Source organism: Paenibacillus sp. FSL H3-0321 (genome assembly GCF_038002865.1).
Classification (GTDB): Bacteria; Bacillota; Bacilli; order Paenibacillales; family Paenibacillaceae; genus Paenibacillus_AQ.
The window spans coordinates 3113871-3170556 of sequence record NZ_JBBODH010000001.1 but is presented as its reverse complement, the minus strand read 5'-3'; the positions used below and the strand labels follow the sequence as shown (position 1 = coordinate 3170556).

51 protein-coding genes, 16 tRNA genes, 2 rRNA genes and 2 pseudogenes (1 of these 71 running past the window's edge) are annotated in these 56686 nt (G+C 49.8%); 55 read left to right on the top strand and 16 right to left on the bottom strand.

From position 1 onward, the window contains the following. Positions 1–101 precede the first annotated feature (101 nt). Together yyaC and MHI45_RS13935 are read left to right on the top strand one after the other, a co-directional pair. A complete protein-coding gene (yyaC, locus tag MHI45_RS13940; RefSeq protein ID WP_076113336.1) occupies positions 102–626 on the top strand; it encodes a spore protease YyaC in 525 nt (174 codons plus the stop codon). Positions 627–751: 125 nt separating this feature from the next. Further along, positions 752–1537, top strand: a complete 786-nt coding sequence (locus MHI45_RS13935) for an alpha/beta fold hydrolase (RefSeq protein WP_076113337.1) — start codon at positions 752–754, stop codon at positions 1535–1537. Between the two features lie 121 nt (positions 1538–1658). On the opposite strand, the gene MHI45_RS13930 is transcribed toward MHI45_RS13935, so the two are convergent. Continuing rightward, a complete protein-coding gene (locus MHI45_RS13930; RefSeq protein ID WP_076113338.1) occupies positions 1659–2975 on the bottom strand; it encodes an MFS transporter in 1317 nt (438 codons plus the stop codon). Beyond that, entirely contained in the window at positions 2976–3566 is a 591-nt protein-coding gene (locus MHI45_RS13925; protein WP_076113339.1) for a winged helix-turn-helix domain-containing protein, read from the bottom strand. A gap of 277 nt (positions 3567–3843) precedes the next feature. Between MHI45_RS13925 and MHI45_RS13920 the strand changes: the two genes are divergently transcribed. The 4 genes from MHI45_RS13920 to MHI45_RS13905 all read left to right on the top strand — a co-directional run bounded on the left by MHI45_RS13920 (position 3844) and on the right by MHI45_RS13905 (position 10003). Beyond that, positions 3844–4521 (top strand): DUF6483 family protein, encoded by a 678-nt coding sequence (locus MHI45_RS13920; protein ID WP_076113340.1) that lies wholly within the window; start codon positions 3844–3846, stop codon positions 4519–4521. Continuing rightward, on the top strand, positions 4518–5345 hold the full coding sequence (locus tag MHI45_RS13915) for a PhzF family phenazine biosynthesis protein (RefSeq protein WP_076113341.1): 828 nt from the start codon (positions 4518–4520) through the stop codon (positions 5343–5345). The genes MHI45_RS13920 and MHI45_RS13915 overlap by 4 nt, the downstream gene beginning before the upstream one ends. Positions 5346–5420: 75 nt before the next feature. Further along, positions 5421–6614 (top strand): class I SAM-dependent methyltransferase, encoded by a 1194-nt coding sequence (locus MHI45_RS13910; RefSeq protein ID WP_076113342.1) that lies wholly within the window; start codon positions 5421–5423, stop codon positions 6612–6614. 563 nt (positions 6615–7177) lie between these two features. Next, positions 7178–10003, top strand: a complete 2826-nt coding sequence (locus MHI45_RS13905; RefSeq protein ID WP_076113343.1) for an O-antigen ligase family protein — start codon at positions 7178–7180, stop codon at positions 10001–10003. A gap of 85 nt (positions 10004–10088) precedes the next feature. Here the strand turns inward: MHI45_RS13905 and MHI45_RS13900 are convergent, their stop codons facing one another. Together MHI45_RS13900 and MHI45_RS13895 are read right to left on the bottom strand one after the other, a co-directional pair. After that, positions 10089–10742, bottom strand: coding sequence for an SdpI family protein (locus MHI45_RS13900; protein WP_076113344.1), 654 nt, complete (start codon positions 10740–10742; stop codon positions 10089–10091). A 2-nt stretch (positions 10743–10744) separates the two neighbouring features. Then, the gene (locus tag MHI45_RS13895; RefSeq protein WP_076113345.1) at positions 10745–11080 is read right to left on the bottom strand and encodes an autorepressor SdpR family transcription factor; all 336 of its coding nucleotides are present in this window, start codon (positions 11078–11080) and stop codon (positions 10745–10747) included. 231 nt (positions 11081–11311) lie between these two features. Between MHI45_RS13895 and MHI45_RS13890 the strand changes: the two genes are divergently transcribed. From MHI45_RS13890 to MHI45_RS13805, 18 genes are all read left to right on the top strand, one after another. Further along, positions 11312–11926 carry a DedA family protein gene (locus MHI45_RS13890; protein WP_076113346.1) on the top strand — a complete coding sequence of 205 codons (615 nt, stop codon included), beginning with the start codon at positions 11312–11314 and terminating at the stop codon, positions 11924–11926. After that, positions 11923–12489, top strand: a complete 567-nt coding sequence (locus tag MHI45_RS13885; RefSeq protein ID WP_076113347.1) for a thioredoxin family protein — start codon at positions 11923–11925, stop codon at positions 12487–12489. The genes MHI45_RS13890 and MHI45_RS13885 overlap by 4 nt, the downstream gene beginning before the upstream one ends. Further along, the gene (locus MHI45_RS13880; RefSeq protein WP_340899719.1) at positions 12490–13125 is read left to right on the top strand and encodes an MBL fold metallo-hydrolase; all 636 of its coding nucleotides are present in this window, start codon (positions 12490–12492) and stop codon (positions 13123–13125) included. 184 nt (positions 13126–13309) lie between these two features. Beyond that, positions 13310–13531, top strand: coding sequence for a hypothetical protein (locus MHI45_RS13875; RefSeq protein ID WP_076113348.1), 222 nt, complete (start codon positions 13310–13312; stop codon positions 13529–13531). Between the two features lie 57 nt (positions 13532–13588). Continuing rightward, positions 13589–14122, top strand: coding sequence for an RNA polymerase sigma factor SigY (sigY, locus tag MHI45_RS13870; protein WP_076113349.1), 534 nt, complete (start codon positions 13589–13591; stop codon positions 14120–14122). Then, on the top strand, positions 14112–14435 hold the full coding sequence (locus MHI45_RS13865; protein ID WP_076113350.1) for a YxlC family protein: 324 nt from the start codon (positions 14112–14114) through the stop codon (positions 14433–14435). The genes sigY and MHI45_RS13865 overlap by 11 nt, the downstream gene beginning before the upstream one ends. After that, complete coding sequence (locus MHI45_RS13860; RefSeq protein WP_076113351.1) at positions 14432–14650, top strand: hypothetical protein; 219 nt, start codon at positions 14432–14434, stop codon at positions 14648–14650. Before MHI45_RS13865 ends, MHI45_RS13860 begins: the two co-directional genes overlap by 4 nt. Before the next feature lie 61 nt (positions 14651–14711). After that, positions 14712–14903: a PLD nuclease N-terminal domain-containing protein gene (locus MHI45_RS13855; RefSeq protein ID WP_038596544.1), complete on the top strand. Its 192-nt coding sequence runs from the start codon at positions 14712–14714 to the stop codon at positions 14901–14903. After that, positions 14903–15817 carry an ABC transporter ATP-binding protein gene (locus MHI45_RS13850; RefSeq protein WP_076113352.1) on the top strand — a complete coding sequence of 305 codons (915 nt, stop codon included), beginning with the start codon at positions 14903–14905 and terminating at the stop codon, positions 15815–15817. Before MHI45_RS13855 ends, MHI45_RS13850 begins: the two co-directional genes overlap by 1 nt. Then, positions 15814–16584, top strand: a complete 771-nt coding sequence (locus tag MHI45_RS13845; RefSeq protein WP_076113353.1) for an ABC transporter permease subunit — start codon at positions 15814–15816, stop codon at positions 16582–16584. Before MHI45_RS13850 ends, MHI45_RS13845 begins: the two co-directional genes overlap by 4 nt. Positions 16585–16743: 159 nt before the next feature. Then, on the top strand, positions 16744–17127 hold the full coding sequence (locus tag MHI45_RS13840) for a hypothetical protein (protein WP_038596538.1): 384 nt from the start codon (positions 16744–16746) through the stop codon (positions 17125–17127). 377 nt (positions 17128–17504) lie between these two features. Further along, positions 17505–17792, top strand: a complete 288-nt coding sequence (gatC, locus tag MHI45_RS13835; protein WP_038596536.1) for an Asp-tRNA(Asn)/Glu-tRNA(Gln) amidotransferase subunit GatC — start codon at positions 17505–17507, stop codon at positions 17790–17792. A 24-nt stretch (positions 17793–17816) separates the two neighbouring features. Continuing rightward, on the top strand, positions 17817–19274 hold the full coding sequence (gene gatA, locus MHI45_RS13830; RefSeq protein WP_076113354.1) for an Asp-tRNA(Asn)/Glu-tRNA(Gln) amidotransferase subunit GatA: 1458 nt from the start codon (positions 17817–17819) through the stop codon (positions 19272–19274). Between the two features lie 40 nt (positions 19275–19314). Then, the gene (gene gatB / locus MHI45_RS13825) at positions 19315–20760 is read left to right on the top strand and encodes an Asp-tRNA(Asn)/Glu-tRNA(Gln) amidotransferase subunit GatB (protein ID WP_038596532.1); all 1446 of its coding nucleotides are present in this window, start codon (positions 19315–19317) and stop codon (positions 20758–20760) included. Between the two features lie 94 nt (positions 20761–20854). Next, positions 20855–21325 carry a GNAT family N-acetyltransferase gene (locus MHI45_RS13820; protein WP_076113355.1) on the top strand — a complete coding sequence of 157 codons (471 nt, stop codon included), beginning with the start codon at positions 20855–20857 and terminating at the stop codon, positions 21323–21325. 36 nt (positions 21326–21361) lie between these two features. Further along, positions 21362–23284 carry a DUF4097 family beta strand repeat-containing protein gene (locus tag MHI45_RS13815; protein WP_256718225.1) on the top strand — a complete coding sequence of 641 codons (1923 nt, stop codon included), beginning with the start codon at positions 21362–21364 and terminating at the stop codon, positions 23282–23284. Between the two features lie 124 nt (positions 23285–23408). Next, positions 23409–23840, top strand: coding sequence for a Fur family transcriptional regulator (locus tag MHI45_RS13810; protein WP_038596527.1), 432 nt, complete (start codon positions 23409–23411; stop codon positions 23838–23840). 253 nt (positions 23841–24093) lie between these two features. Beyond that, positions 24094–25815: a glycosyl hydrolase family 18 protein gene (locus MHI45_RS13805; RefSeq protein WP_076113356.1), complete on the top strand. Its 1722-nt coding sequence runs from the start codon at positions 24094–24096 to the stop codon at positions 25813–25815. 78 nt (positions 25816–25893) lie between these two features. Here MHI45_RS13805 and MHI45_RS13800 read toward each other — a convergent pair whose 3' ends face one another. Beyond that, a complete protein-coding gene (locus MHI45_RS13800; protein WP_076113357.1) occupies positions 25894–26259 on the bottom strand; it encodes a DUF2614 family zinc ribbon-containing protein in 366 nt (121 codons plus the stop codon). A 129-nt stretch (positions 26260–26388) separates the two neighbouring features. On the opposite strand from MHI45_RS13800, the gene MHI45_RS13795 reads away from it, so the two are divergent. The 19 genes from MHI45_RS13795 to MHI45_RS13705 all read left to right on the top strand — a co-directional run bounded on the left by MHI45_RS13795 (position 26389) and on the right by MHI45_RS13705 (position 34087). After that, positions 26389–27264, top strand: a complete 876-nt coding sequence (locus MHI45_RS13795; RefSeq protein WP_076113358.1) for a nucleotidyltransferase-like protein — start codon at positions 26389–26391, stop codon at positions 27262–27264. 490 nt (positions 27265–27754) lie between these two features. After that, positions 27755–29310: ribosomal RNA gene (locus MHI45_RS13790) — 16S ribosomal RNA — on the top strand. Between the two features lie 246 nt (positions 29311–29556). Next, positions 29557–32483, top strand: a 23S ribosomal RNA gene (locus MHI45_RS13785). Together the 16S and 23S rRNA genes with 16 tRNA genes alongside form the textbook arrangement of a ribosomal RNA operon. 62 nt (positions 32484–32545) lie before the next feature. Further along, positions 32546–32621, top strand: a tRNA-Asn gene (locus tag MHI45_RS13780). Between the two features lie 3 nt (positions 32622–32624). Continuing rightward, positions 32625–32717, top strand: a tRNA-Ser gene (locus tag MHI45_RS13775). A gap of 17 nt (positions 32718–32734) precedes the next feature. Beyond that, a tRNA-Glu gene (locus tag MHI45_RS13770) sits at positions 32735–32809 on the top strand. A 55-nt stretch (positions 32810–32864) separates the two neighbouring features. Further along, positions 32865–32940: transfer RNA gene (locus MHI45_RS13765), tRNA-Val, on the top strand. Between the two features lie 32 nt (positions 32941–32972). Continuing rightward, positions 32973–33049, top strand: a tRNA-Met gene (locus MHI45_RS13760). A 4-nt stretch (positions 33050–33053) separates the two neighbouring features. Further along, a tRNA-Asp gene (locus MHI45_RS13755) sits at positions 33054–33131 on the top strand. A gap of 23 nt (positions 33132–33154) precedes the next feature. Beyond that, positions 33155–33230 (top strand) — tRNA-Phe (locus MHI45_RS13750). A gap of 18 nt (positions 33231–33248) precedes the next feature. Further along, a tRNA-Thr gene (locus MHI45_RS13745) sits at positions 33249–33324 on the top strand. A 5-nt stretch (positions 33325–33329) separates the two neighbouring features. Next, positions 33330–33415, top strand: a tRNA-Tyr gene (locus MHI45_RS13740). Positions 33416–33420: 5 nt separating this feature from the next. Further along, positions 33421–33494, top strand: a tRNA-Trp gene (locus MHI45_RS13735). Positions 33495–33518: 24 nt separating this feature from the next. Next, positions 33519–33594, top strand: a tRNA-His gene (locus MHI45_RS13730). Positions 33595–33640: 46 nt separating this feature from the next. After that, positions 33641–33716: transfer RNA gene (locus MHI45_RS13725), tRNA-His, on the top strand. A 19-nt stretch (positions 33717–33735) separates the two neighbouring features. Further along, a tRNA-Gln gene (locus MHI45_RS13720) sits at positions 33736–33810 on the top strand. Positions 33811–33814: 4 nt separating this feature from the next. Then, positions 33815–33889 (top strand) — tRNA-Gly (locus MHI45_RS13715). Between the two features lie 7 nt (positions 33890–33896). Then, positions 33897–33970: transfer RNA gene (locus tag MHI45_RS13710), tRNA-Cys, on the top strand. 35 nt (positions 33971–34005) lie between these two features. Continuing rightward, positions 34006–34087 (top strand) — tRNA-Leu (locus MHI45_RS13705). 251 nt (positions 34088–34338) lie between these two features. Here MHI45_RS13705 and MHI45_RS35175 read toward each other — a convergent pair. From MHI45_RS35175 to MHI45_RS13680, 6 genes and pseudogenes are all read right to left on the bottom strand, one after another. After that, positions 34339–34518, bottom strand: coding sequence for a helix-turn-helix domain-containing protein (locus tag MHI45_RS35175; RefSeq protein WP_445322169.1), 180 nt, complete (start codon positions 34516–34518; stop codon positions 34339–34341). A gap of 827 nt (positions 34519–35345) precedes the next feature. Next, the gene (locus tag MHI45_RS13700) at positions 35346–36587 is read right to left on the bottom strand and encodes a CynX/NimT family MFS transporter (protein WP_076112540.1); all 1242 of its coding nucleotides are present in this window, start codon (positions 36585–36587) and stop codon (positions 35346–35348) included. Between the two features lie 40 nt (positions 36588–36627). Continuing rightward, positions 36628–37206 (bottom strand): annotated as a pseudogene (locus MHI45_RS13695) (ATP-binding cassette domain-containing protein); the annotation flags it as partial. 60 nt (positions 37207–37266) lie between these two features. Beyond that, positions 37267–37938, bottom strand: a complete 672-nt coding sequence (locus tag MHI45_RS13690; protein WP_340896517.1) for a FadR/GntR family transcriptional regulator — start codon at positions 37936–37938, stop codon at positions 37267–37269. A 53-nt stretch (positions 37939–37991) separates the two neighbouring features. Continuing rightward, positions 37992–38162 carry a helix-turn-helix domain-containing protein gene (locus tag MHI45_RS13685; protein ID WP_340896518.1) on the bottom strand — a complete coding sequence of 57 codons (171 nt, stop codon included), beginning with the start codon at positions 38160–38162 and terminating at the stop codon, positions 37992–37994. A gap of 82 nt (positions 38163–38244) precedes the next feature. After that, positions 38245–38349, bottom strand: a pseudogene (locus MHI45_RS13680) (sigma-70 family RNA polymerase sigma factor); the annotation flags it as partial. A 699-nt stretch (positions 38350–39048) separates the two neighbouring features. Between MHI45_RS13680 and MHI45_RS13675 the strand changes: the two are divergent. From MHI45_RS13675 to MHI45_RS13645, 7 genes are all read left to right on the top strand, one after another. Beyond that, on the top strand, positions 39049–39570 hold the full coding sequence (locus tag MHI45_RS13675) for a MarR family transcriptional regulator (protein WP_076112546.1): 522 nt from the start codon (positions 39049–39051) through the stop codon (positions 39568–39570). Further along, a complete protein-coding gene (gene sufC / locus MHI45_RS13670; protein WP_076112547.1) occupies positions 39551–40330 on the top strand; it encodes a Fe-S cluster assembly ATPase SufC in 780 nt (259 codons plus the stop codon). The genes MHI45_RS13675 and sufC overlap by 20 nt, the downstream gene beginning before the upstream one ends. Before the next feature lie 47 nt (positions 40331–40377). Continuing rightward, positions 40378–41661: a Fe-S cluster assembly protein SufD gene (sufD, locus tag MHI45_RS13665; protein WP_340899721.1), complete on the top strand. Its 1284-nt coding sequence runs from the start codon at positions 40378–40380 to the stop codon at positions 41659–41661. Positions 41662–41714: 53 nt separating this feature from the next. Continuing rightward, positions 41715–43112: a Fe-S cluster assembly protein SufB gene (gene sufB / locus MHI45_RS13660; protein WP_038596505.1), complete on the top strand. Its 1398-nt coding sequence runs from the start codon at positions 41715–41717 to the stop codon at positions 43110–43112. Positions 43113–43432: 320 nt separating this feature from the next. Then, positions 43433–43672: a NifU family protein gene (locus tag MHI45_RS13655; protein WP_038596482.1), complete on the top strand. Its 240-nt coding sequence runs from the start codon at positions 43433–43435 to the stop codon at positions 43670–43672. A gap of 286 nt (positions 43673–43958) precedes the next feature. Continuing rightward, a complete protein-coding gene (locus tag MHI45_RS13650) occupies positions 43959–44498 on the top strand; it encodes an RNA polymerase sigma factor (protein WP_340896521.1) in 540 nt (179 codons plus the stop codon). Further along, on the top strand, positions 44488–45324 hold the full coding sequence (locus tag MHI45_RS13645) for a hypothetical protein (protein WP_340896522.1): 837 nt from the start codon (positions 44488–44490) through the stop codon (positions 45322–45324). The genes MHI45_RS13650 and MHI45_RS13645 overlap by 11 nt, the downstream gene beginning before the upstream one ends. Positions 45325–46196: 872 nt before the next feature. Here the strand turns inward: MHI45_RS13645 and MHI45_RS13640 are convergent. Beyond that, positions 46197–47117, bottom strand: a complete 921-nt coding sequence (locus tag MHI45_RS13640) for an aldo/keto reductase (RefSeq protein ID WP_340896524.1) — start codon at positions 47115–47117, stop codon at positions 46197–46199. Positions 47118–47271: 154 nt separating this feature from the next. Between MHI45_RS13640 and MHI45_RS13635 the strand changes: the two genes are divergently transcribed. Then, entirely contained in the window at positions 47272–47652 is a 381-nt protein-coding gene (locus MHI45_RS13635; protein ID WP_038596472.1) for a MerR family transcriptional regulator, read from the top strand. A 196-nt stretch (positions 47653–47848) separates the two neighbouring features. Here MHI45_RS13635 and MHI45_RS13630 read toward each other — a convergent pair whose 3' ends face one another. Next, a complete protein-coding gene (locus MHI45_RS13630) occupies positions 47849–48730 on the bottom strand; it encodes an AraC family transcriptional regulator (RefSeq protein ID WP_340896525.1) in 882 nt (293 codons plus the stop codon). Positions 48731–48858: 128 nt separating this feature from the next. Here MHI45_RS13630 and MHI45_RS13625 point away from each other — a divergent pair, with 128 nt between their 5' ends. The 4 genes from MHI45_RS13625 to MHI45_RS13610 all read left to right on the top strand — a co-directional run bounded on the left by MHI45_RS13625 (position 48859) and on the right by MHI45_RS13610 (position 54251). After that, entirely contained in the window at positions 48859–50292 is a 1434-nt protein-coding gene (locus MHI45_RS13625; RefSeq protein ID WP_445322209.1) for an MATE family efflux transporter, read from the top strand. A gap of 399 nt (positions 50293–50691) precedes the next feature. Beyond that, positions 50692–51630: an ABC transporter permease gene (locus tag MHI45_RS13620; RefSeq protein ID WP_231578519.1), complete on the top strand. Its 939-nt coding sequence runs from the start codon at positions 50692–50694 to the stop codon at positions 51628–51630. A gap of 24 nt (positions 51631–51654) precedes the next feature. Further along, on the top strand, positions 51655–52548 hold the full coding sequence (locus MHI45_RS13615; protein ID WP_038596468.1) for a carbohydrate ABC transporter permease: 894 nt from the start codon (positions 51655–51657) through the stop codon (positions 52546–52548). Positions 52549–52652: 104 nt separating this feature from the next. Further along, positions 52653–54251 carry an extracellular solute-binding protein gene (locus tag MHI45_RS13610; protein WP_340896528.1) on the top strand — a complete coding sequence of 533 codons (1599 nt, stop codon included), beginning with the start codon at positions 52653–52655 and terminating at the stop codon, positions 54249–54251. 252 nt (positions 54252–54503) lie between these two features. Here MHI45_RS13610 and MHI45_RS13605 read toward each other — a convergent pair whose 3' ends face one another. The 3 genes from MHI45_RS13605 to MHI45_RS13595 form a co-directional block, all read right to left on the bottom strand. Beyond that, positions 54504–55106, bottom strand: coding sequence for a class I SAM-dependent methyltransferase (locus tag MHI45_RS13605; protein WP_076112554.1), 603 nt, complete (start codon positions 55104–55106; stop codon positions 54504–54506). Between the two features lie 63 nt (positions 55107–55169). After that, positions 55170–56285 carry a TolB family protein gene (locus tag MHI45_RS13600; protein ID WP_076112555.1) on the bottom strand — a complete coding sequence of 372 codons (1116 nt, stop codon included), beginning with the start codon at positions 56283–56285 and terminating at the stop codon, positions 55170–55172. A gap of 343 nt (positions 56286–56628) precedes the next feature. Next, a protein-coding gene (locus MHI45_RS13595; protein ID WP_076112556.1) for an AraC family transcriptional regulator crosses the window boundary here: on the bottom strand, positions 56629–56686 show its final stretch. Its footprint extends 2174 nt past the window's final position; the window shows 58 of its 2232 coding nt (coding positions 2175–2232); the start codon falls outside the window, past its right edge; it ends in the stop codon at positions 56629–56631.

Genomic DNA, 56686 nt, shown 5'->3' with positions numbered 1-56686 from the left:
ACAACAGCGGCCGGAAGTCCAAATATTCACCGCAGTTGCGTTCTATGCCGGCTCGGTAAATCTAAAGTTCAATTTATATAGAACAGGAGGGAGTCAGGGAATTGGCGATCAGGGAGCAGGAGAGCAGAAAACGGGTAAAAAAAGACGCGGCCGGGCTGGTTACCTTCTTCCAAAGCATTGCCGAACATCACTCGGCAGAGCAGGTCACATTCTTGTGCATCGGTACCGACCGCTCCACAGGGGATGCCCTTGGACCGCTGACCGGAAGCAGTCTGGTGGAGCATGGCTTCCCGAATGTTGTAGGCACGCTTCCATCGCCTTGCGATGCGGATACTCTCGTCAACCGGATATCGGGGATTCCCGCCGGGCAGATTATTATTGCCATTGATGCTTGTCTTGGACCGCCGGCGGCACTGGGCTGTTATTTTGCAGCCAGTGAGCCGCTGCGGCCAGCGCAGTCGGTCGGTGTGAGTCTGCCGGCAGTCGGGCATTATAGTCTTGCGGCAATTGTCGATATTAACGGGCCCCGCCCTTACCGGACCCTGCAGACGACGCCGCTGCACAGGGTAATGGTTATGGCTGGAGAGATTGCCGCAGCTGCGGCAGAAGGCTTTGGGTTGAAATAGAGGAGACAAGTTTCAAGACGGGCGGTTCTGCTTAAATAATTAAGACAAGCAAATGGCATTCCATTTAATTGCAGACTCATCCGCATACCTTGTATAGCTACTACATAGAAAGAAGGAATCAGCCCATGGAAAATGTTCGATGCGATGGAACCAATATTTGTTACAGTGATCAAGGCGAAGGCGACGTTATTGTACTGCTGCACGGCTTTTGCGGTAGCTCCGGATATTGGGAGCAGGTCATCCCTTATCTTAGCGGAAGCTACCGGGTGATCGCACCGGATTTGCGCGGCCACGGAGTTTCGGATGCTCCACTCGGAGCGTACAGCATCGATCAGATGGCCGATGATGTTCTTTCCCTGCTGAATGCGCTGGAAATCCCTGAATGTTACTTGCTGGGTCATTCGCTTGGCGGCTACATAACGCTGTCCTTCGCCCAGCGGCATGCCTCACGTTTGAAGGGATTCGGACTGATTCACTCCACGGGTTATCCTGACAGTGAAGAAGCCAGGGAGAAACGCCTGAAAAGTGTCAATACGATCCAGAACGATGGAATTACTACGTTTGTGGACGGACTGGTGCCTGGACTCTTCGCTCCTGCTGCAGCACCGCAGCTGTTGCAGCGGGCGAAGGAAATCGGCTATAGAACACCTCCGCAAGGCGCGGCCGGTGCCGCACTGGCCATGCGCGAGCGCCCTGACCGCCGTGATGTCATTTCGGCTACCGCACTGCCGGTGTTGCTCGTTGCCGGCGCGGAAGACGGTCTGATTCCTGCCGGGCGGACCTTCACGTCCGATAAGCCGAATGTAACCAAGGCAACGATTTCCGGAGCAGGCCACATGAGTATGTATGAAGCGCCGGAACGTTTATCAGAAATTATTAAAGACTTCGTGCTTGCGCAAGTTAAGAAATAACCGATACTTGAGATCTCATAAATAACGGGTGAAGAAAACACTTCACTTACATAAAAAGGCAGCATCCGTCTATTGACGCGGTGCTGCCTTTTTATAAAACTCTCTTTCACGCTGGAAATGTTTAATTGAACTTGCGGATTGCAGGAACACATAGAACAAGAGCGATACAGGCCATGCCAAGTCCGGAGAAAATGGCAATCGTAGCTACACCGCCTATAAGATCGGCGAGCCAGCCTACAAGGATGTAGCCGACGGGCAGCAAGGCGAAGGAGCCGAATAGATCAAGACTGGCTACACGTCCGAAGGCTTCTTGCGGAACGAGCTCCTGCAGGCTGATCTCCCAGATGAGGATAAAGACCATGAGGCCGAATCCCTCCAGGGCGAACAAGGCAATAGCTGCCGCAGGGCTAGTAACGAACGGCAGGATAAGCAACGCGAGGCCGCCTAGAAATGCTCCTCCGTAGGCGATGATGCCGCGGTGGTTCCATCTCTGCTTCATGCCGATGATCAGTCCGCCTAGAATGGCTCCGACACCGGAGAATGTACCGGCAAGCCCGTATACATATGGCTCCCAGCCATGATGAACTTTGAAAAGCCATGGCACAAGAATGCTGGTGACGCCGGCGTAACAAATATTGATGAAGCAGAAGGCGAGGATGGTGATCCATAACCAGGGGTTGCTGCGCAATACAGCAATGCCTTCTTTGAAATCCTCTTTCCAGTCGTTATGAGGAGAGGCTGCCGCAGCTGCGGCGGTTTCTAGTGCCTGAGGTGACGAGGCTGCAGACACTGCAGCCTGTGTTCTAGGCATCAGCGCTTTGCGCAAATAGACGAGACAGACCAGGGAGAACAGGTAAGTAAAAGCATCGAGCCCAAAACCAACCCCAGCCGAGAGATAGGTGATAAGCAGCCCTCCGAGTGAAGGGCCGATTAAACGAACCATCTGTATAGTCATTTGCGACAGTGAGTTGGCGGCAACCCGGATTTCCGGAGTGAATACCGAGGCCTGGACTGCAGCGTAGGCGGGACGGAACAGACCGTCAAACAGACCGTAAGCACCTACAAATATACAGAGAAGCGGAACGGTCAATAGACCGGTCAAAGCCAGCAGGGCTGTGATGATCATGACGGCAAAGCGGGCGATATCGGCAATCATCATAATCCTGACCCGGTCGTAGCGGTCTACAATATGCCCGGAAATCGGCAGCATGATCACATTGGGCAGCATATAAATTGCCATTACGAAGCCCATGGTTGTTGTTGATCCAGTCAGGGAGTAGACCATAACCGGGAGAATAACCATGGTCACCGAGCTGCCCAGGACGGAAATCAAATTTCCCAGCCATAAAAAAGGGAAAGTCCGTGATTTGGCAAAGGGTTCGGCAAATCGGCGCAGCGGATTGTTTTTGGTATGTTCGGGTGCAGCAGTAGGGATCATCTAGGGACCATCCTCCGGTTCTATAAGGGAATCTGTATGCAGGCGGCCGATAATGACATCGATACCGTATTCCTCTCCTTGGGTGACTTTCGATTCCCAGGCGGAAATGAACATCATCATCTCCTGCTGGAAAGCCTTCAGCTCAGCTGGGGACAAGGATAGTCTTGTAACGAAATGCTCCACTGTATCCTCTTTGCGGAATTGGAAGCCGCTGAAGTTCTCGGAGCGGAAGAAGGTAGCTTTGGAGCGGTAAAATTTCTGGATAATGCCTCCGGCTGTTTCCGTACGGACAAGCTCCAGCAGACCGCCATCGAACAGCTTGATGATATGGTAGTGGATATTGCCGGGTGTCTTGTGCAGCTTCTCGGCAACCTGCTTGGAGGTTAGCGGTTCATCTGCCAGCGCATGCATAATCTTGATTCGCAGCGCACTTTCCAGCAGCTTGTTCTGCTCTGGTGTAACCTGCAGAGGTTGGATAGAGTCTGCTTCCTGCTGCTGTTCCTGATCTTTGTCCCGGTCTTGACGAACCGGCAGTTGTTCCACGCAGTTCTCCGTTTCCGGTTGACTATGCCCGGTATTGTCTTCATTCATGTCTATTCCTCCTGCCCGTGCAATCTCAATTTCTCTGCAATCCATTCAATGCTCTTCATTCTGTATTTTAGATTGATCTGGAATCCAGATCAGTAAGACCAGTGAGGTTATTATAGGGTAGCCTTTGTTTTTTTGTCAAGGAATTCCAAGGCGTGGGTACGGAGTGGTGGCACGGAGCGGTGGAATGGTTTAAGATTGTTTTAAAATAACTGTAGTCATCATTGGTTTAACTTGCTGAGGAATTGTGGCAGGAAAGTATTGGAGAGGGGTGTGCAGGATGTTCCGAAGAGATTATATCGTCCGGATGATCGAGGATATGTCGGCAATGGTTGCCAAGGTGCTCACATTGAAGCAGGAGAAGAAGACCACAGAGGCATTATGGGAAGTGGATGAGCTGCTGAACCGGCATTTTCGCCTGAACTCCCGCCTTTTAAACTCATTGTCCGTAGAGGATATTATAGATATGTTTCGCCTGGGCGGCGTAATTGAGTCCGACAAGCTTCAAGGCGTGGCGCGGCTATTAAAAGAAGAAGGCGGCATCTACAGTGCCGGCGGCAATAAGGATGCTGCATTGTTCAGGTTTATACGGTCGCTGCATCTGTTTTTGTACGCCGATCAATACGGTGCTGATCGGGAGCTGCTGCAGATGACGAAGGAAATAGATGAACTTTTACAGGAAACCGAAGGTTATCTTCTTCCGGTGAAGACAGAACGGCTGCTCCTGCCCTATATGGAATCAATAGGACGTTACGGCAAGGCTGAGGACAGTCTGTACAGATTGTGGGAACAGGGAATAGATGTTGCAGCTGAGGGAAGAGAGCTGTACAGCCGGTTGTTGCTGCTGCTACCTGAAGCTTTGGAGCTTGGTGATCTTCCAATGGCAGAGGTTAGGCAAGGGCAGGAGGAGTGGAATAAACTTACTGCTGAAGCGGCAAAGGAGATGAAACCTTCTTGAATACCCTTCTATTTATTGTAGACGCCTTTGCGGACAAGGCGTTCACGGGAAACCCTGCGGCCGTCTGCCTGCTGGGAAATCCCGCAGATGAGGCCTTCATGGCCAAAACGGCTGCGGAAATGAATCTGTCCGAAACGGCCTTTCTGTGGCCGGAGCAGGACGGCTACCGTCTGCGCTGGTTTACGCCTGCGGTGGAGGTGAAGCTGTGCGGTCATGCCACTATGGCCAGTGCGCATGTCCTGTGGGAAACCGGTCGGCTGGGTTCTCACGAAGAAGCGAGGTTCCACACACGCAGCGGGGTGCTGCGGGCAACGAAATCAGAAGAGGTGATTTCACTCTATTTTCCTCCATATGAAATTACGGCTGCACCTCCGATAGCCGGGCTGGCGGCAGCGCTGGGGCTTGAGGAGGCACATGTGCTGGAAACCGTGCGGTATGCCGACAACGTGCTGGTGCGTCTGGATCATGAGACAAGGGTGTGCGGGCTCTGCCCGGATTTTGTCCAGGTGGCCAAGCTCCAGCCAAGGGCTGTCGCGGTTACCGCAGAATGCGCTGCGGATGGCATTGATTTTGTATCGCGTTTTTTTGCCCCGGGCATTGGTGTCAATGAAGATCCCGTTACCGGCTCGCTGCATACCGCTCTGGCTCCCTATTGGGCCGGCCGGTTAAACCGCACACAATTGACTGCATATCAGGCTTCAGCGCGTGGCGGGATGCTGCAGCTTGAAGTGAGTCAGGATCTCGTGACTTTATCGGGCCGGGCCGTGACCATGGTTAGCGGACAGTTTCATGTACCTGCCGGAGCAGTTGGCGAGCTACTATGATATCGTATAGCAGGACATGCTATAATGTAGTGATATTCAGGAGAGCCTGCTCTCCATTTTGATTGCGAAAGTGAGATGTACCCTGTGGAATCTTTGAGAACTCTGATTGATCAAGTGATAAATGGCCGTACCCTGATTACGGCAACCTTAAGCCAACTGCGCAGCAAAGGCGAAGTTGCATACAGCAAGGTGCAGATTAAACCTGTTGAGCTAAAAGGCAAGCTGCATTATCAGTTTGCCTATACCATCGGCCCCAAAGTGGAACACCGCAATATTCCGGCAGACACTGCTGCGGAAGAAATGATGTCACTCTTGAGAGCTACCTTCCGGCAAGCGCTGATCTGCACTGTGGAAGCTGATTACCAGGTGCTGATCAGTAAAAAATACAAGGTTTCTATTCTTACCAAATCGGCCAGCAAGCAGGAGGCGCCAGACTTGGCCCACAACCGCCGCAAACGTTATGTTCTGGACGAGGGAGAGCCAGTCCCGTTCCTGGTGGAGCTTGGAATTATGAACAGCGAAGGCAAGGTACTGGCCAAAAAATACGACAAGTTCCGCCAGATCAACCGCTTCCTGGAGATGGTTGAGGATGTGCTGGGTGATCTACCAACCGGCCGGCCGCTGACGATTGTTGATTTTGGCTGCGGCAAATCCTATTTGACGTTTGCGCTGTATCATTATTTGGCTGTCCGCGAGCGGCGGGAGCTGAATATTGTCGGACTTGACCTGAAAGCCGATGTCATCGAACATTGCGGAGCGCTGGCGTCGAGGCTGGGTTACGATAAACTGCGTTTCCTGGTCGGTGATATAGCCGATTACAACGAGCTGGACCAGGTGGACATGGTTGTGACGCTGCATGCCTGCGATACGGCAACGGATGCTGCACTGGAAAAAGCGGTACGCTGGGGCGCATCGGTTATTCTCTCGGTGCCTTGCTGCCAGCATGAGCTATTTGGGCAGGTGGAGAACGAGGTGCTCAGCCCGCTGCTCTCGCACGGAATTCTGAAGGAACGTTTCTCTGCACTCGCCACTGACGCCATCCGGGCGAAGCTGCTTGATTTGATGGGTTACCGCAGCCAGCTGCTGGAGTTCATCGACATGGAGCATACACCGAAGAACATCCTGATCCGGGCCGTGAAAAGCACAAGCGGCGACAATGCCGTCAAATGGCGCGAATACAGCGCATTCCGTGATTTCCTGGGTGCTAAGCCGTACCTTGAACGCGTCTGCGCCGACCTGCTGCCTGCGGAAGCTCTTGCGCAGGGATAAACCGGGCATTAAGAGCTGTATTCAGCTGAAGCCTGCCAATAGGCAAATCGGAAGAATGTGAGCTGTTGACCGAATGGCATATGTCTGAAATCAATACATTACGGTGATACCAAATGGTATCACCGTAATGCTTTCATTGCAGAATCTGCAATAGAATGAGCTGGAATTGCCCCGAAATGGCCATCTGTTGCACTTTCTACACTGGAATCCGGTAAATGTTGCGGATATGGCGAGATTCTGCTCTTCTGACTGCAGAAACTGCAATAGAATCTGATTTCGTTCGCCCAATTACAAATACTAATGTACGAAATACAATCACCAATGAATTTGGAGAATTTTTGCTGAACATACATCGCATATGTTCTGAAGGTCATTAACGGTATTAACATCATCACAGGATTAATGCCATTAACGTCATAACGGCATTAACGATATAACCGCGATAAATAAGCAGGACGGTGAGTCTCCATGTGGAGTCAGCCGTCCTGTTTTGTGTTTTCCTTTTGGTTCAGGACAAATCTGGAAAGACTAAAGAGAACTTGAATTCTACGGAGGAAGTTGAAATGCATAGTGGCATGGCTGAGCGGCGTTTGGTGGCGGCAATGGTATTTGTTGGTGCAGGTTTGGTGCTGGCTGCTGTTACGGCGGGTGTGTTGCTGCGCGGGTTATTCTTTGCAGGGGAAATGTATCCGTTTCTGATGGTATGGTATGTCATATGTGCTGTATTCCTGGGGTTATGGCTGGCTGCAGCAGGTCTGCGCGGACCTTCTGCCAGCCTGCTTAGCATTTACGGGAATAGCAGAGCCAATAGAAGTGCAGCAGCGCTGCTGTTGATCTGTCCGCTTGCCATCCTTGCGCTTTACGGTATTCACTGGCACCGCGGATCTTTATCAGCCCAGGGGAATCTGAATGAGCTGCTGCGCTGGGGCCTGTACGCCAGCTTTGCTTTTTGCGCTTATTATTGTGCAGGCCATCGTTGGGGAGCACGTTTTCTTAACGCAGTGTGGAGCTTGCTGGGCATGTTTATTAGTATAAGTGCCTTGTTAGCCGTCTGTGGAGGGCTGAATCTTCCTTTTGCGATAGCTTACAGCACATCACCGGAGGTCAGTGCTACAGGTGCCCGACTGGGGGGATTGCTAGAGTATCCTAATGCTTTCGGTACAGTAATGGCTGTTTTTTTGCTGGAGCGTCTGTTTGCGCTCGCTGTCTGCCGGGGTGCAGCGGAAACGGACAAGAAGCGCGGGAAAGTGCAAGGGCAGGATGACGGCATTGCCGTAAGGGGAGCGCCAGTGCTCCATAAGGAAGCCTATGCGGGCTTGGGAAATACGCAAGGGGAGCGGGAGACGCGGTGTGAATCAGAGGATGGGAGAATTAGTTCCAGTCGTGGCAGAGCCTACGGAGATGAGATGCGGGAGGAACAGCATGTATCGGAGGGTGCGAGAACAAGATGCTGGTTTGGTAGAAGCTATACAGAAGTGGAGCGGGAGGAGAGATGTGAAACTGAGGAGGGGAGAACCAGATCCAGTCGTGGCAGAGCCTACGGAGAAGTGGAGCAGGAGAAGTGGCGTGAAGAAGGTGAGCAGACGCTGGCGAGTACAGTAGCTTTTGCGGAGCAAGAACACGGTGAGCCTGCTGCAATAAGCAACGCGAAGCTGCTGCTGCGGATGCTGCCGCTGTTTCCGTACGCCGCCGCGCTGCTGCTCAGCGAGTCGCGCGGCGCTTGGCTTGCTGCGGCTTGCGCCAGCGCCGCCGTCCTGCTCTGGAAGCGGCGGCTCCTCGCGCCGCTGCTTACCGCCGGCGCCGCGCCTCTGGCTGCCGCGGCGCTGCTCTACCGCCAGCTGGCCCGTGCCGGGCTGGCGGTAGAGCCCTTACCCGGCCTGCTGCTGCTGGCCGGACTCTGGGCCGGCGCGCTGCTGGCCGGCCTGTGGCTGTACCGCCGCAGCAACAGCGCGGCGGGTGGGGGCCGCGCCGCCATGCTGGTGCTGGCGGCGGCAGGCTGGACGGCGGCGGGCACCGCCGTCCTTGTCCAGGTAAGCGAGCGGATCACCGGACCGTCTATGACGGTCGCCGCTCGCGGACTTTATTACCGCGATGCCTGGAAGCTCGCGGCGGAAGCGCCCTGGCTGGGGCGCGGGGGCGAGACTTGGCGGTACTCGTACCTCGCCGCCCAGTCCCGTCCCTATGTAGGCAGCCAGGTGCATAGCGGTTATCTCGACTTCCTGCTGAATCTGGGAATTGTCGGCCTGGCAGCAGTCCTGTTTCTGCTGCTGGCGGCAGGTTGGGTGGTAGGAGCAGCCGCTCCAAGGCTGCTCCCGTCACTGCTGGTCATCGCCTTGCATGGGGCGGTTGATTTTGACTGGAGTTATGGGCTTACTTGGCTGCTGCTGTTTCTGCTGCCGGCGCTCGCGTTTGCTGAGGTCCGGCAGGAGGCGGATAACTCGTCCGGCACTACTGCAGTCAAGGCCGCTCCAGGAATAGCTGTTATCCCTTCGGCAGACCGCATTCCGTCAAATGCCGCAGTCAATGAGCGTGTAACGGTATCCGAATCTGGAACAATGGCATCTTTCTCTGCGGTCACCACCGGACCGGATGCATTCATTCAGGCACTAGACTTTCTTCCTGCTGCTGCCCATGCCAACAGTCCCGGTACTAAGCGTTTTCCTCGCTTGTTGAGCAGAGCTCAGCGGCTCGGCTTGCGGCTTTGCCACTTCGTTTTGAAACGAAGGGTAAGGGCTGCTACTGCTGCGGTCTGCACCGGGTGCCTTTGCTTGGTGCTAAGTCTGCTATCCTTTCAGCTAATGAAGGGGGCCGAATTACATAGGGGGGCTGCCCGTGAACCGGACCCTGCAAGGAGAATTGCGCTGCTCCGGCAATCGCTGGAATGGAATCCCCGTGAGCCCCGGGCAGTTGTTAATCTATCAAGGCTGCTCCCGGACCGGGAGGCAAAGGATCTGCTGACCGGAAGCTTGGCCTACGCGCCAGAAGACGCTTCGGTGCAATGGGAGATAGCGGAGAGGTCGATGAACGGGAGTAATCCGGGAGAGGCACTGCACTGGATACGCAGAAGTTTGATGGCGGATGTCTATAATACCGCCAAAAGGGTAAAAGCGATTGATGGAATGCTGGACATGAGTCAGCGCAGGTTGACGGCGGGGGATAGGGCGGGAGGAACAGCGAGTGCGGCTGCGGGTCTCGATCTGCTGCATCAGTTCCGCCTGCAGGCGGACAGCGAGTGCCGCAAAGGACAACAGCACAATGACCGGCGGTTTGGATTCACAGCAGAAGCCGAAGCATTGGAGCTTCGGCTCAAAAAGGTGTTGGCTGCGGCACACAGCCCGGAAGCAGAAGAACGCCGCGTCAGCGTCCAGACGCCAACAGCAGCGTATTGATCAGCAGGTATCAGAAAAGTCCGTCTGCCGCTCCAAATTACTGCAAGCAGCTACACTATATGGAATGCAGCCGGCAGGCCTACTCTCATGCCTTCATCCGCTGAGAGGTGAACCAGGAGTAGACGTACGGGATGATGGTCGCGATCAGCAAGGCCGCGATAATCATACTGATGGACAGGATTTTTGGCATAAATGCGCCAAGTGCAATCAGCAGCCCGCCCAGCATCCACATGAACCCTGAGAAACGGTGAGTTTTCCGCCATACCTCCGGACTGGCCAGCGTCCATGGGGTGCGGATGCCGGTGAAATAGTTATCTTTAACTTGCGGCATGTAATTTCCAATAACAATGAACAGCAGGCCAACTGCTACCATAGTTAATTTGCTGACCGGAATATTTTGGTCAAGACTGCTGGCTACGGTTAGGACAAGTACAGTATCGGCGAGCACCGCGATAGCCAGGCGGATCATTTTATAAGCACCTTCGAATTTCCGGTAATTCTCTTTCTTGGGATCGATATTCCGTATGAACTGCATTCCAATGGGAAATGCCAGGCCCATGAATGCCAGCAGTGCAATCGCCGACCCTTTGCTCCCGTACCGGTTAACCTCTCCAGTAATGCCGAACTGGACAGGGAGCTGATCAGGCAGTTTGCCATAATTAATGAGCGCATAACCAAGAGAAAGAAGCCCCAAAATGACTATTAGTGTGTCCTGCCACTTCCATTTGAAATTTTTCATCTTTACTCAACCTCCGAGTTAGAATGGTTGTGTTGCCTTTTGCCGTCTTCTGCAGGTAAATGATCTGGTGCACTTCCTTTTCCCGTGCCGGTCAATTCCAGGAACCATCCAAGCACCTCTTCAAGCACAGTGGTATCCAGGGAATAAATAATGAACTGTCCCTTCCGTTCATCCTGCACCAGACCGGCATGCTTCAGTGCGCTGAGATGATGCGAAATGCTTGGTTTTGACATCTGAAAATAATCGGCGATTTCTCCGGCAGTGCGGTCTTTTTCCCGCAGCAGCCGGATGATCTGCCGCCGGGTAGGATCGGCAAGCGCTTTGAAGGATTCATTCATTTTCGATCCGACCTTTCGATATTTAAATAATTATCTAAATGTATAATTGCACTGATTTCATAAATTGTCAATCTGTTGAATGCCATAGATTCCATCTTCGTAAGTAGAAGTCGTAAGGCCGCATATGCTAGAATAGGCTAGAAGAAGCTGGATACATAGAGCGGAAGCGTTGTTCGTCTGAGCCTGAAGGGCGCTAAGCCTAATTCCGCAAATACGGGAGGAGGAGCTGCATTGCATTTTTTTTCTGATCTGGTCTCGCAGTTGTTTGAGTGGATTCAGAGTCTTGGGTATTTCGGGATTATGATCGGACTCATGATTGAAGTAATACCGAGTGAGATTGTGCTTGCTTTTGGCGGATACTTGGTTTCGCAAGGGCAGATTAACTTTTTTGGCGCAGTTCTTTTTGGAACGGTGGGTGGGGTCATTGCCCAGATCTTTGTGTATTGGATCGGCCGTTATGGCGGCAGACCTGTGCTGGAGAAATACGGGAAGTATATTTTTATCAAGAAGAAGCATATTGATCATTCCGAGGAATGGTTCAACAAGTACGGTACCGGTGTTATTTTTACGGCCCGCTTCATTCCGATTGTCCGCCATGCCATTTCCGTGCCGGCAGGGATATCACGTATGCCGTTAGGCAAATTCACTCTGCTGACCACTCTCGCAGTTATTCCATGGAGCGCACTGTTTGTCTACCTGGGCTACACTCTGGGTGACAAATGGGAGACGATTGACGAGGTTGCGGCCAAGTATACCCATGAGCTGATTCTCGTTGCAATAGCCATTATCGTTATATATTTTCTGTTCAAGTGGTACAAATCCAAGAAGAAAGGTAGTGCAGTATGAAGCAGAATGTAGCCCATAAATTTGGTCAAGGTCTTACTCCGCGCCAGTTCGTGGAAGCGATGACGAAGAATCAGCAGGCATTTGAGTCCTGGTATGAGAAGTTTGCCTGGGATAACGAAAGCGACCGGGAATACTTTGAGAGCCTGAACCATCGTGATGATTTGCGGGTGCTGATCTTGGCTGCCGATTGGTGCGGTGACGTAGTGCGTAATGTGCCGGTTGTATTCCGCATTCTTGAGACAGCGGGGATTAAGACTGAAGTGCTGATTCTGGAAGAGAATCAGGATGTCATGGATGATTTCCTGACGATGGGCGGCAGATCGGTGCCGATTGTCATCTTTGCTGATACTGGAGGTTATGTGCTCGGTCATTGGGGTCCACGTCCCGAGCATGTACAGTCTCTGATGGCTGCATTCAAACAGGAGAATCCCGACCGCGAAGCCGCGGATTACGAGAGCAAGATTGCCGAAGTACGCAAGGCGATGGGACAAGCCTACGGGGAAGGAACGGAATCGCACGCAGTTATCGCGGGAGAGCTGCGCAGCCTGATCTCCGGCTTTTAAATTATGCTTAATATACGTTCCTATAATCTAGGGCCGCTCCAGACCAATGCGTATTTATTGACCGGGGCAGATCCGGGGCGTGGCATCATCATCGATCCCGGTATGAACCCCGCCGGTCTTGTGCGGGCTATAGAAGGCATGGAGATTGAAGCGATTTTGCTGACACATGCCCATTTTGATCATATCGGCGGCGTAGATGAAATACGCAAAGCCAAGAAATGTCCTGTCTATGTTCATCCTCTGGAGAGTGAATGGCTGAGCAGTCCCAAGCTGAACGGCTCACTGATGTGGCCGGAAGCCTCGCCTCCGATTAGTACAGATCCTGCAGAGTATGATCTGGAAGAAGGACAGATTCTGCAGCTGCTGGGCCTCACCTTCCGGGTGATGCATACCCCCGGGCATTCTCCGGGAAGTGTAAGCTTCCTGTGTGGAAATGATCTGTTCTCCGGGGATGTGCTGTTTAAGCTGGGGGTCGGACGTACCGATCTGCCCGGCGGCAGAGAGCGGGATTTAATTGACTCCATCCGCGGGAAGCTGTACCGGCTGGATGAAGAAGTGAAGGTGTATCCGGGACATGGTCCGCGGACAACCATCGGCTTTGAACGTCTCCGCAATCCTTACGTTCCCATGCAGTGACCTTATTCTCTTGGATGCGACATGAACCGGGAAAATAGAGATGGACATAAAGATACAAAGTTGCTACAATAATGTTAATTAAATGTAACATTTACCTCGCGAAGCACGCAGACTGTGGAATAATCCCGGTTTGCGTTCTTTTTTTTGTCTACATAATAGGTTGAATTGCATGGGAGGAAGCGGCTTGAAGAACGATATACATTACCAGATGGACGATGGAAAGCCAGATACAGCAAGTGAAATCTTCGCAGTCGGTAAAGGGGAAGAAACGGAGCTTTCTGCTCTCGGCAGAACTCCAGACGGTTTGGAGCGGACTTTATTCTGGCATTTCCCTGGAGGGAAAGGTGCAGTTCAGCCTTGGCGGCGGAGACTTTGGGAGCTGCAAAATAATTTGGATCACGAATGAACGAATTGATATAGCTATTCGTATTACGGTGTGAATGAAGGAAGCATGGAGGGATCAATGAGCGACGTGATGCTGGAGAGAATCAAGCTGGCACAGCAGGGCGATGCTTCGGCGCTTGCGTTACTGCTGCGGGAGCATTACAGCTTTTTGTACAAATACCTAATCAAGGTCACCATGGACCCATTGCTCGCCGAGGAGCTTGCCCAGGATACTATGGTCAGATGCATGGAGAAGATTAGAAGCTACGATGGTTCCTCTTCTTTTTCTTCATGGTTGATCACGATCGCTACCCGTCTATATATCGACCGGAAGCGGAGATGGAAACGTGAAGCGGAGTGGCGGCGCCAGGAGCAGGGCGTGTTGTCCATCCGCTGGCGGTTTGAGAGCCGGAATATAGAATGGAGCGATCTGCTTGATGCGCTTTCCCGGATTCCCTCACCTCAGCGGATAGCGGTACTGTTGAAGCATTATTACGGTTACAGCTATGAAGAAATCGGTGTGATTCTGCAAGTCCCATCGGGCACAGTCAAATCACGTGTGTCTGCCGGCCTTAACCACCTGCGAAAGGAGCTGAATGAGGATGAAACCTGATGATGAAGAACTGCTGGTCCAGTTGAACGCAGAATTGAATATTTTGGATGCGCAATTTGATGACATTTCGCCGCCATCCTTGTTGGTTATGGAAGAACTCATTGCCGCCGAGACCCTCCGCAGGCGCCGTAAGAGCCGCAATGAGCTGCTGCTGTTTTTGTGCCTGGCTCTGATTGTGCTCAGTATCATTCTGAGTGCATTGGGATCAGCCCCTGTATTTTATTGGGTACTGCAGGCGGTATTCCCCCTCGCGGCACTTGGCAGTCTGGGGGTTTCGCGGATCAGACTGCGGCGGGAGGATACGGAAGAGTGAGTGAACTGAAGGATGTGCCTTTATGGTTGTGGATTTGCTTAGCTGCCGTGTTGATGCTGCAGGGGACATGGATATTCCGGGATGCGCAGAAGAGAGGCGAAGGTGGCATGGCATGGTTCTGGGGAGTCTGGGGTCTTACCGGAATACCCACGCCGGCAGTTTGCTACCTGTTGTTTGTGATTCTGCCAGATAGACGAAGAAGAAAGCGGGATTAATCAATACAGGGTGTCAGGAATGTTCCTTCTGTATGCGATGAATAGAACGGGGGATGCTGGGATGGACAAAGTGAATTGGGGTTTGGTTTGGCCGTTGCTTGCACTTCAGATCTTGCTGGCCATTGTCGGATTGATATCTTTGGCCAGAGCGGAGAAAGTGCGGGGTCCGAAATGGATGTGGATTATTATAATAGTGTTTGGCAATCTGTTGGGCAGTATCGCTTATTTTACAGCAGGAAGGAATGAGAACTGATGCCGCTGCTTAAGGTTGCCGATCTGCATAAACGGTATGGCAGACATATCTCTGTAGATGGTATAAGCTTTGAGATCGAATCCGGGCGCTGTGTCGCCTTGCTGGGACCAAACGGAGCAGGCAAGACCACAACGCTGCGCATGCTTGCGGGCCTGCTACCGCCTACGTCGGGGGAGATATCCTTTGCCGGCAATCGTCCGGGAGCAGATTACCGCAAAGCACTGGGGTATTTGCCGCAATCCCCGGCTTTTTACAACTGGATGAGCGGACAGGAATATGTTGTCTTTGCCGCGAAGCTGAGCGGCATGCGCTCCAGAGAAGCAGCCGAGAGGTCGGCCGCCGCACTGAAGCGGGTAGGTCTCAGCGAGTCGGCGCGCCGCCGGATTTCCGGGTATTCAGGCGGAATGAAGCAGCGGCTCGGTCTTGCGCAGGCACTGGTGCACCGCCCACGGCTGCTGCTGCTTGACGAGCCGGTCTCGGCGCTTGATCCGATTGGACGGCGGGAAGTGATGGAACTGCTGCGGGAGATCCGTGAAGAGACGACGGTCATCTTTTCTACACATGTGCTGCATGATGCCGAAGAGATATGCGATGATATCATATTAATGAACCGTGGTGTGATAGCCGAGCAGGGGACATTATCCTATCTCCGTTCACAGTACAGTCTTCCTATTATCAGACTATATACAGAGAAAGAGGATAAGGCATTCCGGTGGCTGGAGGGCCTTGTGCATAAACCTTTTATTGTTCAGTCGCAGATTACTGCAGGTAAAGCCATTTTTAATGTGAGCGATGTAGAACTGGCACGGCGGGAGATTCTGCAGGAAGCTGGCAAACTGGATATTCCGCTGCTGCAATTCGAAGCAGGCTCTTCCACGCTGGAAGACCTGTTCATGAAAGTGGTGGGCTCATGAGAAGTTTCTGGACTTTATACTCGAAAGAAATGCTCGAGACGCTGCGAAGCTACAAACTGATCTGGATACCGATTGTATTTATCATCTTGGGCATTATGCAGCCGCTTGTGACCTATTACATGCGCGATATTCTGGAAGCTTCCGCAAATGTGCCGGCGGGGATGCTGGAGAGCTTTGAAATGCCGGAGGCAGCTGCGGTAATGGCGCAAGCGCTTGGCCAATATGGAACGATTGGCATACTGGTTCTGGCGCTTGGGACCATGAATGCACTGGCGGGAGAACGGAGCAGCGGAACGGCTGAGCTGCTGATGGCCAAGCCGGTTACTCCGATGGTCATTATCATCGCCAAATGGACTGCGCAGCTGACCCTGCTTGTGACTGCGCTTGGACTGGGCGCGGCGGGGGCAGGGTATTACACGGAAGCACTGATGGGTCCGCTTGCCTGGGGTGAGGTTGCAGCCGCAACCGGAATCTATGGGCTATGGCTGCTCTGCGGCGTCTCACTGACACTGTTGTTCAGCTCCTTCCTTCGTGGACCTGCCGCTGTGTTTCTTGCCCTGGCGCTCGTGGCAGGGGTATCGCTTGCCTATAGTCTGCTGCCAACCCAGCTTGCTTGGACGATGGCTGCGCTGCCTGGATTGTCTGCCGGAGTCCTTATAGACAGCGGCACAGCTGGAGTAGGCCCTTTTCTCTCAGCAGCCGTGCTGATTGCGCTGTGCATTGCCGGGTCTGCTCTGTTAACGTCCAGGAATAAACTCCCAGTTTGACGGAAAAATAAGAAAAATGTTGCTTTTTCTCGACATTTCTGAAAATTTCAAGGAAAATTTCATTGAACTCTCCTCCTGCTGCTGGACAGCTCTATCTTTTTTTAGTAGACTGTTGAAACAAGTAGAACCATGATAGATTTTGGCTCAGGAGGTAGGACGATGCTGCGTTTAGGAGAGAAAATTGTCATTGTTGCAGACGCTTTTGAGCAGAGTCTTCCTATTGGAGACTACGGCTACCTGATTGCTTACGACCGCAATCCTGACAATGCGTTTGATTATGTCATTCGTGTCCCTCAGGCAAACAGGAATTTTTATGTTACGGCAGAGGATATTGAGGCGGAAGAACAATTGCTGGTGGTAGAGGCTGAGAGAGCAACGCATGAAGCATTGATCGACTATGCTTTGTCGACATACAATGAGAAGCTGTTTCATCATTTGATGAACGGCGAAGACATGGAAGCAGAAGAGGCGGAAACGACGTCTACGGAAAGTATGTCCCAGGCGGAATTCATCAAACAGGTGAATCTTCGCGCTTGGATTTAGGTAAGGCCGGCGCAAGCCGGCTTTTTTGAAATAGAAGAATTTATATGTTCCACGCCATAAATGATCCTTCTATTATTCGCAGAAGCGGCTGCCAGTCCTAAGAGGACTGCAAGTCCGTTTCTTCTTAAAATGTAAGAATCTATAGGGTGCACGTAATGCTTTATCCTTATATTTCTGCAGAAACGGCTGCCGTCCCTATTAGGACGCCATAGCCGTTTTTTCTTGTTTCATGTACCCACAACCTGTAGCGCCACTAGCTGTTGTTCGAATTGCAGCTTTATGAACATGACAAGCTCATTGAATTGTCCAGGCTTCTACAATATAATTAAAAACGTTATCCGGGCGCTTTAGCCCTTTAAACAGGAGGGATATTTCTTATGAGCATTACCGTCAAAGATGTGCAGCATGTGGCCAAGCTGGCCCGCCTGCAGTTAAGCCCGGAAGAAGAGGCTACTTTTACTGAACAAATGAATGCTATTTTACAATATGCGGAGAAATTGAACGAACTTGACACGGAGCATGTGAAGCCGACAACGCATGTGCTGCAGGTCAGCAATGTGATGCGGGACGATGTCGTAAAGGAGAGCCTTTCCCAAGAAGAAGCTCTGCTTAACGCACCTGAACATGAAGACGGACATTTCAAAGTACCGGCAGTTCTGGAATAACGACAATAGAGAGGAGGAAGAAAGTTGAGCCTGTTTCAATATCGACTACCCGAAGTACATAACATGCTGCACAGCAAAGAGATTTCGGTCAGCGAACTGACGGAAGAATCATTGGCTGCCATTACCGAGCGTGACGGGAAGGTGCATGCATTTTTAACTTTAAATGAGGAGGGCGCGCGGCTGTCTGCACGTGCTCTGGACGACAAGCTGGCTTCCGGTGCAGCGCGCGGTTTGCTGTTTGGTCTTCCTGCAGGAATTAAAGATAATATTGTGACCAAAGGACTGCGCACGACCTGTGCCAGCCAGTTTCTGGACAATTTTCAGCCGATTTATGATGCAACAGTTGTTTCCAAACTGCGTCAGGCCGATGCTGTAACCATCGGCAAGCTGAACATGGACGAGTTCGCTATGGGCGGCTCCAATGAGAATTCTAGCTACGGGGCTGTACGTAATCCTTGGGATCTGGAACGTGTTCCCGGGGGCTCCAGCGGCGGCTCGGCAGCTGCGGTAGCTGCCGGTGAAGTCTTCTTTGCACTTGGCTCCGATACCGGCGGTTCTATCCGCCAGCCTGCCTCGTATTGCGGTGTGGTAGGACTTAAACCGACTTATGGTCTGGTTTCGCGTTACGGCCTGGTGGCATTTGCTTCTTCGCTCGATCAGATTGGTCCGCTTACCCGGACGGTGGAGGATTCCGCTTATGTGCTGCAGGCCATTGCCGGATACGACGCCCAGGATTCCACCTCGGCCAAAGTGAATATCCCCGATTACTTAAGCGCACTTACCGGTGATATTTCCGGGCTGCGCATCGCTGTGCCGAAGGAGTATATCGGAGAAGGTGTTGATGCCTCCGTCCGTGAGAGTGTGCTGTCTGCACTTAAGGTGCTGGAAGGTCTGGGTGCGGTCTGGGAAGAGGTTTCTCTTCCGCATACCGAATATGCTGTGGCGGCGTATTATTTGCTCTCTTCTTCGGAGGCGTCTTCCAACCTGGCCCGTTTTGACGGGGTGCGTTACGGTGCGCGTATAGATAACGGCGGCGGATTGCTTGATTTGTACCATAATTCCCGCAGCCACGGGTTTGGGCCGGAAGTTAAACGCCGGATTATGCTCGGCACTTATGCGCTCAGCTCCGGTTATTATGATGCTTATTACTTGAAGGCGCAGAAAGTGCGCACCTTGATCAAGCAGGATTTCGACGAAGTATTTAAAAAATATGATGTCGTCATCGGACCTACTGCGCCAACTACAGCTTTCAAGCTGGGCTCGCAGACGGAAGATCCGCTCACGATGTATTTGAATGATATTTTGACCATTCCGGTCAGTCTCGCCGGCATTCCTGCCGTCAGCATCCCTTGCGGTTTTGCCGAAGGCCTGCCTGTAGGTCTGCAAATTATCGGTAAGGAATTTGATGAGAGCACGGTACTGCGTGTTGCACACGCTTTTGAACAACATACAGATCATCATAAAGTACAGCCACAACTATAATTGCGGTCTTCGAAGCTTAGGCTCACAAAACTTTTAAGGGATGAGATCATTTATGTCTAAATACGAAACGGTCATCGGGCTGGAAGTTCATGTGGAGCTTCATACCAAGTCCAAAATCTTTTGCGGCTGCTCCACAGAATTTGGCGCTCCGCCCAATACGCACACCTGTCCCGTCTGTCTTGGTCATCCCGGCGTGCTGCCGGTGTTGAACCGCCAGGCGGTGGAATATGCGATGAAAGCAGCCATGGCGCTGAACTGCACCATCGGCGATGTCAGCAAGTTCGACCGCAAGAACTATTTTTACCCCGATTCGCCCAAAGCGTATCAGATCTCGCAATATGACCAGCCGATCGGTCTGAACGGCTGGATCGATATCGAAGTGAACGGTGAAACCAAACGGATCGGTATCACCCGCCTGCACCTGGAGGAAGATGCGGGCAAGCTGACTCATGTAGACGGCGGATTTGCTTCCCTCGTCGATTTCAACCGGGTAGGCACACCGCTGATCGAAATTGTCTCTGAACCGGATCTGCGCTCTCCTGAAGAGGCGCGCGCTTATCTGGAGAAGATTCGGGCCATTATGCAATATTGTGACGTATCCGATGTGAAGATGGAAGAAGGCTCCATGCGCTGCGACGCGAACATAAGCCTGCGGCCGGCAGGTCAGGAAGAGTTCGGCATCCGTGCGGAGCTTAAGAACATGAACTCCTTCCGGGGTGTGCTGCGCGGTCTGGAGTACGAGCAATTCCGCCAAGGGGAAATCCTGGATGATGGCGGTATCGTCGTGCAGGAGACCCGCCGCTGGGATGAAGCGCAGGGCAAGACGTTATCCATGCGCGGCAAGGAAGAAGCTCACGATTACCGCTACTTTCCAGATCCGGATCTCATTGTCCTGCATATTGATGATGCTTGGAAAGAGTCCATCCGGGCTACGATTCCGGAGCTCCCGGATGCCCTCCAGCTGCGGTACAGTGAGGAATATGGCCTTACCGCTTATGATGCGGGTGTGCTGACCTCCTCGAAACCGCTGGCCGATTTCTTTGAAGGCTGCCTTGCGTACACAAAGGATGCCAAGGCTGTGGCCAACTGGATGATGGGCGATTTGCTGGGTTATCTGAACGGCAGCAATCTGGAATTGTCCCAGGTGAAGATTACGCCGCAGGGTCTGGGTGAAATGATCGGCCTGATTTCAGGCGGAACGATCAGCAGCAAGATTGCCAAGACCGTCTTCAAGGAAATGCTGGAAAGCGGAAAGCTGCCGGGTGCAATCGTTGAGGAGAAGGGACTTGTCCAGATCAGCGACGAAGGCGCAATCAAAAAAATCGTTGAGGATGTAGTGGCTGCAAATCCGCAATCGGTGGAGGATTACAAGGCTGGCAAGCAGAAGGCAATCGGATTCCTGGTAGGTCAGGTTATGAAAGAAAGCAAAGGCAAAGCCAACCCGGGTCTGGTAAATACATTGCTGGCTGAAGTTTTGAACAGCTAGATCCCGCTTTTGGGTAATAGTAGACTATAGGATTATTAGCTCAGGGCTTGTCGGCAACGGCAGGCCCTAAGCGGCATATAAGGGGACTGTGCGGATGAACACAATTATCAAGCTTGATCTGCAGGATGAGATCATTCTTAGTGAGCTATGGAGCCTTCAGCATAAAGCTTACCGGCTGGAAGCGGAGATGATCGGATTCCATGAAATCCCGCCATTGCTGGAGACCAGAGATATGCTGAGCCAGTCTCAGGAGGATTTCTACGGCCGTTTCGACAGCAGCGGGGATCTGATGGGGGCTGTTGCCGTGCTGGAAGAGTCACCGGGCAAGCTGACTGTGACCCGAATGATGGTGAGTCCTGAGTATTTCCGCCAAGGGGTGGCCGGAAGCCTGCTGGAATTTATCTTTGCCCATTATCCGGGAATGGAGCGGTTTATTGTATCTACAGGGAAGCTCAATATTCCTGCGGTTACACTGTATACCAAACATGGCTTTATTCCAGCCGGACTAGAGGAAGTAGCACCGGGTGTGGAACTGATTGAATTTTATCGGAGTGGTATGCTTTGAAAGTAATACAATTCTTTATGGAAGGAGGAGCCCGAAATGAGTCCTGAACAGAAAGATGATTCCGCCAAGCTCCCGACAGAGGAAGGAATATATGATACAACTGCACAGGAGCAAGATGACGGGATAGAGCAGAAGAAGCCCTCAATCCCGCCCCGTCCAAAACGCCGTCCCCATCGTAAACGCAAATTTATTGCCGGACTGCTGTCCGCAATAATTCCGGGGACGGGACATCTATATTTCGGGCTTCTCCGCAAAGGGATTTCTTTCATCTTTCTTATCCTGCTTGATATTGCGGCGCTGCTGTATTTTTCGTCCATCGGTATGCAGATCAACGTTCCGCTGCTGATTTTGCTGGCCCTGATGATTCCGGTGCTGTATTTCTACAATGTGTTTGATGCCCTGCAGTCTGCTGACCGGATTTTGCGCTTTCCCGGGGAAGAGGACACTGAAACGCCAACCCCTTCAAAATATGTCAAACGCCGTACCCTGGTGAGTGAGCCGGGAATCTCGTTTGGCCTGATGCTGCTCTTTGGCGGAGTGCTGCTGTTCCTGTTCCGGCAGAAGCCGGCCTGGCTGCAAATGTTCATTCAGGATTATGCGGGAACGGTAATTGCCGCGGTGCTGATCGTCGGCGGTTTTTTACTGGGAGTCCGTGAGGTTGCGAAGGGATTATCCAGGAGCAGAGGCAATGAGCGGCGCATCCGCCGTGTCGGCAGATATACGGCTGCAGTCCTGCTTGCCAGTGTCGGCGTTCTTTTGCTGATGGATGCAAGAGATGGAACACATAATATGCTGCTGCTGTTAAAATGGTGGCCCGTTATACCGGTGCTGTGGGGTGCTGAATACCTGCTCATTTACTTTTTCTCAGGCCGCAGAGGTCAGACTGCCTATGGTTCAAGAGCCCGGATGGATTTGCGCGGGCTGTTCTCATCCGTTATTTTGGCCGCCAGTGTATTTATCGTGGCAGAGCAGGAGCATTATTTGCATTTATGGAACCGGGTCAGCCTTAACCTTACCGCTGCAGCAGTGGATTACGGCGAAGCCAAGGGCAGCCATTTTCAAAAGCCCCCATTAATCGTACCGGTTGAGCTGGGCACCTCCAAACTAACTGTTGATGCCATCAACGGCGACATTATGATCCACCGAGCCCCGGTAGAGGATATTGAAATCACGGCTACAGTATGGGTGGATCAGCTTGATGGTGCAGTGGCAGAGGCGATATCGGAGCAGTCCTTTGTGGAGGTCATTGAGGGTTCTAACATCAAAGTCACCCCAAAAACTAAGACTTATGGAGACTCCGGGAAACGCCAGCCGCGCATGGATCTTGACATTTCGCTTCCGGAGGACCGCCGCTTTAATCTGGAGGTGCGGACGATGAATGGCGGAATTACGCTGCAGAATGTGGAAGCCATTGAGGATATCTCTCTGGAGACCGGCAACGGCGCGATTGTTCTATACCGCATATACGGAAATGTAAAAGGAAAGACACTAAACGGGGAAGCACGCGCCAGAACGGTTCAAGGGGACGTTGAGATGTCAACGAGCGGCGGAAATATGGCGGCTTGGGATGTTACAGGGGCATTGAAGCTGTCGACCGCTGTAGGCAATATAACGGCATCCGGCAACGGTGGCGAAGTGGATCTGTCCAGCAAGAATGGCAATCTGGCAATTGACGGTGCGATGACTAAACTGCATGCTGAATCCCTAAATGGCAAAATTAATGCCCGATCGGAGTTCGTCGGCGGTGACTGGGATATTTACAGCGCAGTTGGCGACATTGATCTTTACGTGCCTTTATTCGGCGATTATAAGGTGGATGGATCCAGCGGTTATGGAGATATCGACACCGACCTGCCAGAGCTGACTATCGACAAAAAGACAATTTCCGGCAAAATCGGCAATGGCGAGTTCAAACTGCGCGTAGAAGGAAACAGCAACCTAAATGTGAGGAAATATTGAAAAAAGTAATTTTTATTATATAATAATGAATATAATGTATCGACTCCGTTGACAACATCGAAAGTCCGGTCTTACAATTACTTTATAGCTTTATTATGTTTTTATTTTAAAGGCGGTGGAATTGATGGGTAGTGGCGTACAGCATGCATTGGAACAACTGAAGACTACCGGTGTCCGTATTACGCCTCAGCGTCATGCGATTCTTACGTATCTGATGGAAGCGTTGAATCATCCTACGGCAGACGATATTTACCGTGCGCTTGAGCCGCAGTTTCCGAGCATGAGTGTGGCAACTGTATACAACAATCTAAAGATGTTCATGGAAGCCGGTATGGTTCGCGAGTTGACTTATGGTGACAATTCAAGCCGTTTTGATGCAAATGTATCCGATCATTATCATGTCATCTGCCAGGTGTGCGGGAAGATCGAAGATTTCAGCTACGCCTCGCTGCATGAAGTGGAGCAGGCTGCCGAACAGGCTACAGAGTTTAAAATCCATGGTTTGCGGATGGAATTGTACGGTGTATGCAAATGCTGCAGCGACAAGAAGCATTGAGATAACAGATTAGAATAACATTATGGGTATAATCGACTGCGATGTTTCGGACTGCAGGAGATTTGCCGGTTTTTCCAAAACGTGCGGAATCCGGAAGCGGAGGCTGCACGTTTTTTTGATAATTCTGCTATGGCTTACTTAATCTATGAATAACTTCCAGTAGATTTTCGCAACCAAAGAGACTCACATAGCGTATACTTAAGATTGGTTATACGCGCACTCAAAAATTAACTAAATATGTGGAGGATACATTTTGGACAGAAGACAGAGACAAAGACGCACCAAGAAGCGTGGAGGTCTTTTTCGCCGTTTATTAGGGCTCGTCATAATAGCCGCCGCTGCTTACTGGATTGTATTTTATGTACTGCCGAATCGGCAGCATATTGATCCTGACTGGAAAGGGATGGAACACCCCATTTTTGTCAAAGGAGAGTTTACAGGTTTTAACGCTAACGGTACAGGAGAGAGTCTGCTGCTGCCGCTGCCGCTTTTGCAGAAGTATGTGGATTCTTCCATTCGTTATGAAGAGGAGAGCAAATCAGCCATTCTTTCAACTGAGAGCGAACTTCTATATATGCAAGAGAATTCAACCTCCGCCAGCCTGAACAACCAGCCGATTCAGCTTCGGCTTGCTCCTGAAGAAAAGGATGGAGTGACCTATCTTCCGGCCGACACCCTCGAAGATCTATATGGTTTTGAGGTAGAAGAGGATAGTGATACCGGAGCTGTACTGCTGATGACTGCCGGGGAGACGGTTCCGCTGGGCAAAGTGAAGGGTGAGGAAGGCGACAGAACGAAGGCACTGCGCAGCGAGGCGTCGATTCATGCCCCCATTATCGCGGATATGCCTCCGGGAGCCGTGGTGAGAATCTGGAAGGCCGACAACCCGGACTGGCTGTATGTGCAGCTGAGCAGTGGTTACACGGGATATGCCAAAGCCGGTGACATTCTGTCAGACGGGCAAAAAACTGTAGAAGAAAAAACTTCCACACCGTCGAGAGCAGAACGCAACTGGAAGGGCAAACCGGTAAATCTGTTCTGGGAAGCAGTATACGAGCGTAAACCGGATCCCGCTAAGTTCGGTGAACTGCCTGGAGTCAATGTGGTCAGCCCTACGTGGTTCGAGATTGTAGACGTGCAGGGCAATGTGCGCAGTAAAGCGGACAAGGCTTACGTGCAGTGGGCGCACAAGCAGGGCATGGAAGTCTGGGCTCTGCTCAGCAACAGCTTTGATGCCGATCTGACGACTGAGGCCTTAGCGAGCTATGAGAAGCGGATGAATACGATTGTACAAATGCTGGAGTTTGCAGATTTATACGATCTGGATGGTATCAATATCGACTTTGAGAATGTACACACCAAAGACGGTGAGAATGTTACGCAGTTTATGCGGGAGCTGAAGCCAATGGCTCAAGCCAAAAATCTCATTGTCTCCATTGATGTGACGCCTAAATCAAAGAGTGAAATGTGGTCTTTGTTTCTGGACCGGCGTGCACTCGGTACAGTCGTTGATTTCATGATGGTCATGGCGTACGATGAGCACTGGGCATCCAGTCCAAAGTCGGGCTCTGTTTCCTCGCTGCCTTGGGTGGAGAGCTCCATTAGCCGCATTATCGAGGAAGACGAGGTGCCTGCCGAGAAATTGATTCTCGGTGTGCCGCTGTATACCCGTATCTGGTCGGAAACAACAGAAAAGGGTAAAACCAAGGTGAGCTCCAAGGCCGTGAGCATGAATGCGGTTCAGGAGATTCTTACTGAGAAGAAGCTGACACCAAAGCTTGATAAGGATGCGGGACAGAATTACGTTGAGTACAAGGAAGACGGAATTCTCCGCAAAATATGGATAGAGGATAAGCTTTCACTACAAGGGAGAGTTAAACTTGCCAAATCGTTTGGACTTGGCGGAGTGGCCTCCTGGACACGCAGCCTGGGCAATCAGGAAGCCTGGGAGACCCTGCAAACTATTCATCAATAATATAATCTGTCAGTAAGATAACAAAGGGGCTCCCCGTCTGGGAGCCCCTTGTTTGTATGATTCATTCATCGGCTGTCGTTATTGCTTGAGTTGCTGAGTTTCGAGCTGCTCTGCAGTTATCGTAGCCTGCTCCGGATCCCTTGTCAGAAGGGTATGGCAGAACATGCAGCGGTCTGTTTTCCCGAGCATCTTGGTCAGTTTGTGGCATTCCGGACATTCCAGCTGGACTGCGCTGGTCGATAGCATGCCTGCCCAGAAATAGATGGCGAGACTTGCCATCATGGAGATCAGGCCGATGACCAGACCGATTGCAGCGAATACTTTGCCTGCAGATCCCCAGAATACGATGCCTGCCGTTCCCAGAATCATGAGTCCCATTCCGAGCATGGTGAGCAGCAGTCCCCAGGTGCGAAAAGCATTGATTTTAGCCGATTTTAGCTTCATGAGTATTTACTCCTAACTAAAATATAGTTCGGTCGTCCAGGAGGAACTGATATGAATATGTAGAATATTATTATTTAAGAGGATTATAACTGACTGGACGCAAAATCGCCAAATTTGATGGAGGGAAGTATGGAACTATCCAATTTGACCCTGTTGAGTGGAGAAACGTTTGATGAGAATGTTCTGGGAGCTGTCACTTTGAGGCGGAAGGGTAATGCTCCGTTTCAGAGTGCGCTTCTTCATGACTTCGATATGGTAGTGCTGATGCTGCATGAAGATGAAGAGAAAGAACGCACTATAACCCATACCATTGCCGGTGACCGGCGCACGCAGTCTGTGCATGTAGGCTTATCTGCCTTGGAGCGGGCTGTAATGGCGGGTGATAACAATGAACTTCTTACCAGCTTAATTGCTGGAGATGTGATTTGGGACCCTAAGGGAATATTAGGGGATATGCGCAGGGAGATCATGCAATTCCAGGGCACGCTAAGAGAGCGGGTACTGTTTATGGAATTTGCCCGCTTTCTGCATATGTATGTTAAATCCAAACGATATCTGGAAGCAAACTGTACCATGGATGCCTACAACTGTGTTTTGATTGCTTTGTATCATTGGGCGCGGATTGAAGTCAGTGAAGCGGGTTTTTTCCCCGACCCTGCAGTATGGGAACAAGTCAAGAGTCTAAACACCCCTGTTCACAAGCTGTATGAAGAGCTTACGGTGAGTACCGAAACTCTGGATCAACGAGTCGAACTGATTCTGCTTGCTTGTGAATTTGCCCTAATGTCGAAGATGTCTGATTGTTGCGGATTGCTTTTGAATATCTTGGGCAGCCGAAAGGAATCATGGAGTATCAAAGAATTACTGCAGCATTCGGGCCTCAGCCAATTGGAAGCTGAACTGCCGCTTGTATTGCGCAAGCTTGTTTCCCGTTCACTAATAAGAGAGATTACTTCCTGGGCGGATGATGCCGGTGACGGTCATGCGGTGCGTTACACCCGGTAAAGTTAAAGAGCAGGATAGAGTGGCTATCCATAACGGGATTTTCCACTCGACCAAAGAGCATATGCTGTAGGATAGGGAGAGGCCGGGCGCTCTCTTTTTTTATTTGTACAGTTTCTGAATGAGAAGATAAACGCAGGGAATATTTATAGTTGACTCTTATGTTAATGGTGTGTTAAATTATAACTCGGCCCTCAGACACAATGACAAGCTGCAAAGCAAGCGTAAATCAACCGAAAAAAGAAATTAAAAAAAAGGTTGACTAAAACGAGGTCGCCGTGATATATTATAAAGGTCGCTGCTGACAAGCGCCGACAACGAAAAACAAGAACTTGATCTTTGAAAACTGAACAACGAGTGAGTGGGAAATCACGCAAGTGAGATCCAAAACTGATGAGTTTCACAGCGTATTTATACGCTTTGGAAATTTCATCGTGAGAATGTAAATTCTCGTCAGATGTTTCAAAATGAGCAATCGCTCTTTCTAAATACCAATTTGGAGAGTTTGATCCTGGCTCAGGACGAACGCTGGCGGCGTGCCTAATACATGCAAGTCGAGCGGAGTTATGAAGGAGCTTGCTCCGGATTAACTTAGCGGCGGACGGGTGAGTAACACGTAGGCAACCTACCTCTTTGACTGGGATAACTACCGGAAACGGTAGCTAATACCGGATAATTCCTTTGTTCACATGGACGAAGGATGAAAGGCGGAGCAATCTGCTACAAAGAGATGGGCCTGCGGCGCATTAGCTAGTTGGTGGGGTAACGGCTCACCAAGGCGACGATGCGTAGCCGACCTGAGAGGGTGAACGGCCACACTGGGACTGAGACACGGCCCAGACTCCTACGGGAGGCAGCAGTAGGGAATCTTCCGCAATGGGCGAAAGCCTGACGGAGCAACGCCGCGTGAGTGATGAAGGTTTTCGGATCGTAAAGCTCTGTTGCCAGGGAAGAACGTCCGGTAGAGTAACTGCTACCGGAGTGACGGTACCTGAGAAGAAAGCCCCGGCTAACTACGTGCCAGCAGCCGCGGTAATACGTAGGGGGCAAGCGTTGTCCGGAATTATTGGGCGTAAAGCGCGCGCAGGCGGCTATTTAAGTCTGGTGTTTAAACCTTGGGCTCAACCTGAGGTCGCACTGGAAACTGGGTGGCTTGAGTACAGAAGAGGAAAGTGGAATTCCACGTGTAGCGGTGAAATGCGTAGATATGTGGAGGAACACCAGTGGCGAAGGCGACTTTCTGGGCTGTAACTGACGCTGAGGCGCGAAAGCGTGGGGAGCAAACAGGATTAGATACCCTGGTAGTCCACGCCGTAAACGATGAGTGCTAGGTGTTAGGGGTTTCGATACCCTTGGTGCCGAAGTTAACACAGTAAGCACTCCGCCTGGGGAGTACGGTCGCAAGACTGAAACTCAAAGGAATTGACGGGGACCCGCACAAGCAGTGGAGTATGTGGTTTAATTCGAAGCAACGCGAAGAACCTTACCAGGTCTTGACATCCCTCTGAATCCACTAGAGATAGTGGCGGCCTTCGGGACAGAGGAGACAGGTGGTGCATGGTTGTCGTCAGCTCGTGTCGTGAGATGTTGGGTTAAGTCCCGCAACGAGCGCAACCCTTGACTTTAGTTGCCAGCAGGTTAAGCTGGGCACTCTAGAGTGACTGCCGGTGACAAACCGGAGGAAGGTGGGGATGACGTCAAATCATCATGCCCCTTATGACCTGGGCTACACACGTACTACAATGGCCGGTACAACGGGAAGCGAAGCCGCGAGGTGGAGCCAATCCCAGCAAAGCCGGTCTCAGTTCGGATTGCAGGCTGCAACTCGCCTGCATGAAGTCGGAATTGCTAGTAATCGCGGATCAGCATGCCGCGGTGAATACGTTCCCGGGTCTTGTACACACCGCCCGTCACACCACGAGAGTTTACAACACCCGAAGTCGGTGGGGTAACCCGCAAGGGAGCCAGCCGCCGAAGGTGGGGTAGATGATTGGGGTGAAGTCGTAACAAGGTAGCCGTATCGGAAGGTGCGGCTGGATCACCTCCTTTCTATGGAGAATCGTTTCCTGCAACGGAAACATTCAAATCGGAAGCTTAGCTTCCAAAACTCAGGTTTAGGCCTGTTACTCACTCGTTGGTCAGTTTTGAGAGTTTAAGCTCTCAAGTAGTACCTTGATCCTTGAAAACTGGATACCGAAACGAATTTGCGTTTTAGAACATCTTTTAGCTGAAACTTGTGTGAACAAGTTTTAATTAATAGTGATGCTAGCGGTTTTCCTTCTGGAAAAACGCATTGGTTAAGCTAATAAGAGCACACGGAGGATGCCTAGGCGCCAGGAGCCGACGAAGGACGTGGCGAACAACGAAACTGCCTCGGGGAGCTGTAAGCAAGCTTTGATCCGGGGGTGTCCGAATGGGGAAACCCAGCTGTGGTAATTCGCAGTTACTTCTCTCTGAATACATAGGGGAGATAGAGGCAGACCAGGGGAACTGAAACATCTAAGTACCCTGAGGAAGAGAAAACAATAGTGATTCCGTCAGTAGCGGCGAGCGAACGCGGAACAGCCTAAACCAAGGGGCTTGCCCCTTGGGGTTGTGGGACGTCTCACATGGAGTTACAAAGGAATATGGTAGGCGAAGAGGTCTGGAAAGGCCCGCGATAGAGGTAAAAGCCCTGTAGCCTAAACTGTGTTCTCTCCGAGACGGATCCCGAGTAGTGCGGGGCACGTGAAACCCCGTATGAATCCAGCAGGACCATCTGCTAAGGCTAAATACTACCTGGCGACCGATAGTGAAACAGTACCGTGAGGGAAAGGTGAAAAGCACCCCGGAAGGGGAGTGAAATAGAACCTGAAACCGTGTGCTTACAAAAAGTCAGAGCCCTATTCATGGGTGATGGCGTGCCTTTTGTAGAATGAACCGGCGAGTTACGTTTAACATGCAAGGTTAAGGTGAGAAGCCGGAGCCGCAGCGAAAGCGAGTCTGAATAGGGCGATTTAGTATGTGGACGTAGACCCGAAACCGTGTGATCTACCCCTGTCCAGGGTGAAGGTGCGGTAACACGCACTGGAGGCCCGAACCCACGTATGTTGAAAAATGCGGGGATGAGGTGGGGGTAGCGGAGAAATTCCAATCGAACTCGGAGATAGCTGGTTCTCCCCGAAATAGCTTTAGGGCTAGCCTCGGTGAATGGAGTGGTGGAGGTAGAGCACTGATTGGGTGCGGGGCCCGCAAGGGTTACCAAGCTCAGTCAAACTCCGAATGCCATTAACTTCTTGCCGGGAGTCAGACAGTGAGTGCTAAGATCCATTGTCAAAAGGGAAACAGCCCAGACCATCAGCTAAGGTCCCCAAGTGTGTGTTAAGTGGGAAAGGATGTGGAGTTGCACAGACAACCAGGATGTTGGCTTAGAAGCAGCCACCATTGAAAGAGTGCGTAATAGCTCACTGGTCGAGTGACTCTGCGCCGAAAATGTAACGGGGCTAAACACACCACCGAAGCTATGGCTAGATGCTTTGCATCTGGGGTAGGGGAGCGTTGTATGCAGGTTGAAGGTGTACCGTAAGGAGCGCTGGACAGCATACAAGTGAGAATGCCGGTATGAGTAACGAAAAGATCAGTGAGAATCTGATCCGCCGAAAGCCCAAGGTTTCCTGAGGAAGGCTCGTCCGCTCAGGGTAAGTCGGGACCTAAGGCGAGGCCGAAAGGCGTAGTCGAAGGACAACAGTTTGAAATTACTGTACCACCGTAATCCGCTATGAGCGATGGGGTGACGCAGGAGGGTAGTGACGCGGACTGATGGATGTCCGTCTAAGCAGTGAGGCTGGTGTGTAGGCAAATCCGCACACCATTAAGGCTGGGCTGTGATGGGGAGCGAAAATTATAGTAGCGAAGGTCATGATCTCACACTGCCAAGAAAAGCCTCTAGTCAGGAGAAGGTGCCCGTACCGCAAACCGACACAGGTAGGCGAGAAGAGAATTCTAAGGCGCGCGGAAGAACTCTCGTTAAGGAACTCGGCAAAATGACCCCGTAACTTCGGGAGAAGGGGTGCCTCGGTAGGGTGAATAGCCCGAGGGGGCCGCAGTGAAAAGGCCCAAGCGACTGTTTAGCAAAAACACAGGTCTGTGCGAAGCCGCAAGGCGAAGTATACGGGCTGACGCCTGCCCGGTGCTGGAAGGTTAAGGGGAGCGGTTAGGAGCAATCCGAAGCTGTGAACCGAAGCCCCAGTAAACGGCGGCCGTAACTATAACGGTCCTAAGGTAGCGAAATTCCTTGTCAGGTAAATTCTGACCCGCACGAATGGCGTAACGACTTGGGCGCTGTCTCAACGAGAGATCCGGTGAAATTTTAATACCTGTGAAGATGCAGGTTACCCGCGACAAGACGGAAAGACCCCATGGAGCTTTACTGCAGCTTGATATTGAATTTGGGTACGATCTGTACAGGATAGGTGGGAGCCGTAGAGGCAGGAGCGCAAGCTTCTGCGGAGGCGCCGTTGGGATACCACCCTGATCGTATCTAGGTTCTAACCTGGTACCCTAAACGGGTACGGGGACCGTGTCAGGCGGGCAGTTTGACTGGGGCGGTCGCCTCCTAAAGAGTAACGGAGGCGTTCAAAGGTTCCCTCAGAATGGTTGGAAATCATTCGAAGAGTGCAAAGGCATAAGGGAGCTTGACTGCGAGACCAACAAGTCGAGCAGGGACGAAAGTCGGACTTAGTGATCCGGTGGTACCGCATGGAAGGGCCATCGCTCAACGGATAAAAGCTACCCTGGGGATAACAGGCTTATCTCCCCCAAGAGTCCACATCGACGGGGAGGTTTGGCACCTCGATGTCGGCTCATCGCATCCTGGGGCTGAAGTAGGTCCCAAGGGTTGGGCTGTTCGCCCATTAAAGCGGTACGCGAGCTGGGTTCAGAACGTCGTGAGACAGTTCGGTCCCTATCTGTCGTGGGCGCAGGAAATTTGAGAGGAGCTGTCCTTAGTACGAGAGGACCGGGATGGACGTACCGCTGGTGCATCAGTTGTTCCGCCAGGAGCATGGCTGAGTAGCTACGTACGGACGGGATAAGCGCTGAAAGCATCTAAGCGTGAAGCCCCCCTCAAGATGAGATTTCCCAATTAGTAAGACCCCTTGAAGACGACGAGGTAGATAGGTTGGAGGTGGAAGTGCAGCAATGCATGGAGCTGACCAATACTAATCGGTCGAGGGCTTATCCAACAAGTAAGACGCAGATTCGTTTCGGATTCAGTTTTCAGGCGATCAAGCCTGATATGTAATATTCCCTGATAGCTCAGTTGGTAGAGCACTCGACTGTTAATCGAGTTGTCACAGGTTCGAGTCCTGTTCGGGGAGCCATATGGAGAGGTGTCCGAGTTTGGCCGAAGGAGCACGATTGGAAATCGTGTAGGCGCCACAAGCGTCTCGAGGGTTCGAATCCCTCTCTCTCCGCCACAATTTTTTACAGGTATGGCCCGTTGGTCAAGGGGTTAAGACACCTCCCTTTCACGGAGGTAACATGGGTTCGAATCCCATACGGGTCACCATTTCTTCACTTGATTTCATCTAGTGGAATTGATACAATAACAATTGTCCGTTTATGGAGGCTTAGCTCAGCTGGGAGAGCATCTGCCTTACAAGCAGAGGGTCGGGGGTTCGATCCCCTCAGCCTCCACCATTTTAACTTTAAATGAATATTTTTCTTACTGACGCGGGGTGGAGCAGCCCGGTAGCTCGTCGGGCTCATAACCCGAAGGCCGCAGGTTCAAATCCTGCCCCCGCAACCAATTTGGAACCGTGGTGTAGTTGGCCTAACATGCCTGCCTGTCACGCAGGAGATCGCGGGTTCGAATCCCGTCGGTTCCGCCATCAATACCTTAACAAACTTATATGGCTCGGTAGCTCAGTCGGTAGAGCAAAGGACTGAAAATCCTTGTGTCGGGGGTTCGATTCCCTCCCGCGCCACCATTTTATTTAACTGAATATGCCGGTGTAGCTCAATTGGTAGAGCAACTGACTTGTAATCAGTAGGTTGGGGGTTCAAGTCCTCTCGCCGGCACCATCTGTGGAGGCTTAGCGAAGTGGCCAAACGCATCAGACTGTAAATCTGCTCACGTACGTGTTCGGTGGTTCGAATCCATCAGCCTCCACCATCTTTAGGGGCATAGTTTAAAGGTAGAACAACGGTCTCCAAAACCGTTGGTGTGGGTTCAATTCCTGCTGCCCCTGCCAATGAAAATTTTAAAGCTTAATATGGCGACCGTGGCGAAGGGGTTAACGCACCGGATTGTGGTTCCGGCATTCGTGGGTTCGAGACCCATCGGTCGCCCCATTTCTTTAAAACAGGATTGGCAAATTGTTAGTAACAGCTTAATATGGCGACTGTGGCGAAGGGGTTAACGCACCGGATTGTGGTTCCGGCATTCGTGGGTTCGAGACCCATCAGTCGCCCCATTTTTTTCTAAAATGTTATTGGGGATTAGCCAAGCGGTAAGGCAACGGACTTTGACTCCGTCATGCATAGGTTCAAATCCTATATCCCCAGCCATTTTGCGGACGTGGCTCAGCGGTAGAGCATCGCCTTGCCAAGGCGAGGGTCGCGGGTTCGATTCCCGTCGTCCGCTCCATTTTTGTGGCGCCATAGCCAAGTGGTAAGGCAAAGCTCTGCAAAAGCTTTATCCCCAGTTCGAGTCTGGGTGGCGCCTCCATTATTTTTTAGAACTGATTCTTTTTACATCTATACGCCGGCGTGGCGGAATGGCAGACGCGCTCGACTCAAAATCGAGTGGGAAACCGTGGAGGTTCGAGTCCTCTCGCCGGTACCAACTACAACCTTTAGAAGTCCATTGATATTATATCAATGGGCTTTTTTGTGTATTTATAAAGTGCAAAATCGAACTAAACAGCTGCCTCGCTGTGTATATACTATGATAGTTATTCAACAAGCCATATTTCGAAGCCGTTTTATAACCTTTTTTTCTCTTGCAGGTGGCCTGCTATCATACCCGATCCTCCTTCGGTTAGCAGCCCACAACCCTACCATTTATACTAAATTACAGCATATTAAAACATTAATTCAATGCGTTAAAGTGTTGAAGTTATTTGTCATATCTAATTGCTGCGAATACATCAATGATCGGAGGTAGGCAATAATTTGAATTTTGGGTATCTTGTATGCTCGTCCGATTTTAAAGTGAGGGATTCGATTCGCTTGTAAAATTTTGTAGGCACTTTTGGAACTAATGCCACCAAGCATTTCGCATAGTTACGGAATATTAACAACGTCGGATATTGTTCAAACATGGACGTAAGGAGATGTGTCTTGTCCGAGAGTAATGGAATACATTGTTCTGGCATATAACATAGCTTCAACGTTATGACGAAGCTCTCCCTCATCCGAGCGGGCTGCCCCCAATACCGTGACGTTGGCCGGGCAGAAGTATCATAATCCCCTACTCTGGTTATGGCGATTCATCCGACCACAGGATGATTTTAGCCGGAGCAGTGGTCGCTCAAGCCCCGTTTTGGGACTGTCACAGCGCTTCCGCTTCGTCGCTTCTGGTTTTCATATGATGATTGCTTCCTGTTATATAAATGGGGATTAGGAGAGAAAAGGGCAACTGTTTCCTGAAAATTTTCTCTAAATAGATTAAAATAGAGTGTGTGAAAACAAGAACTGGCCCTGTGTAGTAAGATACACAGAGCCAGTCCCTTTTTTATGCGTAGTGACTAAGATCTAAGCGACGAACTACCATGATCTAGGCAATCGTCATCTGCTGTTTGCACGCTGGTTCCATTTCGTTTTGCGTACTTAATAATAACTGGCTCATAACGAGCAATTAAATGCTGATAACCTCCATCAGAATAGGCTTTAAATTGGGCTGGGAAATTCGTATATTGGCTAGCAACGCTCTCTAATTTGTCTGAGCTCGCTTTCTGCAAGTGATGCGAAGGCAGCGGCGAAGCCTTCTTACTTGGCTCGAAGCTGGCGCAGCACAAGCACACCAAAGTGCGTGCCTGTATACTTGTCTTTCATGTTAGAATGAATGTGAATCTTGTGTTTAAGTCCTGTATATCATGGACTTACTTCGCAGAACCAACAAATTGATTTCTAGCCGCACCTAGACCAACGATACCGAGTAGAGCGGAAGCGCCAACCAATATCAGGAGTGGAACGCTCCAACTATGACTGGCATCATGCAAGTATCCAATCAGCGCTGGGCCAATTGCTGCTAGTAGATATCCGATGGATTGGGCCATGCCCGATAATTCAGCCGCCTGATGGGCACTTTGGGTACGCAAGCCGAAAAACATCATGGACAAGCCAAAGGCAAAGCCCGCTCCAATTCCAAGAATAATAACCCAAAACAGAACCAGATGGATACTGCTATAGAGAAGTCCAAGTGTTCCGATCAAAAGTAGAATTGTTGTAATAACCACTAACAACCGTTGGTTAGACATGCGACCAGCCATAACTGGAACGATAAATGCAAAGGGGAGCGAAGCCATAATCAGAACCGAGAGAAACCAGCCGGATTGACTTGAACTGATGCCTTGATCTTTTAGTATTTCAGGCAGCCATGCCACCAGCACATAAAAAATGGCCGATTGTATTCCCATAAAAAGAGTCACCTGCCAAGCCAATGGAGAGCGCCATATATTGACCTGATGGTTGTTACCTGCGCTGTTGGCAACAGCGGCTGGTTTCGCTGGAGCCTTGAGTTGTGGTACCCAAAAGAGAATGGAGATGACGCTAAGTATCCCCCATACTCCCAAGGCACCTTGCCAGTTCAAGCCTGCCCCCACAGCTAAGGGAACACTAATACCGGAAGCAATCGCCCCGCATAGATTCATGGAAACAGAATAAACCCCTGTCATAGTACCCATTTGCTGCGGAAATTCCCGTTTAATCAGGCTAGGTAGTAATACATTACATATGGTAATAGCAAACCCCAGAACTGCAGTTCCAACATACAAGGTTACTGCTCCGGATAACGAGCGAACAGCAATACCGATGACCAAAAAAATAAGGGAAATCAGGATAATACGTTCTACACCATATTTACGTCCTAATTTTGGTACAAAAGGTGATAACAATGCAAATGCAATTAGTGGAACTGTGGTAATCAGGCCTGCTAAGGTATTCGAAATATGCACGTTCTCTCGAATAAGACTGACTAATGGTCCCACCGATGTGAGGGGAGCACGCAAATTCGCTGCGATAAAAATAATTCCTACGATCATGAACCAGAGTGTCGCTTGCTTGCGAATGCCGGTACTGGATATTCCATCCTGTTTTTTTAACAATTGTTCTGGTGAACTCATAAGGGATTCTCCTACGTTTTAAGTTAATTAATCGTCAATTTCATCCATGTGGAGGAAGTACCCTTAAGAGGGAATGTATTGTATTGTATATCACCAAACTGTGGGTGATAAAAAGACTGTAATGTCCAACAGCGGCAAGCAATGCTTCGTGCTTTCCTTGTTCTTCATCTGCTCTCTTTATGGTTGCCAGACGGTGAGCAATCATCAAAGTTGTTCTTCTCGCTGAAAGCTCAGCAAGAGAATGCTGAATTGAAGTTTCCGTTTCGGTATCCAGTGCAGAGGTGGTCTCGTCCAGGATCAGGATTGGCGAGTTCTTGAGGAACATCCGTAAATAGCCAGTCACTGTTTTTGTCCCCCGGACAATCTACCCCACGTTCTCCGTTCACTGTATCCATCCCTTCAGGTTGTGCATGGATAAAGGCCTCTAGTTAAGCCCGGTGAGCGGCTTCCCAGATTTCGTCATAAGCGATATTCTTACGGATGCTTCTGGAAAATAAATAGACATCCTGTTGGACAATCCCGATATTGCTCCAAGGCAGGAAAGGCTAATATCGGTGATGTTCATTTCATCAATTCGTATGTTGCCTTGTGTAACTTCATAAAAGCGTGGCAGTATGTTGATAAACTTCAAACCTGTTTTTCATGGGACTAGTCGTGTCCGTGCACTTGAATGCTTCATTTAGCACAGTGTTGCACGGGCCTTTTCAATGTATAAACGAACAGCCTCCTCGGCTTGGTGGCAATCCTGATTGGCAATGGCTTGATAAAGCAGGTCATGAGAGTCGAGATAAAAAGCCGCATTTTTGAAGTCCTTTGTTTCCAAAACCATGTTTTGCAGCGCCTCGGAAATATGATTGTACAAATTCGCCATCAATTGGTTATGTGAAGCAGCAATCACCATTTTGTGAAACTCGACATCCCAGTGAGCATAAGCTTTGAGATCCTGCTGGCTGGCTGCTTGTCTGCATTGGTCCAAGCATGTCCGAATCGCCTCCAAATCTTCTTCGCCTCTCCTGAGCGTAGCCAGGGCAGCAGCCTCTCTTTCCAATGCATATCGGACCTCCAGGCTCTCAAGCTTATCGGTATGCTGAATCACTTTTTTAATCACTGACCCCAAAACACTTGAGGAGCAGACATAGGTCCCATCCCCTTGTCTGGTCTTCAGCAGACCCGCATACGTTAAAGCCCGAATAGCTTCCCTCAAGGTATTACGGCTGACTTGAAGCTGTTCCATTAGCTCGGGCTCTGGAGGAATACGCATCCCTACTTGCCATTCGCTATTTTCGATCTTCCCCTGGATCTGGTAGGCCACCTGTTCCACCAAGGTTAAACGTTGAGTTTGAGTTAACAACAGCATCACTCCTTTGCGAAACGTAGGATGTTTGGTATTTTGGTGTTATTATATCAGATTGACTTTGACTTGGAAAGATGAAATTGATAATGATTATCATCAAGCTTTTTCAAGGAATCCAATTGAAAGGTAGAAATAACTGGCTCATAACGAGTGATCAACGTGGCTTCTGCCTCTTTGTCACCATTCTGCGCTAAATGGAGCAGAGTAGAAGTACTATTCATGTTTATCCTCCTTTTATCATCCAATTGCAAAATATCAGCGTTGTATGATAAAGCGGGAGAACTGCGACAAGCAAACGAGCCTTTACTTCTCCATGATGCTTTTAAGCTTCACCAGAACTTTTGATTTCATTTTGGAAACAGCTTGTCTGCTGGTTCCTAAAAGTTGAGCAATTTCCTTGTCTGTTTTATCTTCGTAATACTTAAGTTACAAAAGTCTTTGTTCTTTTGACGTTAGATACGATATTTCAGAAATTAGAGAAAGAACAGGAACGTTATGAGGCTCCGGTATGTTGTGGTGACGAACTAAAAAGTTGATATCGATCTCGAAAGTGACAGTATCCAAAGGAACAACATAAGCCGAATCACGCATCAGTTTCTCAAAATAATCTTTTTGAGCGTGCCGGAGACATGCTTTAACATAACTGCTGAATGTTCTTTCAAGTAAATCATTAACGTCAACTCCCGATGTAATAAGTTTCCATCTCCTCTCTGTACCTAAATGGGAAAGACCACCTTGCCGTTAGGGTACAACAGAGGCGCGTGAGCTCGCACGACCAAAAGCCAGACGGTGCGAAGGGCGTCTAGCGACCAGGCGGAGGAGCGAAAGAAATGAACCAAAGGTTCGTTACACCGGAGCGAAACGGATAAATCCAGGATAATGGAGATGAGACCCAACTGGTCGGAACGCAGCATGAGGCCGATGACAATGACAACGAACCAATGAAAAGCGCCTCCAGGATTGCTTCACACTGAACATAATTGATATTGATTATCAATATCAATTATGTTAATATAATTTTGTTCACAAGTAAACAAAAAGAAAAACAATTTATTGCTGATACTGAACTTGGTCTGCAACTACTACAAGAGAGGGGAGATTGCGAAATTGGAGTTTCAAAATCATTTTAAAGGTCATCTTTACGAGCAATATATTAGAATGCTGCATCTGAATGAGCTGTATACTGAACAAGAATTTAACTCGTTTCGGCAACAGGCCAGAAAGTACCAGATTGACATGCTCTCCAACAATATTACTAGTGTACACGTTATTGATTGCATTGGTGATTATGAACCGATAAATCATACCGGGATTGTGGAGAAGATGGGGTTGTCCAAAGCTGGCATTACTAAAATTAGTGCAAAGCTGCTGGAAATGGGCTTCATTATGAGAAGTCAACTGAACAACAATCGTAAGGAGATTTACTTTAGTTTAACGGATAAGGGAAGACACGTTTATCGTTTGCATAAAGAGCTGCACAAAGAAAAAGAAGAAAGGTTTTACCAATTCATTGAATCCTATTCAGAGGCTGAGCTGCAGACTATTGGAAAATTCATGAGTGATTTGGTGGCGCGTGCCGAAGAATACTCCGAAGGGAAGTTTACGATAAATGACGACATTAAAGATTGAGGAATTAAGATCCAAGATTGAAGGGAAAGAAATTTTAAAAGGGCTCACACTGGAGATTCATGGCGGAGAGATTCATGCGATTATGGGGCCTAATGGGACGGGGAAAAGTACGTTGGCTTCAGCTTTAATGGGCCATCCCAAATATGAGGTTACCGGCGGCAAGGTGACATTGGACAATGAAGACCTTTTGGAGATGGAGGTGGATGAGCGTGCCCAGGCAGGCTTGTTCCTCGCTATGCAATACCCAAGTGAAATTGCCGGCGTGACCAACTCGGACTTTCTCAGAAGTGCCATCAATGCACGGCGTGAAGAAGGCGATGAGATATCCTTAATCCGTTTTATCCGTGAAATGGAGAGCAAAATGAAGGGGCTGGAGATGAACCCGGAATTTGCGCATCGTTATTTGAATGAGGGATTCTCCGGCGGTGAAAAAAAGCGGAATGAGATTTTGCAAATGATGCTGCTTGAACCCAAGTTTGTGATTTTGGACGAAGTAGATTCCGGGCTTGATATTGATGCACTGCGTATTGTAGCCAATGGTGTAAATGAGCTGCGCAGTCCAGACAGAGGATTTATCATCATTACCCATTATCAGCGCCTGCTGAACTATATTACCCCGGATTTTGTGCATGTCATGATGCAAGGTCGGATTGTCAAATCTGGCGGCCCGGAGCTTGCCCACCGTTTAGAGGCAGAAGGGTACGATTGGGTAAAAGAAGAGCTTGGGATTACGGATGAGACGGTCGGCGAGGAAGTTTGAAAGCTGAAGAGGAGGAAAAGCAAGTGGGTATACAAGCAAAAAATTCAATGAATGCGAACGCTTTATGCGCTTGGTCAAGTGCTAAGGATGAACCTCGTTGGTTGCTTGAACGCCGGATTCGGGCACTCGAGCTGGCAGGGACGCTGGAGCTGCCTAAAGTGGAGAAAATCAAGCTTGAAAAATGGGATATCTACGAAAGTGGTGATTACAAAGCTGAGAATGCGTGGTCAGGTTTGGAAGATGCGCCGGAGGTTGTTCGAGGTTTGGTTGCCTCTCCGGTGGAAGGCGGACTCATCGTTCAGTTCAATTCGGATGTAGTGTATACGAAATTGTCCGAGAGCTTAGCCGCCCAGGGAGTAATTTTAACGGACCTGCATACTGCGGCAAAAGAGCATGAGGAGTTGGTTCAACGTTATCTCTTTCAGGCAGTGAAGCCGGAAGAGCACAGATTGTCTGCTGTGCACAGTGCCTTATGGAGTGGTGGCGTTTTTCTATATGTCCCAGACGGTATAGAGGTTGAAGTTCCCATTCAAGCGATCTTTTATAGCGATACGAGCGGGGCGCGTTTTGCTCCTCACATCTTGATTGTGACTGGTAACAACAGCAAGATCAGCTATGTGGATCATTGTATATCGAGAAGAGATGATATCGAGGTTTTGCATAATGGTGTGGTAGAGGTGTTTGCAGGGCCAGGCTCCAAGGTGCAGGTCGCTTCTGTTCATCAGCTTGCTGCAGCAACAACGGACTTCACCCAGCGGCGTGCGATTGTGCTTGCGGATGGCGGTGTAGAATGGATTGTCGGCGAGATGAATAATGGCTATACCGCCAGTGATACCAAGACATTACTCCAGGGCAACGGGTCCATCTCTGACGCTAAGGTGATTGCGATAGGCTCTGGGGACCAGAAATTGAGTTATACTACGCAAGCCCAGCATTTTGGCAGAAGCTCGGTGAGCCAAATGATCACACGCGCAGTAATGCGTGAAGAAGCTACGGCCATTATCAACGGGATTACAAAAATTGAAAAAGGTGCAACCAATTGTGATGGTCAGCAAACAGAACGTGTACTGATGTTAAGTCCAAATGCGCGCGGTGATGCCAATCCGATCCTGCTGATAGATGAGGATGATGTAACCGCCGGTCATGCTGCATCCGTGGGGCAAGTAAATGCGGAACAAATCTATTATCTGATGTCGCGCGGGATCTCACGGAGTGAAGCCGAATATCTTGTTATTCTCGGATTCCTCGCTCCTGTCATTTCGGAGATCCCGCTGGAGGGAGTGCGTAGCCGCCTGCAGGATGTAGTGGAGAAAAAACTTGGCAGATCATAGGGAATCAGAGCCAATCAAAGTGAGTCTTATGAAGGTTAAAAGGAGCGATACTAATGGCTAAAAAAGCGCCGGATATGGGTGAATATAAATATGGGTTTCGCGATGAGCACCAGTCTATTTTTCAATCTGGAAAAGGTCTGACTGAAGAGATTGTCCGAGAAATTTCCCGAATCAAGGAAGAGCCGGAGTGGATGCTCGATTTTCGGCTGAAAGCTTTGAAGCAATTCTACAAAATGCCGATGCCTGGGTGGGGAGCGGATTTGTCCGGACTAAATCTTGATAACATCCAATATTACGTTCGCCCTTCCGAAAAACAGGGAAAGACCTGGGAGGAGGTTCCCTCCGAGATTAAAGCAACCTTTGACAAGCTAGGGATTCCTGAAGCGGAGCAAAAGTTTCTGGCAGGCGTATCCGCTCAATACGAGTCGGAAGTAGTCTATCACAGTATGCGGAAGGAACTGGAGGATCAGGGCGTTGTTTTCCTTGATACGGATACTGCTTTAAAGCAATATCCTGAAGTGTTCAAGCAACATTTTGGAACGATCATCCCTCCCGCCGACAATAAATTTGCGGCGCTTAACAGTGCGGTTTGGTCAGGCGGCAGCTTTGTATACATTCCGAGGGGCGTTCAATGTGAGGTTCCTATACAAGGGTATTTTCGTATTAATTCTGAAAATATGGGCCAATTCGAGCGGACATTAATTATTGCTGAAGAGGGTAGCTTTGTCCATTATGTTGAAGGATGTACAGCACCTATTTATAGTACCAGTTCTCTGCATAGCGGAGTTATTGAAATTATTTGCCGGAAAGATTCCCGTGTCCGATACACGACAATCCAGAATTGGGCTCCTAATATCTATAACTTGGTAACCCAAAGGGCTGTGGCAGAGGAAAATGCCACAATGGAATGGGTGGACGGAAACATCGGCTCCAAGGTAACCATGAAGTATCCGGCTGTAATATTGAAAGGAAGGGGAGCCAAGGGGTCCATCCTGTCTATTGCCGTAGCCGGTAAAGGTCAGCATCAAGATGCCGGCGCGAAAGTAATTCACCTTGCTCCCGAGACAACATCTACGATTATATCCAAATCCATCAGCAAGCAGGGTGGCAAAGTAAACTACCGGGGATTGTCAAGCTTCAGCCGCGATTCCGCAGGATCCAAGTCCAATATTAAGTGTGATACGTTGATTTTGGACAACCTGTCAACATCAGATACGATTCCGTACAATGAAATTAAAAACGATCAGATTACTTTGGAGCACGAGGCAACAGTATCCAAAGTGTCCGAGGAACAATTGTTTTACTTAATGAGCCGCGGGCTTACAGAACAAGATGCCACACAAATGATTGTAATGGGCTTTATTGAGCCGTTTACCAAAGAATTGCCGATGGAATATGCCGTTGAAATGAATCGGCTGATTCAATTTGAAATGGAAGGAAGCATCGGTTGATTCAATAATTTAATAGATCAAACCTTTATCACTCTTTAAAGAAGTACGAGGTGTTAGTAATGAAGAAAAATAATTCGGACAATTCAGAACTAGCTCAAATTACCCGAGAGATACGGAAACTTCAGTTCTACTTCAATATGCTGTCAGGATTGAGCGCAAGTTGTGGTGTGATGATACCTTTAGACTCTATTTATACGCTTATAAGGGAACTTTCGGATCAAGAGGCCATTCTTAGGCAAAAAGCAAAGGATCACTCAGACATCTAGGGTGAAAAAAGGCATGAATTGACTGTTAGTAAAACAATGAGAGGAGCTGGCATAATGGAGGAGAATGGAATTTTATTCGATGAAGTATCGGAAGTGCTTCTCAAACTACGTCCTTTCTTACTGCGTGACGGTGGAGATGCTGAACTGGTCGAGGTTGAGAACGGTATAGCCAGATTAAGATTTTTGGGAGCTTGCAACGGTTGCCCAAGTGCTACGATTACGTTAAAGGCTGCTATTGAGCGCGCAATTCTTGAGGAAATCGATGATATTAAAGAAGTTGTACAAGTATTCTAAATTCCTTTTAACTGAAACATAGAAGGTAACAGGAATCAAAAAGTACGAATGATTTTAGGAACTTCTGCTCATGTCGCAATAGCATGTGCGACTCAAAATCGAGTGGTAAACCGTGGAGGTTCGAGTCCTCTCGCCGGTACCAACTACAACCTTTAGAAGTCCATTGATATAATATCAATGGGCTTTTTTGTGTATTTATTAAGTGCAAAATCGAACTAAACAGCTGCCTCGCTGTGTATATACAATGACAGTATTTCAACAAGCCATATTTCGGAGGAGGGGTGAGATGAAAACACAAATAACAGAAGAGAAATTAACCGAGCTATTCAATGAGCATTCCGCTTATGTATACCGCACAGCTTTATTGTTAACCCGCTCTGAGGCGCTGGCTGATGATATTACTCAGGAGACCTTTATTAAAGTGATGAAAAAATACGATTTGTATGATGAAGGGCGGCCCTTTCGTCCCTGGATAAACCGGATCACGGTGAACATTACGCGCAATATGCTGCGCAAGCAAACATGGCTCAAGCTGTTTGGCCAGCATATGCCGGAGGCGGTTGATACAGCAGGGGGACAAGGATTTGTACCGGATAGCAGCCAAGAGGTGTGGCAGCATGTCGCCAAGCTGTCATTAAAATGCCGTGAGGTTATCGTACTGCATTATTATCAGGATTTATCCTTGGAGGAGGCGGCGCAAGTTTTGGGTATTCCGCTGGGGACATGCAAATCAAGGTTGAATTACGCGTTAAGCAAACTCAGGATTGTGATGAAACAGGATAGCGATAATGCACTTTTTCAAGGAGGCAAACTATATGAAAGATAATGTGCAGACCCGGATTTCACATGCGCTGAAGGATTCGGTGGAAAATAAAAACACCTCGTTGAGTGCGGCACAAATTTGGCATGAATCAAGGGGCAAGCGGACAATCGGTAAGCGGAGGATGGCGATAGTTGCGATGGCTGTGGTGCTATTCCTGGGCATTGTGCCTGCTGTTGGTTACTCCTATGTGAAGAACTATCTGGATTGGGGAAGTCAGGATTTCACGGTTCGAACCCCGCAAGACGATATCGTTTCAGACGTGATAGGAGAGGAGACAAATTGGGAATCGCCGGTGGATATCTATAACCAGATCTTTAAGGAGAAAGACAAATTAACGGCTGCCGAGGTACAGAAGCTTGCGTATTATCCGCTGAGGTCGCTTGATCAGCTTGAAGGCTGGCACAAGACGAAAAGTGCAGGGTTTGTAAAAAATCACTATTCTTATGCAGACAACTCTGGCAAGGACGAGGTTGTGACGCCGCTCGCACCAACCTTTGTGGAAATTTTCGAAAATGACAGCCAGCAACACATCGTTGTGGTGCAGGATACAGATTATAATATCGTTCAGGAGAGGAAATCTCCGTTGTTTAACAAGCCCGTGCCGCGCAAGAAGTCGGATCGCATGTCTTATTCTTATCCGGCCAGCTGGAAGTTTGTAGAAGGGTTTGGAGAGGATGTTGCCTTGATCAGAGCGCACAATTCGGGGTGGAAAGAGATCCATCTTTATCATGAAGAAAAAAATAAGACAGTGACAATTTTCGAATTCCACGGGATGGAGGAGCAATTGCTGATTGATTTGGCCCACCGTTATTTGTCACTGGCGGAATAGCAAGCTATTGTGTCATTTAAAGCGGCTTTTAAAATCAGAATTTCGAATATATAGATTGAACTTAAAAAGTCTTCGGATTTCTACCGCTAATTGTGGTTAAAACCAAGAAATTCTTACGACAACAGCGGCCGGAAGTCCAAATATTCGCCGTAGTTGCGACTGATCCTGAACTCTAAAACCTTAACTTCAATCTATATAGTGTAATACTATCTCCTGATCTGCGTATATACACTCCAGCTATTTACAAAGTGGCCGATGGAGAATATAAGGGCAGGGACAACAAAGAGATAAGAGTGCAGCCAATATGCCAGAAGGATAAAATACAGCATTGGGAAGAGGGCCATTGGTATTGGTATAGGACCTAAGGGTTTAAACAATAATGAAAACTCTCGGCCGCCCCCAAAAAAGCGAATCCAGCACAGGTAGTAAATTATGAGGCAGATCCCTATTAGTAGTGTTATATAGTCTATAGGTTGCTCTGCAATCTTTCGCCCATAGAGGATAGGCAGAACAAAACAAGTGATTTGGCCAATCCGTTCGAATACCGTAAAGAGAATAGAGGTAGAGGTTAATTTGGGAATAGATCGTGGTGCAAAGCGTAATAAAAGAATATTTGGCAACAAAATCAGAAGCGATATCAGAAACCCCTTATAGTGTAACCCCATCTGCAAGCTCCGTTCTACTTATCCTTTAGAAATAAAATATCCCAGTGCATGAAAAAGGTCAATTAGATTATGTACGCTGTTGATCCGCATGATAATATCAGAAAGGTTGTTAATACCAAAAAGTACTCCGGTGGCCTTAAGCGGCTTCTGGAGTACTCTTTGTTTACAGGTGTTCTTAAGCTATCGCTGGTCCAGAAATGGGACAAGTTAAGGAAGCTTGTTGCCCGCTGCACGATAAATCTCGTACCATTCCTGACGGGTCAGCGTGATATCCGACGCTTTGGCAATATCAAGCAGGCGCTGGGTATTGGTCGTGCCCACGATCGGCTGCATGTTGGCCGGGTGTCTGAGCAGCCAGGCAATCGCGATGGCGGTGTCGGCAACTTCTTTCTCAGCGGCCAGGCGGCCAATGACTTCATTCAATTCAGGGAACTTCTCATTGCCCAGGAATACACCTTCAAAGAAGCCGTATTGGAACGGCGACCAAGGCTGGATGGTCATATCATGCAGGCGGCTGTACTCCAGAATGCCTCCATCATGTACAACTGAACCGGAGTTGGTCATGTTGACGTTGAAGCCGGCGTCAATCATGCCTGAGACCATAATGCTAAGCTGCAGCTGGTTGAAGAGCAGGGGTTGTTTTACATTTTTTTTGAGCAGCTCGATTTGCAGCGGGTTGAGGTTGCTGACACCGAAGTGCTTAACCATGCCTTTTTGCTCCAGGAGATCAAAGGCTTCAGCCACTTCCTCAGGCTCCATCAGCGTGTCGGGGCGGTGCAGCAGGAGCACGTCTACATAATCGGTCTTCAGGCGCTTCAGGCTCTTCTCCACCGACTGGACAATATGCTCCTTGGAGAAGTCGAAAAAGCCTTGGCGGATTCCGCATTTCGTCTGGAGCATCAGCTGATCGCGCATGCCCGGGCTGGCGGCCAGTACGTCGCCAAATACTTCTTCAGCTTTACCGGCGGCATAAATATCCGCATGGTCAAAAAAGTCTATTCCAGCCTCCAGGGCACTGTGAATATGCACGTCCGCTTCTTGTGGAGACAGATCGGCAATGCGCATGCAGCCTAAAGAAATCTGAGCGACCTCAAGCTGGCTGTTGCCCGCTTTAATTTTTTTTACCATTGTTTGCTCACTCCTCAAATGTAAGGTTCCTAGTAAAGTGTAGACCTTAGAGTTAACTGTAAGTCAATAGATTTTTAAAGCGCTTTTAATAGAACGCGAATGGTGTTACTTTAGAGATGGAGCCATTGCCAAACGGCAGAAGGGAGCTGTTATCATGGGATACAGCATCAAAACCATATCACAAAAAAGCGGTCTGAGCCAATATACGTTACGTTATTACGAAAGAGAGGGCGTACTGCCCGTGGTTGCCAGGGATGAGAACGGAAACCGTTGTTTTCATGATGAGGATCTGGAGCTGATTTCGTTAATTTGCTGCCTGAAGGATACCGGGATGCCGATCGCCGATATCAAACAGTTTATCTCGCTCTCCAAGGAAGGACATAGCTCACTATCCGAGCAGCGGAAATTGCTGCAGGCTCATAAGCTGCATATTGATGAGAAGATTAAGTTTTTCCAGACCTTTGCGCAAAAGGTAGATCATAAAATTGCTTATTTTGCCTCGCTTGAGGAGGAGGCTAAGGCGGATTGCAAGTAATCTTACAAAGGTAGTCAGCGTCAGCGATGACTGCGTATTAAGGGATGAGGAGATGTACTCATTCGGGTGGGGGATCGGCATCTAAAGTTCAACCTATAGAGATCCATAGCCACTATCCGTTAGCTACGGATAGTGGCTTGTTTGCTTGCTGCGGCTATCCACATGGATACCCGCCCATCCGCAGCAGTGCGTTTCATCAGGAGAAGCGCTGGCGGTATTGCCGCGGAGAGATCCCTTCCAGCTTCATGAAGCTGGAGCTGAAATAGGGAGCCTGGTTGAAGCCGACTTCTTCAGCAATCCGCGCGATGGGGAAGCTGGTCTGCATCAGCAGCAGCTTGCTCTGTTCAATGCGGTAGCGGAGCAGGTATTCCATTGGAGAGCAGCCGTACTCCCTGTTCATACAGCGGGCAATATAGACCGGATGAAAATTCAGGCTGTCTCCCAGCATGCCCGTCGTGATCTCCTCGCGGTAATGGGCACGCAGATAAGAGGCGGCTTGCTCGGCGCAAGCGGTGGTCAACGAGACGGTCTGCTCCCGGTGCATGGAGGCGGAGAGCTGCTGCAGAACCTCCTGGAACAGAATCTGCTGCTTGAAGCGGACTGAATCCAGGTGGGCATTGACCTTCAGCTGCTCCAGCTGGGCCAGCAGCTCTTCCATCCTGGCGGGCTGGAGCAGTGTCATGTACTGCGATAACGACAAGTTGAAGGTGCGGACATCAAACAGGGCGGAATGAGAGCACTCATCAACCGTGTCCTCTGCCTTTAACGAGGCCGAAGGAACGGTAACCGGACTCCAGGTGCCGGAGGTCTGGAAGTGGAGCCAATAGTAGGAGGTGTCCTCCCGGCAGCCTTCGGTTCCAAAGTGATGGCAGTCCGGGCGGAGAATCAGCGCTTCTCCTGCCCGGACCTCGTATCTGCGGTCCTCCTCGCCGAGATAAAGGCAGCCCTCCCTGACGAACAGCAGATCAAACACCTGAATATGCTGGCGGTTCATATGGATATATCCCGGCAGGAAATAGGCAAGACCGCTGATGATGTAATGAGGTACGGGTGGACCGGTAAATTGAAGCAGGCTCATTAAGGACCCCCTTGATGTAGGTTTGAAAAATGAAAGTTTAGGTTTGGAATTTGCTACATTTCCCAGAGTATATCACCTATAATTTACTTCTAGCAAGGTGATCTATAAGCTTGTTGCAGCTGAAAGTTATGAGTGCAACCGGTGAGGGGAGAGTTGAATTAGTGAAATCTGGAAGTGGAAGAGTTGGGCTGTGGATGCTGGCCTGGCCGATTTTTATAGAGATTTTTCTACAGACGCTGCTTGGCACGGTGGATACGATCATGGTCAGCCGGATCTCCGATGATGCGGTTGCAGTAGTTGGGATTTCAAACCAGCTGTTTGGTGCACTGACCACACTCTTCACAACCTTTGCGGGCGGGGCGGGCATTCTGATTGCCCAGCGTATCGGCTCGGGACGCCATGAGGATGCGCGCAAGATAGCGATCATGGGAGTTACGGCCAGCAGTGTGCTGGGGTTTGCGGTCAGCATCCTCCTGTTCCTGTTCTCGGACCCGATTGCGCGTGCACTTCATATCTCCGGCGGTCTGATTCCACTCGCACATGTCTATCTTACTTATGTCGGTGGAGGACTGTTTCTCGTCGGAATGACCGCTTCGCTCGGCTCGGCGATCCGCAATACCGGCAATACACGCGGGCCGATGTATACGGGAGTGGCCGTCAATGTGATCCACATTATTCTGAATTATATCCTGATCTTCGGAATGTTCGGGCTGCCCGAGATGGGGCTCGGCGGAATTGCCGTATCCAACGTAGTCAGCAGACTGCTTGGTGTCGTGGTGCTGCTGTATATGTTCAGCGGTGCTTTTGAACGCACAATCAGGCTGCGGGATTTCCGCACCTTTAGCAAGAAATTGTTCGGGGAGATTGTTAGAATCAGCTGGCCGCTGGGCCTGAACTCCTCTTCATGGGTGTTGTCACAGCTGGCGATCTATTCATTTCTGGCCTTGCTCGGGGCCAAGGAGCTGGCGGCCCGTACCTATCTGAATACGCTGGAATCCTTCTGCTTCACGCTGGGATATGCCATAGCCATGGCGGGGCAAATTCAGATTGCCCACCTCTTTGGCGCCCGGCAGATGAAGGAGGCATACCGGGGGGCGTACCGCACGCTTTATATCGGGCTTGCCATTGTAAGTGCCAATGTGCTGCTGCTGTTTCTGTTCGGCAGAACGCTGCTGGGCTTCTTCACTGCTGACCAGGAGATTATCTCGATTGGCGTATCACTGCTTGCCTTGAATCTGATTCTGCAGCCCTGCAAAATGCTCAATATGGCCATGGGCAACTGCCTCAATGCCATAGGAGACACCCGTTATACCATGGTAGTCTCCATCATCTCCATGTCGCTGATCGGAGTTGGCGGCTCTTACCTGTTTGGGATCAGCGCCGGATGGGGGCTGGTGGGCATTTATTGCTGCATGATTGCCGATGAAGCGGCAAGAGGGCTGCTGGTGCTGCGGCGCTGGCGGGGACAGAAGGTGCTGCGTGAGGCTGAAGCGCAAGCCGCCGGGGGACAGCCGGTACGCAGCGGGAAGCGGAGCAAGGTTCTTTTTAAGATGGAGGGATAAAAGGTTCAAGCTGCTGAAGACGCGATTCCCCCGGTTCTATCTTCAATCCGAAGAGGAGCCGGGGGTTATTTGTGTGCTCACGAAGCTGCCGGAAAGGTCCGAATTCTCACAATTCTGCACAAAAGTCTGAAATGTACACTGCACGGTTAGCAACATAATGCAGGAATACCCTCAAGCTGCACTGTTCGCCGGAAGGGGGGGCTCCTATACTTGGGTCATACATTGGACGGAGCCGCTAAACGCAGCTGGAGTGTCCAAGCGGAGGCGGGAAATCGGGCGCCGCTGCAACTTATATATAGGTATAGGAGAGTGAAGGCTTTGAGACAGCGCAAACGCAAGAATGGAATGCCGCTAGCCATTGAGCTTCCCTTAAAGGGAACGGGTCAGCTGTCATCACAGATGGGGGCCGGCATGAAAAAGAAGAAAAAAGGATTTCTGCATGAGCTAATCCATAACCGGGTTCTTTTTCTGATGCTGCTTCCGACACTGCTGTTTTTTCTGGTGAATTCGTATTTTCCGATGGTCGGAGTCTATTATGCATTTACCCAATTTGATTTCAATTCCGGACTGTTCGATGCACCGTTCGTAGGCCTCAAAAACTTTGAGTTTCTCTGGAAATCCGGGACATTGGTGAAGCTTACGCTCAATACGATCGGTTACAATCTGGCGTTTATCCTGCTGGGCAACGTACTGGCGATTGTCTGTGCCATTCTGCTCAGCGAGCTGCGTGTCAAATGGTTCAAGAAGCTTACCCAGTCGATCATGTTCCTGCCGTATTTTGTCTCCTTCGTGATCCTGAGCGTTATCGTCTACAATGTGTTCAATTATGATAACGGTTTCTTGAATACCCTGCTTGCCCAGTTCGGAGCCGGTCCAGTGGATGTCTACAATAAACCGGTCGTCTGGATTTTTCTCATCATCTTGTTCTATCTCTGGAAAAACCTTGGCTATAGCATGGTAATCTACCTCGCGGCCATTACGGGGATCAGTGATGAGTACTATGAAGCGGCCAAAATTGACGGAGCGCATATTTTCCAGCGGATCTGGTATATCACGGTGCCCATGCTGAAATCGACCTTTGTTGTGCTGCTGCTGTTCTCGCTGGGCAGCATTATGAAAGGGCAGTTTGACCTCTTTTATCAGCTGATCGGCAACAATGGTGTGCTCTACAATACCACGGACATTCTGGATACGTATGTATTCCGGTCACTCAAGGTTACCTTTGATATCGGAATGGCGACTTCTGCGGGGCTGTACCAATCCCTGTTCGGCTTTATCCTGATCATGACGGTGAACTACATTATCCGCAGAATCAATGATGACTACGCTTTGTTCTAAAAGGTGCAATAGGAGGAAAAGAGCATGCATATCAAAGACGACCATTATACAAGAATGCTGCAGGGGCTGGCTTACACCGTAATCATATTAGGTTCACTGGCCTGCCTGATTCCATTCCTGCTGATTATTTCGGCTTCCTTGACTGCCAATGATTCTATCATTAAGGATGGGTATCATTTTATACCGGCGCAATTCTCGCTGGAAGGCTACAAGACGGTGTTCACGTTCCCGGATGAGGTACTGCGGGCTTATGGCGTTACGCTGTTTACGACGGTGACGGGTACGGTGCTGGGGCTGTTTTTTATGACGATGGCCGGGTATGTGCTGGCACGTAAAGACTTCAAATACCGCAATACGTTTTCCTTCTACATCTATTTCACAACCCTGTTCGGCGGGGGGCTGGTGCCTTGGTACATCATGATGACCAAATATCTGCATCTGACTGATTCGTATGGTGCGCTGATTTTTCCGGGGCTGATGACCCCGTTCCTGATTATTCTGATGAAGAATTTTATCCGTTCGGCCGTTCCTGAGGAGCTGTTCGAATCCGCCAAAATTGATGGGGCCGGTGATTTCAAAATCTACTGGCGGATCGTGCTCCAGCTGTCGATGCCCGGCATCGCCACGGTAGGCCTGTTTCTTGCCTTGGCTTATTGGAATGACTGGTTCTCGTCTTCGCTGTTCATTAATGATCCGCATAAGTATCAGCTGCAGTTCCATCTGTACAATGTAATCAACTCAGCGGCATTCATTGCCAACATGGGCGCCGGTACGGGTGTCAGCCTGGGAGCCGACCTGCCCACCGAGTCGACCAAGATGGCGATGGCGATTGTCGTTACCGGACCTATTCTGTTTCTGTATCCGTTCATCCAGCGTTATTTTGTAAAAGGCTTGACGATCGGGGCTGTAAAAGGTTAGAACCGTATGGTGGAGCACGCCATTACGGTGTGCCTGTTATCCGGCTAACATAGCGTCATATTCTGATAGATGTGCTGACAAACAAAACTTTAGGAGGGTTCATCATGAAAAAGAAAGCAGGCAGAAGATCACTGGTAACGCTTACGACAGCTGCGCTGGCTCTTTCGCTGCTCGCGGGATGTGGCGGCAATAACAGCGGCAACAACAGCACAAGCAGTGAAACAGACGGTAATGCAGGCACAGCCGTGAAAACAGACAGCAGCACGGCTGCCCCGGCAGATACCGGAATTGACACTTCGAAGAAGGTGGAGCTGCAGTTCTATATGCTTGGGGATGCCCCTAAGGATCTGCCGGTGATTCAAGAGGAAATTAACAAGATGGCTCAGGAAGAACTGAATGCTACCGTTAAATTCAACTATACGAGCTGGACGGATTGGGACCAGAAATATAAGCTGCTGCTGTCTTCCGGCCAGGCGATTGATCTGATTTTTACAGCGGACTGGACCCAGTACCAATCTTATGCGAAACGCGGCGCGTTCCTGGCCATTGATGAATTGCTGCCAAAGGCGGCCCCGGAGCTGCAGAAATTTGTACCTGAGTCCATGTGGGAAGATGTGAAGGTGGATGGTAAAATCTATACGGTTCCTGCGACTTATAAAGAGTATGTGACCAACGGTTTCGTATGGCGGGAGGATCTGCGCAAGAAATACAATCTTCCACAGCCCACCGATCTGGCCAGCTATGAGGCCTATATGGACGGCATTGCCAAGAACGAGCCGGATATGATGCCAATGTCCCTCAACAGCGATATCGGCAATAATCTGCACTACATTTATACTGAACTGAACAAAATGGTTGGAGCGCTGCCTTATGGTATGGGTGTGAAGTATGAATCTCCTGCTACCGTATACACCTACTGGGGTTCCGATGAGCAAAAAGAAGAGCTGAAAACGATGAAACGCTGGGCAGACAAAGGCTTCATTCCTAAAAACGTGCTGAATATCAAAGACACGATGCAGGACCCGGTCACCTCCGGCAAAGCGGCCAGCATGTTCGGGGATAACCCGACACGCTATAATGACATGAAGATGAAGATCAGCACGACACATCCCGATTGGGAGCTGGGCTATTATCCGTTCGGGAAAACCACAGGTTATGCTACACCGGTACATCCGATACACAATGGTTTTGCCATTCCGAAGAACAGCAAAAATCCGGAAAGAGCACTTGCTTTCTATCAGAAGCTGGTCCTGGACAAACGGTATAACCAGTTGACGGAATACGGTATTGAAGGCAAGAATTACACCGTGGAAGACGGCTACTACAAACTGGTCGGCACGAGCCAATCCAATGGCTTCTCCCGTGAGGGGATGAACGGCTGGGCGTGGAGAAATCCGGAATTCATGCTGTTCGACAAAGGTTTTGATGGTGTGAAGGCTATCTTCGAAGAGCTGGACAAAATTCAGAAGCCTGACCTGTTCCTGGGCTTTGCGGAAGACTATTCCTCATATCAGGCGGAAAAAGCGGCACTGGAGCAAGTGGAGAAGCAATACCTCTTCCCGCTTGAGGCAGGTCTAGTGGATGATATTGATAAAGGGCTGGAAACCTTTATGCAGAAGGCTAAGCAAGCCGGGCTGGAGAAGATCCAGGCCGAATGGACAAAGCAGTGGAACGCTTATGTGGCGGAGAAAGGTATTAAGTAGTGCAGAGGTGCCCCGAAAGCCTATGGCTGGCGGGGCTTTTTGCTGTGCTTTGCTCAGGGGGAAGGGCATTTTGGTGCTGGGCAGCTGCGTGGAATGTTTGGACTTTCGGCCGCTGGCGCTCCTACAGTTCCAAACTTCCCCTCCGCTGCTTTCACCTTAATGGTGGTTCTCCAAGTACAGCTGGCAAAAGCCCCCTGCCAACGGCTTTCGGGGCAAGGGGGAGGAGAGTAGAGGAGGCGGCCACTGCCGATATTACCTCGGGCTCGCCCAAATCAGATGAACCATGTTAAGCCAGTAGCTTTCCACTTTATTAATTTTGAGACCCGACTCTGTGATCAGTCCTAAAATGTTCCTAGTATAGTGACAGCCATAAGTACGATATAACAGCGGATTAAGTGCTTTTTGGACAACAGAAACCGCAGGGTTAGAGCTGATCCCATGCTCCATGAGAAGAATTTGCCCATTCGGTCTGCACCAGCGGTTGATCTTATTCAACACCATTAATGGATTATCATAACTGCAGAAGGATAACGTAGAAACAATGGTGTCGAATGAATGATCGGAGAAGCTCATTTCTTCAATATCCGAACAAATAAAAGTACCCGCAATATGGTGATGTTGTGCCGCCCGTTTTGCTTTCTCTAGCATCGCTTCACTAAAGTCAGTTGCGGTAACCTTTATGTCTGGAGGATAAAACGGGAAATTCGCACCTGCCCCCACGGCAAGCTCAAGCACCTCGCCCTTCGCATGACTTAAAAGCTGTTGGCGCCAACGTTTTTGTTGCGGATCTTCTCTTTTGTTATCATATTGGTTTGCCTGCTTATCAAAGATACGTATTAGCTTCTGCTTCTCCACCGATCTCCCACCTTGCAATGTAGTAAGTTCAGAAATGAATCGCCAATTCTCCGTCAGCTCCATCTATTTTTGCGGCACATACGTTAAATGGACAATACTGCTGTTAGTTTGCTTCTCACTCCATTCAGTATAGGCCAGTTCGCTGCCCGAAGGGCTCCAAACAGTTGTCAGATTTTTGAGATCACCCGCAATCTGAGTGGACTTACCGGTTAACAGATCGTAGAGATAAAGGCTGTAAACAGTTGTGCCGTTCACCTCGGGTTTCAGGCTGTAGGCAATCATCTGCTGATCCGGTGACCATGAAATGCCGCCAAGCTCAGTGCCTTCTGCGATGTTTTTTTGATTTCCCCCGTCTGCGTCGCAAAGGATCAGTGTTTGTTGGGATTCTTTATATTGTAACACCAGCATTTGCTTTCCGTCCGGCGACGGGAATATTCCGCTGACCTGATCCGGGTTCAAGCTTGCCTTTTCCTTTGTATTTAGATCCAGTACTTGTAATGATCCATCGGAGCTGGGAATGTAATAAATTTTATCCTTCATTTTTTGAACACTAAACAGGGTTTCCCCCTCTAACCCAGGCACCGCCGCGATCTCCCCAGAGGTACTTGCTGTAAAGGCACCGCCGCTGTAGGCAGGGCCAATAACTGTTTCATTCTCGTCCCAGCGGGCGCTAAGAGCCCCTCCGATTGGCTCGCCCGTGATGCCGAAGGAATCCAAAGTATCCAGGTCCATCACATGAAAGACAGGATCGCCTAAGGAGAATTCGCTATATAGCAGATGCTTCTTATCGGAGGATAAGACAGCGTCGCCCAGGAACGTATCCTTCTTTTCTTTTAACAATTCGTATTGCTTGGTCTTCAAATGGTATAGATACAAGCTTTTGGGGTAGGAATCTGACAGCTCTTCCAGGCTCATTTTGCCCAAATTTTCGTTTTCTTTTGAAATAACAACAGTATCTTCATCCAGCCAGCCGGAGATGGCTATATTCTCATAGCGGTCAATTTTTGCCACGGAAACAGCAGGCCAGCTTGCTTCTTTATCGGCATCGTCACTGACTGTTGGAGTATTCACCGGCTCTTGGAGGACATCTCTGTTTCCAGCCTGATCTGTATTGCAGGTAGCGAGAGTCATCAGCAACGCCGGAACAATGGCCAGCTTAATGATCAGGATTTTCTTCATTTGAATCGCCTCCTAGAGTTCTGGTTACAATCAGGAATGGAACCCCGTTACATTAAAGACGTATACTGGAAGCGATTTGTTGCGTGATACTGCACGTTATAAAAGTTGAACTAAAGAACTACCTAGAGGCAAAAGCAGCGGAGGGGAAGTTTGGAACTGTAGGAGCGATAGTGACCGCCTTTGTCTACGGATTTCAACCGCAAATAGCGGTATAAATCAAGAAATCTGTAGACAACAGCGGCCGGAAGTCCAAACATTCACCGCAGTTGCATTCTATGCCGTTCAGTAAGTCTAAAGTTCAACTTATATAGTTTAATGATGCGTGCAGGACCAGCCCCTTTTTTCACGCGTTTTTGGAACGCCGGTAATCGGTGGGGGTGGTGCCGAAGGTGCGCTTGAAC

What these genes read in the sequence shown, in the direction of transcription:
- MHI45_RS13655 (WP_038596482.1), top strand. Translation starts at nt 43,433, where the DNA reads ATGGAGGAGAATGGAATTTTATTCGATGAAGTATCGGAAGTGCTTCTC.
- MHI45_RS13895 (WP_076113345.1), bottom strand. Translation starts at nt 11,080, where the DNA reads ATGAATGAATCCTTCAAAGCGCTTGCCGATCCTACCCGGCGGCAGATC.
- sigY (WP_076113349.1), top strand. Translation starts at nt 13,589, where the DNA reads ATGAGCGACGTGATGCTGGAGAGAATCAAGCTGGCACAGCAGGGCGAT.
- MHI45_RS13925 (WP_076113339.1), bottom strand. Translation starts at nt 3,566, where the DNA reads ATGAATGAAGACAATACCGGGCATAGTCAACCGGAAACGGAGAACTGC.
- sufB (WP_038596505.1), top strand. Translation starts at nt 41,715, where the DNA reads ATGGCTAAAAAAGCGCCGGATATGGGTGAATATAAATATGGGTTTCGC.
- MHI45_RS13900 (WP_076113344.1), bottom strand. Translation starts at nt 10,742, where the DNA reads ATGAAAAATTTCAAATGGAAGTGGCAGGACACACTAATAGTCATTTTG.
- MHI45_RS13650 (WP_340896521.1), top strand. Translation starts at nt 43,959, where the DNA reads ATGAAAACACAAATAACAGAAGAGAAATTAACCGAGCTATTCAATGAG.
- MHI45_RS13635 (WP_038596472.1), top strand. Translation starts at nt 47,272, where the DNA reads ATGGGATACAGCATCAAAACCATATCACAAAAAAGCGGTCTGAGCCAA.
- MHI45_RS13845 (WP_076113353.1), top strand. Translation starts at nt 15,814, where the DNA reads ATGAGAAGTTTCTGGACTTTATACTCGAAAGAAATGCTCGAGACGCTG.
- MHI45_RS13905 (WP_076113343.1), top strand. Translation starts at nt 7,178, where the DNA reads ATGCATAGTGGCATGGCTGAGCGGCGTTTGGTGGCGGCAATGGTATTT.
- MHI45_RS13795 (WP_076113358.1), top strand. Translation starts at nt 26,389, where the DNA reads ATGGAACTATCCAATTTGACCCTGTTGAGTGGAGAAACGTTTGATGAG.
- MHI45_RS13600 (WP_076112555.1), bottom strand. Translation starts at nt 56,285, where the DNA reads ATGAAGAAAATCCTGATCATTAAGCTGGCCATTGTTCCGGCGTTGCTG.
- MHI45_RS13625 (WP_445322209.1), top strand. Translation starts at nt 48,859, where the DNA reads ATGAGTGCAACCGGTGAGGGGAGAGTTGAATTAGTGAAATCTGGAAGT.
- sufD (WP_340899721.1), top strand. Translation starts at nt 40,378, where the DNA reads ATGAATGCGAACGCTTTATGCGCTTGGTCAAGTGCTAAGGATGAACCT.
- MHI45_RS13800 (WP_076113357.1), bottom strand. Translation starts at nt 26,259, where the DNA reads ATGAAGCTAAAATCGGCTAAAATCAATGCTTTTCGCACCTGGGGACTG.
- MHI45_RS13920 (WP_076113340.1), top strand. Translation starts at nt 3,844, where the DNA reads ATGTTCCGAAGAGATTATATCGTCCGGATGATCGAGGATATGTCGGCA.
- MHI45_RS13855 (WP_038596544.1), top strand. Translation starts at nt 14,712, where the DNA reads ATGGACAAAGTGAATTGGGGTTTGGTTTGGCCGTTGCTTGCACTTCAG.
- gatB (WP_038596532.1), top strand. Translation starts at nt 19,315, where the DNA reads ATGAGATCATTTATGTCTAAATACGAAACGGTCATCGGGCTGGAAGTT.
- MHI45_RS13615 (WP_038596468.1), top strand. Translation starts at nt 51,655, where the DNA reads ATGCATATCAAAGACGACCATTATACAAGAATGCTGCAGGGGCTGGCT.
- MHI45_RS13930 (WP_076113338.1), bottom strand. Translation starts at nt 2,975, where the DNA reads ATGATCCCTACTGCTGCACCCGAACATACCAAAAACAATCCGCTGCGC.
- MHI45_RS13865 (WP_076113350.1), top strand. Translation starts at nt 14,112, where the DNA reads ATGAAACCTGATGATGAAGAACTGCTGGTCCAGTTGAACGCAGAATTG.
- MHI45_RS13840 (WP_038596538.1), top strand. Translation starts at nt 16,744, where the DNA reads ATGCTGCGTTTAGGAGAGAAAATTGTCATTGTTGCAGACGCTTTTGAG.
- MHI45_RS13935 (WP_076113337.1), top strand. Translation starts at nt 752, where the DNA reads ATGGAAAATGTTCGATGCGATGGAACCAATATTTGTTACAGTGATCAA.
- MHI45_RS13640 (WP_340896524.1), bottom strand. Translation starts at nt 47,117, where the DNA reads ATGGTAAAAAAAATTAAAGCGGGCAACAGCCAGCTTGAGGTCGCTCAG.
- sufC (WP_076112547.1), top strand. Translation starts at nt 39,551, where the DNA reads ATGACGACATTAAAGATTGAGGAATTAAGATCCAAGATTGAAGGGAAA.
- gatC (WP_038596536.1), top strand. Translation starts at nt 17,505, where the DNA reads ATGAGCATTACCGTCAAAGATGTGCAGCATGTGGCCAAGCTGGCCCGC.
- MHI45_RS13610 (WP_340896528.1), top strand. Translation starts at nt 52,653, where the DNA reads ATGAAAAAGAAAGCAGGCAGAAGATCACTGGTAACGCTTACGACAGCT.
- MHI45_RS13630 (WP_340896525.1), bottom strand. Translation starts at nt 48,730, where the DNA reads ATGAGCCTGCTTCAATTTACCGGTCCACCCGTACCTCATTACATCATC.
- MHI45_RS13850 (WP_076113352.1), top strand. Translation starts at nt 14,903, where the DNA reads ATGCCGCTGCTTAAGGTTGCCGATCTGCATAAACGGTATGGCAGACAT.
- MHI45_RS13620 (WP_231578519.1), top strand. Translation starts at nt 50,692, where the DNA reads ATGGGGGCCGGCATGAAAAAGAAGAAAAAAGGATTTCTGCATGAGCTA.
- MHI45_RS13685 (WP_340896518.1), bottom strand. Translation starts at nt 38,162, where the DNA reads ATGAATAGTACTTCTACTCTGCTCCATTTAGCGCAGAATGGTGACAAA.
- MHI45_RS13910 (WP_076113342.1), top strand. Translation starts at nt 5,421, where the DNA reads ATGTACCCTGTGGAATCTTTGAGAACTCTGATTGATCAAGTGATAAAT.
- MHI45_RS35175 (WP_445322169.1), bottom strand. Translation starts at nt 34,518, where the DNA reads ATGCTTGGTGGCATTAGTTCCAAAAGTGCCTACAAAATTTTACAAGCG.
- MHI45_RS13820 (WP_076113355.1), top strand. Translation starts at nt 20,855, where the DNA reads ATGAACACAATTATCAAGCTTGATCTGCAGGATGAGATCATTCTTAGT.
- MHI45_RS13810 (WP_038596527.1), top strand. Translation starts at nt 23,409, where the DNA reads ATGGGTAGTGGCGTACAGCATGCATTGGAACAACTGAAGACTACCGGT.
- MHI45_RS13700 (WP_076112540.1), bottom strand. Translation starts at nt 36,587, where the DNA reads ATGAGTTCACCAGAACAATTGTTAAAAAAACAGGATGGAATATCCAGT.
- MHI45_RS13815 (WP_256718225.1), top strand. Translation starts at nt 21,362, where the DNA reads ATGAGTCCTGAACAGAAAGATGATTCCGCCAAGCTCCCGACAGAGGAA.
- MHI45_RS13645 (WP_340896522.1), top strand. Translation starts at nt 44,488, where the DNA reads ATGAAAGATAATGTGCAGACCCGGATTTCACATGCGCTGAAGGATTCG.
- MHI45_RS13885 (WP_076113347.1), top strand. Translation starts at nt 11,923, where the DNA reads ATGAAGCAGAATGTAGCCCATAAATTTGGTCAAGGTCTTACTCCGCGC.